Below are 56,966 nucleotides of genomic sequence, written 5' to 3'. Positions count from 1 at the left end.
TGAAAAGCTCCAGTTGTTACCAAATTCGTTGTTGCTAAGCTCATTGACCAATTTGGCTTTTAAGAGGTTTTTTTCGCTGTACAGCGGTAGTAGGTAATTTTCAAAAATATTAGAGCTGGAGTCTTCGAAATGATGAGGATCTACGGGGATAAAAGGCAAATGCTCGCTTCGCCGTTGGAGAACAAGTAATTTGGTATTAAAAGATTTTACTCCTAGGTGAGCAAAACCATTAATTGGAAGGTTAAATTGGCATACAAAGTTGAAATGTTCCTCGATGGTTTCTATCTGGCTTTTGTTGCTGTATTCATCTGCCAGAAAAGAGCCAGGTGTAATGATGGCCATGAGCCCGCCGGGTTTAAGAAATTGTGCAGCCTTATTGCAATAAACGAGTTGTGATATGCCATCATTCCATGAAAGATTAAAAGGCGGGTTTCCAACAACTAAATCAAATTTTATATCAGAATGATAGTACTGAAGATCACCTTCTTCTAGGTTGGCTTGCGGGTATAAATGTTTTGCCACTTTAGTGGCATTTGAATCTAGTTCAATCCCATAGCAGTTAGATTCTACAGGGCAATAATTGAAGAAATTACCCATGCCAAAAGTCAGATCAGCGATAAGATCGGTGTCGGCTGGTTTAAGAATGTTCATGATAAATTCACATAACATTGGACTCGTAAAAAACTGCCCGTTCTCATATTCCTTTTTGGCATTAGAAAAAGCAGAGTAATTATTGTAGTCATGCCTATCCAACCCATGTAATCCGCCAATACCGGTATAGGAATTGAAAATATCTTCCGGAGTAATTCCTTTCATGTCGGGAGATTCTATGAGTTGAAGAATAGTATTGTTGATTGATTCTCTTTTAGCAGCAGGAATAATAAGATTGTGATTTTGATAAGGCATAGCAATTGAATAAAATGATAAAAAGAGATAAGAAAGAGAGAGATGATTATCCTCTCGCTTTTTTTGCGTCCATATTGAAAATATGCCAAAACTGATCGGCTAGTTCCGGAGTTGTGAAATGAACGTCAACGTTGCCATTTTTATAGAATCTGAATTTGGTAATAGTTTTTAAAGTATCTATTTCAATGGCTTCAAATGAAACTTTAGGCCCTTGATTGTGATCATATGGAACTATTGAAGTAAGCTCAGAAAGCATTGAAGTTGATTGATTATCGAAAAAAGACAACGCTAGTAGGAGCTGCTTCAGGTTATCACAATTGTAGTGAATAGAACAATTACTACTATAGCCGTCCCAATAGTAGGCAAGCGAAGAAAAGGTGATCTTTTTTGCTTTTCGCACATTACCGAAATGCAAACAGCGATGAAAATCATCGTTGATTTTTTTAACACCGGCGTCGAATAGATCTGCACCATCTGTTTCTTTGAAGATGTGCTCTAAGATGACTGTAAAGTCAAGAACTGAGCTGGTGGTTTCGAGATCTTGTAAGTCTAATTTGATATGATACTGATTTTCAAAATGCGATCTAATTTGACTAACGAAATTCTTTTGAGCCTGAGTAAGATTGTTTTTAATAGCAGCTATAGAATAGAGCGCTGTATATTTTAATGATTGATCCCACCGTAGATCATGCGCTCGATGGTGAGTAGCTACAGAATACTTGCCTTGGTGTTCACTAAGTTTAAAAGCTCCATTGGCGGTGCAATTGGCGTGTTTTTTTTCAAACCAGGCTAGTTGCTTTTTCAAAAGGGTGGTAAGATCAGTATAGATCGTTTGTGTTTCAGTACAAAATGTTCTGTCAGCTTCAGAAATTCGGTTTTCATAGTTAATTTCTACGCTATCAAACTTAGAGATTAGGTCATCAACATTAGTAAGAGAGGCAACTACAAAAGGTTTGGAATCATTTAAAGTCTCCATAGGATCTGTTTGTTTAATTGATATTGAAGGTTTTTGAATTTCAAGATGCATGGCGAGGGCAAGTGTTGGTAAACTTGTATGACTCTTGGCCATAGGAATTCCATGATAGAATATTTTCATGTGTTGACCATTCAAGTAGATGGTAAAGTCATCAACTGAAGTGCCGCTGGTTTCATTGAAAAGATGATTAACAGATTCCAGTTTTTTTAGATAATAGGAAGACCATTCATCCTTTACGGAATCAGAAATCTCAATATGTGTGAAGGTGTTACCACCTGAGAGTATTTCTCCGGAAGCCTCACAGCGATCGTAGCTTTGACATGTGTTAGCAAACGCTTTAAGCTGATGATAATCGACATTTGAGTCACGGATAGTGAAGGTAAATGACCAGGAGCGCCCTCCGGGTTGTTCTCGAACAGATACTTGTTTTTGATTGTATCCGATTTGGTCCTTAAGCTGCTTCTTTATCCTTTGGGCTTTGGATAATTTAATTTCAGGTTTAGCTATAGATGTTCCCATGGTTAATTTTGATTTGGATGAAAAATATTAGCGTATGTCCGGAGGAATTTTTTATGGCTCCGTCGTTTGATCACGATCAGTTTGTAATCGTAGTAGATTTCAAGTTCCTGTTTTAGGGCAGCGACTTCTTGATCGGAAGCCGGCACTGTACGTTGAATGCATGAAGGATAATGAGCATTACCGTGTTGCCCGACATGTTGATAACAGGAAACTTCACCTAAATAGGATTCTATTTCATAAGGGAACAAAGCGATAAGATCACCCTGTGTCTTATATTTTCTAAAGATGACTTCTGTGGGTTGTTTTTGCATGATTGAAAAAGGTTATTCGATATTCAAATCCCACCATCTTACTGTGTCATTGGTGTCAAGATCAGGGTATTGATTGGATTCATTGGATGATTGTTTGCTTAAGGCGTTCTGATAAGCAATCCCGAAGTCAGCAATGGACTCATCTGGTTGGATGGAGCGGAATCCTTGATTGACTAATAGTTCCTGGTACTTGTCAAAAGCTTTTTCGGGATCAATAGTGACAAATGGATCATCAGGAATGCCACGGTGTTCATATTGAACGATGTGAATGATGAGCTGAGCATTAGATTTTTCACCAAAAAGCTCCAGTCCTTTATCCAATATAATTTTTGCCTTACGCAATTCGTTTTTTGAATATTCAGCGATATCTTCTAGCTCCGGAATAACGGATTCAATAATGGACTTTGAGGCTATCATAGCCTCTTTTATGGTTTGTACTGTCATGATTAAAATTGATTAAGTATTGAAATTATCCGCCATAAGCGAATTGATCGAGGTAGTTGTTGTGGATCCTGTCAATGTCTTTCTTGGTAGCACCTTTTGAGATGGCTTTTGTGACAAGATCCATGAATTGTTGAATGACTTGTTGAGAAAACCTAGAGGGTAAATAGTAGTAACCGGTTTCATCGCTATCACGTAGCTTGACTAGAATTTGCCAAGGTTTGGTTACATGTTGCTGGATCTGGTAAAATCTATGGATAAGTTTTTGAATTTCAAATTGATCGTTAGCCTTAACTGCTAATTGGATGCGCATTTGAAGTGAGGACAGATATTCTTTTTTACCCGAATATCTGGTTTTACCACGGCGTTTTTTTGGTTGCCTACCTCCTTTTAAAGGAAGGTCATTAAAGAGATCGTTATGATCATACTGGATGTCAAATCGGGCTTTGATTTTTTCGACGGCAAAGACTGGGTTCTTTTTGTATTCACGTCTGGCCATGCGCTTTCTCCGATTTCGGAATACAGCTTCCGGAGACCACTTACCCTTCATGATCTGGAATGTTAATAACACAATCTTTAACCAAATGATGATTGAAATTTTTTATAGCACGCATGCTACAATATTCTCGAAGTGAACTTTCGAACTGTGGAGAATCTCTATCACAGATAAGGATAGGATGAGGCATAGAGAAAAGGTCCTCTTTAATTTCATCCTTTAGAGATTCTAAACTATCGTCAAGCCTATTGGCTGCACGCCAATTTAGTAGGGTGCAGTAATGAACCTCATTGGTTTTATTGAGATGTTCGGCAAAATGCAATTCTGCTAAAGTGATTCTGCCATTTTCTGACTTGTGAGTAAGGTGTCGAGAGACAATAGATTTTGAATATCTATATTCAATAATTTGCTGAAAATCGGTGATTTCGATATGTTTCATGATTTTATAGTCATTGGGTAGCACTGAATAAGAAGAGTAAAGGCATAAAAAAAGGGGTTAGACTTCCCGTCTGGAAGACTCCACACCCCTATAGAAAAATAAACACTGTCTTTTAAGCTGAAAGCGGAATAGGCGAATTCAAATGATTTTCGAGATTAATGAATAGACCTTGATAGCCGATTTGATCATCTTTAAGAAAATCCCAAAGCATTTGTCCAGCGTATTGAGCCATGATACTGTTGATGAATAGATCTTGTTTACCTAATGCTTCAGCCATCGAGCAAGAAGGACCCTGGTCCCTTTTGTTCTCATATTTTTTTAAATCCGGAAACATTTCAAAAACGGTTAGTAATTTTTTTATTGCTTTGGTTTTTCTCATTCGTGGCTGTTTGATTGCATCTGGAACGGTACCTAAAATGATTTGACCAGTTTTTTTGGCATTGCCAAGATCCATCCAATAATAAGGAGTTGAATAATCTTCTCGCCAATCACTTTTATCAGCATTTTGTTGCTTTAGGGTTTCCTGTATCATTTCTCTGGATCGAACCGTATCAACACAGGAAATCGTGATATTAGAAGCTGGCTGTTTGTCGTAAAGACCAAACTTTACGGGAAAGGCTTCCCAATCTAGACTGAAAAAGCGATTGATTCTTTCGATAAGAACAATTGATTTGTTCCTACCAATATCACCTGTGCCAAAGAGCTGACGGCCTCGGTTGGCTTCTGATACTACGTCGTCATCATAAGCATAGACCATTAATCCTGGTAGGCCCATAGCTACCATCGAGACATGAATTTTTGCCAGTTGTGTTAGCATATTAGAACCGGTACCACCGCAACCGGCAAGAGCAATTGTTATTGGATGTACGGCTTCACGAAAATATTCTGGTGTATAGTGCATTAAAGGTTTCATGACTCTAGAAGGTTTTTAAGTTTGCTTCGGTGCTTTATCAATTTTGAATTTGGAAAAGGCTTCCTAGTTTGCATTAGGTTGCTCCAAAGTAGATTCAGGTTGCCATCAATAGGTGATTTACCAATATTCAAATGGGTGAAATAGGAATAGAAAAAACCGTTTTCCCATTCCTCTATGGCCTGATCAAAATATTCAGGCTTATCAGGTTTTTGCATCGTACCGGTACAAACACTGCCGTTATCATAGATATTATAGAAAGGAGCGTAATACAGGTTGGTATTGAGATCAATTGATTCTGTTTTTATGGCGAAGACACTTAGTTGTTGTCTGGAAGCCATAAACAAAAGGCCTGGAACTTGCGCTTCACCTGAAGGTATGCCCAATTTTTCATGAAAATTAAGCGTTCTTATACCTGGAGGAATTGTCCATATGATACGAAAGTCATCTCCCCTATTTTCTGCTAGAAGAACATGATCAGGGATAAGTGCTTTGAAGTTTAATGGCTTATGTGATTGAAGATGTTGATCAGCAAAAAATTTACCCATTTTAGAAATGGAATTTTTAGTCATTGGCTTCCCGGCACCTACAATGATTTGATTATCTATTGCCAGAGGTTTATGGCATTCGGTATAAAACCTTGGTGCATCACATTTTTCATCATCATCTGAATCAGAATTTTCAGATTTATATATAGATAAGAAAATATGTGGTTCGTAGTTTACATCTAGTTCTCGTGGATTCATATCAGGCTATCTTTTAGGTACCAGGTTAATTCTCTTGAATAGCTCATCCATTGATTGTATTCTTCAATCCAGGAAGGCATTTTAATAGCATCCCAATGTTTAGGAGCTTCGGTGAGTTGTTGCGGGTAGGTATGAGGTATAATCCCGATACCCCAGGCCCTTTCGTTCAGGTATTCATCCATCCAATGATAAATGTTATCATCAATGGTCCAAACAAAACGGAATGCCTCGTGGGCATGCGCTTCACCCTGATCATCTGAAAAAACTTTATGCCCGGATTCAAAATCCGATAAGGCATAAGGCTGTTCGTAAAGCTTAAAAGTTTTGAGCATCCAATGTTTCACTGCTTTGGTAAGTACTGTTCGTGGCTTGTAAGCAAGGATTTTAGTTTTAAGAATGTCTGGGTCTATGAGTGCATCATTTACTTTTCGGTGCCATTCATTTATAGATCCGTTCGTATACTTGTCAGTGAGTTTAGCATAATGCCTTTGTTCGCCTTGATCACAATCATATAAACAGTCGCGCATTTGCTCAATACTTTGCTCTAAGGCTTCGGACTTCCATAGTTCTTGACCAATTTGATTTTTTATGAAAGCTAGGAAAGGCAACATGAGATTTAATAAGGTTTTATTTCGACGATTGAGCAATGGTAGGAAATCACAAGTAACCGTTTGACCGCCGTTTAGGTGATAGGCGTGGTGTAATGTGATACATTGTTGATTTCCTTTTAATTCTATGCGTAAAGGAGCTTCAGGAAATAATTTTGTTATTTGAGCAACCAGGTGATCGAACAAATCTCGTGATGATGGTTTTTTTTTCCATTGGTGCTGATGGTCAAAATCAGGGTGAGAGGAAAAAATATCGTATAAAAAAACTGAAAGTGATGAAAAAGTATCAGCCTCTGGTTTGTTGTAAAAATCGGCTAAAGTTATTGCTTCAGGAGAGAATCCAGTTAGATTAAAAAATCTAGGTTTTGTCCCGGCAGGCAAATGCGTTCGTCTTTTTTGACCTCGTGCATTTGATTTAGTTCTTCGTAGAACAGTTCTCCGAACTGGACGTGCAGTTCGTGGTCTAATGGTTCTTTCTGTATATGCTGTTTGCATGATCGTAAATCGTTAATAGACTGCTGTAAATCAAAATTTTTCATCCTTTTGTACCGACTGTAGTTTCAAAGACATAGATCATTTTATCGTCTTCAAGCTTTGGCTTAGAGGGTACTTTGGCAACCGCAAGCTGCGGATAAGGTCTCGAATAGTGTTCAAGGACCTGTTGAGCGTTAAAAGAAGGATTCGGGTCGTCAAGAATAATCTCTTTCTTGCTACGATCTTTTATAATAAATTGTCTTGTCAGCTGTTGTGCGACTAATTCGTTGATGTTATTCATAATAGTGTCTTTATGTTTTAATTTTTGGTTGTTGCAAACATGTCACCGTCCTTAGCTAAAAGTTGGGCTGCTGTTTCTTTTCGCAAAGTCTTGGCATCTTCCCTTTTTGGATCAGCATCGATAATTTTGTCAAGTACAGCAATGGCCTGTCTGAGTTTATCTTCTTTGATGAGGTCCTTGGCTTTGATCATTTCTTTACCTTCTGCCTCAATTAGTTTTTGTTTTTGAGACTTTTCAGTTTTTGCCAATTCAGATTGTGACTTAGCCCGTTCAATGGACTGTTCGAATTGCTGGATAGAAAGGGCAGATTGTTTGGATTTATCCAAAGGCTCTGCAATCTTATGAAAGTATCCAATGTCTAGTAGTTCCGGAGTAGCAGAAAAAGAAATGGGTAGGATTTCAGATTTGCTTGCGTCACTCACCTTCCAATCAGGATAAGTATAAACTGTGATTTTATCTCCTACTTTTTCAAGGACAATTTCAAGTTTTTGTCCTTCAAGAAATGGCATAATTTGACTGAAAAAGTTTGTTTTTGAATCAGACATGATAGTATGTGTTAAAATTGAAAATTCGATTAAATAAAAACACCTGACTAAAAGCCAGGTGTTTTAGAGAAAACAACTACAACCTATTTTTTAAATATTATTATTGGTCATGGGCAGCCAACTTCATGGCATCATCATAACCTTCTTTATATGCCTCAAGGATGGAAAGCCCCTGCCCTATCTGTAATCCTTCTAACAATTCGCAAAGTGCTGAATCATGAGCCGGAACATAAGTCTCTTGATTTTTAAATCGTAGTCTACCAAGTATCTCCGCTTGCAGGATGCTTTTTTGCATCATTTTAGTCGCGTGATTGATGAAGTCTACTGCGTGTTGAACCTCATTTTCATTGTAATTTTTAGAAAAAGGATGGAGAAGTTCATGCAAAGAATGTTCCCATGGGCCAAGTACAGATTTTTCATTACTGCTAATGATGATCCCAGAGCGATGTATGGTTAGTATATTGTTCGTATTGATATTATTGCGACCGTAATTGTCTATGATGGTTTTGAATTCTTCGGTCGTCATCAGGCAGTTTGTTTAGGTTGTAATGGAATAATCTTACAACGTTGTTGATCCCAGGAATCCTGAATAGCTTTTTCGATCGATTCAGAATCTATTGATTCAAGATGATCAAAGAATTGAAGATGTTCTTTGTCGGAATCATCAAAGGAGTATTCCATATCGCAATAAGCTCCAAATTCATGAGGGTTTTTGGTCCATTTTAGTGAGCTTTCAGCTGGAGGTTCACCGAAGTGATCAGATATGTACTTTAAAATAAAATCTCTTTCGAAAGACTGTTTTTCGTGCCAGTGAGGAAAAAGGTCTGTTTTAGAGAATGCGGTAGAGACGACAACGCAAGAAGTTCGTTCTAAGGTGTTGGAAGGAAACATATTAGAATGCATGCTTTCAATTTCTTCCATTGGAATATCCATTTCATTAGCTAGTTCTTGTAGCATTTGGTTTTCAAAGCTCATGGTTAGTTAGTTTAGAGTTAAAGAATGAGGTTAAAGAAGAGAAGGACACATCAGCATTGAGTTGAATTGATTCAATATGTACTTTAGTGTCCTTCTCAATAATCAACTTTTCTGCTGGAACAGCTGCTAGCTCCAGCGAATCATATACACCATGAAAAGCGTACTGATTAAGCGACTTATGATAAGTCATCACGATATAGAGTGACATAGATAAGTATTTTAGGAAATGGGATACTGTTATTTACAGTTGGCCAGGATCATTTTATCCGGACAAAGTGTGGTTCCAAAAAAGCGGTTGCCTTGTTGCCGGAATGCAAACATGAGTGGTCTTCCTTCCTTGGTGTGTTTAATTATTTCTGGATTAATAAAATATTTAAACCCTTTGTAGGGATATAACATTCTCAACGGGGGTAAAGAGTTAAGGAAATGGTCATACATTCGCTCAGGGACTTCTATTTCATAGCCGTTTTCCATAGACCGGCAAGCGAATTTCCAGAAGTCGGATTCCTTTTTTACATCAAGGATGTAGTAGGGAATATTCAAGCGCTTACAGGCTTTTTCCCACTGTGTTCGAGTGGCAAATATGCCACCGGAATTTTTATTCTTTCCAGGATTAAGAGAGTTGAAACCCTTACCGGAGATATAGTGATAAAAAATGTCTCTGGACTGTGCCTTTAATTCAAAGATTTTGCGAGTGGTTGTATTGAATAACCAGAAGTAGTGAATTAGAATTCCATTATGTTCTATTTCCTTTGGAGCATAGGAGAATTTGTGAGTAAATGCTATAAGATCGTCTTTTATGAACATGTCGTGATAGTTACACGCAAAGAATAAAAAAGGATCATGTTTATTATGGATTTCAGCGAACCAATGGTCCCTGAAAGGAGTTAGCGCACTGTCAGGTCTGAGGCCTAGAGACTCTAGGTGTTGGCAGTTTTTAAGTAGTTTTTGACCAAACTCAGGATCGGCGATCATATCGTTCATTGATTCAAATTGAACAGGAGAATAGTGCTCGACCTGAATGTCTTTATAGTAGATGTAACCTTCATGATCGTAGGTTAGGGATTCGTTTTGTGGAATGTCCATAATTATATTGCAATTTCAAGAGTGGAATGAGGAAAATGAATTTGGTGAAACTCAGATAGCACCTTAGCGGCCTGGTCTGTTTCGAGCGCCGTAGGTTCATTAATGCCCACAAGAGCCAGCAGCATACATGCCTTGTCATAGGCTTTATAATAAGAGCTATTACGTTGTAGTGTATCAAGAGTAATCTCAGGAGAAGAAGCAATTTGTTCCTCTAGTTTAGAAGTAGTTTCTTCCAAAAGTGATTCTAAGGGGTTTGGAGTTGAAAATGACATGATCTATTTGTTTAGAATATGGTCAACTGCCTGTTGTGCTTTACTAGCAGCGTCAATGAAGTATTTATAGTTTCCGGATGTTGCAATAGAGATCCAGTCTTTAACCAATTTATCTAGGTTAACAGGTACATAGGGTTTAATACCAATGTGGCCACATAGGATTGCCGCTCCCATGCATGATATGAGTTGCTCAGTGTTATAAGCATACAGGGCATCAGTATTTTTGTAATATCTGTTAAGTCTGAATCTATGGCCTGTTGATGCAATCAAGAGTTTGACTTTATAGGCATAGTATTCACTGGGCGTATTGAACAATTCCATTTTAGGCATATGGATTACATCGTTAGTTCTGCTGTAAGTAGCAGGGATGTGATTGACTTCAACAATAGTTGGAAGGTTAGGCATCTTCGCAATGATCTTTTCTGCCTTAGTAACATTAAAGAGGTTTTCATTGAAGTTTGGAACATAAGGTTCGGTGGGATCGAGATCCAACCACTCTTCGTCGTCTCTGACGATAATTCCTTTTGCTTGTGGGTTATTTGTGAGATCTACTCTTTTAGAGATAATACCTTCAAAAGCCTCGTAATTCATGATTTCATAGGCTTGCAGGGTTACATTTTTCTTGATATTCTCATCTGGCATGAGCTTGGTTTCGTGCTCAGTGAGTTCGTTGCCCGTGGTTTTATCGAAATATCTGTAATTCCAAAAAGTACCTAAGTGGCGTTTTGCTTTGGGGTCGCAATAGCCGTCAAGTTTGTTAGCCTGTGACCAGGTGATAAACCTAGGGTCTTGATAGTTATGCGTGTTGAGCAAGAATAGATTGATACCTCTATAAGGTTTTTTAGTTGCTGCGTTGAAGGGCAGGACCTTTCTGTTAAAAGGTTTTATCCAAGGAACAATATTGAGTCTAAGTATATCGACAATCGTGTCGTTAACAGCATGATATGCACGTTCTAAAGCCATAATTGAAAACGGTTTATAGGTTAAAAAGGAGCTTCAATGAAATCAGAAGAATTGTCCCAAATTTCTTGATAGTTAGGAATAACAGTTTCTTTCTTAGGAGGAGAAACTGATGAGGAATTATTTATAAAGTCTTGATATTTTTCCTTGTACGCGTCGTTCGCTTGTTCGAGGGAAGGAAAAGATTTGAACTGAGCATTTGAAAAGCCTTTTACAGAAGCTTCACATTCGGCCCAGGTTAATAGAACACCCGTGGTTCTACCGTTCCATACAACGTAGTATTTTGTTGATTTAGCCATGATAATGGATTTATAGAAGAGATAATAAAAAGAGAGTAGTCAGGGGGTGTTCCGCCCTGACTACTTTGAGTTTAAAATGGTAGGTCGTCGATTTCTTCAGGCGTCAATTGAGTTTCCTCAACAGACGGCGCTGGTTCGCTGGTAGTCACAGGAAAGTTAGCTGTTTCAGCGGTAGTGTTTTTACCATCCAACATGAGAATAGTGTCACAGATGTATTCTGTGATATATTTGGTTACACCTTCCTTATCTTCATAAGAGCGATTTCTGGCTTTGCCAGCTACTGCGATTTTAGATCCTTTTTTGAGGTGTTTTTCCGCGATAGAGGCTACTCCGTTCCATAGAACGATTCTCATCCAATCAACTGTAGTGACTTTTTCACCCTGTTTGTTTTTATAGGATTCATTCACGGCAATATTGAAATTGACAACAGTTTTTTCGTTCTTCAAATGTTTTACTTCCGGATCGTTACCGAGGTTTCCGATGAATTGGCAATTGTTTTGTAATAACATAATTGTAATTTTTAAAAGTTATAGGCTGTTTCGTCATTTTTGACTCGTCAGTTGGAATACACATCCCAATACAGATCTATATGATTGATAAATTGAAGGATTGCTAAGGTTTGATTCCTTAGCCTGGGGATTGTCAAGGGAGTCACCCTTGACTGTTTGAAATAGAGCATATTTGTCCCATGGATTTAGTTAAATGTGTTTCGTTCTTTCGAAACTCGTCAGTAGTCGCACACACGACTAGACACATTTCCGCATACGACCAAAAATCCTTTTCTTGTTACGCCGCAACGGTTTATAATATTACCCTCCTGATGTATGCAAATTTTTAGGCTTGCATGCGGGCTAAATACGAACTGCGCTTTCTGCTATTTACAGCTTTGCGACTTCCTTATTAGATTGTAAAAGTTGACTAAAGGCGAAGTAACCCCCGTTTTTTATGAAGTTCGGCTCTTTCTAGTATCTATCAGCCCGTACCACTGGCAAAGTCAAAAGGTCTATAATTTTGGGCGTCTCCCTTACCCTTTCAACAATACTAAGATAGGGCAATTAGGTACGTATGCGTAACTATTTAACCCGTATAACCCACCCTCGATTTTTCCCCATTTGCCCCTTATATCGCGCTGAAAGACAAAAAATAGTGTAGGTCAAACTATGTTTGATTTGCTTAATTAAGTAGTAGAAAGTCTGGATAGATTCGGTGCTGAATCTGGAAAAGTGATCTATTAGGATACCATTAATAATGGTTAGGATACATTGATCTGGAGGGACGCAGAAATATGCGACTCTACCAGGCCTGCAAGATCTAGTCGCAAAAAAATACGACGCTGGCCACAGGAAGATCATCTTCCGGAAGGGGTCGCAAAAATTGACGACTCGCTGCAGGGGTCGCAGAATAAGACTACCCTGCAGCACAAATGAATAAGAACAGAACTGAATAAAATTTCTTAAAACAGAATGATAAGTTGTATGGTTTTTCAGTTTATTCATGAACGAACGATTGGAGGGTGAAAGTACCGTGTACTTTGCGGGAAGCCTTGTGGGGAAGCGTGGTGCTTTTTAGCACGTTCCCAAATCCTAAAATTTCATTGCTTTTTCTGTTTTCTCCTCAGGTAAATGTTTGTTTATTATATGCTGATTTGATTCTATTAAGTCCTGATTAAAGTCTTTTGTATATGGGGACTCAATGCGTAGGTTATCGTTTTTGTTTAGCAAGAATGTTAACTCCTGTAGGTCCTTTAAGGTATCGTAGTTGTTTCTTAGGTTAATTTTGTAATGTTTGTAGGTATTTGACTCCTCTAAGGCTTGGAATTTTAGCGGTTTCTCATAAGCTATTATCTGGCTTGGTTTTGCTTCTTTATTGATTTGGTTGACATGGTTAGTAAAGAAGTGGTTGTAATTCTCAATCTCCATTTTTGCGCCATTAAATGAAGGTTTAATATTGATCACAATGTTGAACTCCAAAAAATTATTTCCATTGAGCTCTAGTTTCCAATTCACATCGGAATTGGTTTGAAGTTGGGAGAGATAGTTAATATTGAAGCGTATACCGGCATTGTCGTTGTCATTGCCAAGGGCAATCACTGGTGGATCCAGTTCGTCAATAAATTCTTTGATGATGATTACATGCTGCTCAGATGGTTGCCCGTTGGTAGCAATATAAAATGTTCCCTTATTTTTGATTGGATTGGATTGGTAATGTGCAAGTGCATCAATAGGAGATTCAACAATGAGAATTTTATCAGTTTGGTCAGGTTTATTAGATGTCCAAACGCCCAATGATCTTTTGGAAGTAGCTGCTGCATGTTTGAAACTTCCCTCCTTGGTTTTGTTTCTAACATCGAGGCCAAGTGTTATTCCTTTATGCTTAATTGGGAATGCGGTATTTTCAAAGGTTTTATTGTATTTAGAACTATGGAGATGTACTTGGTTGATGGTATTGTTAAATTTCTGAGAAAAGAGTGTGTCATCCTTAATTCCTCTGGAATTGAGAAAGTGGGTATTAGTTAGCTTGTGTACGATAAATTGATTGACTGAATCATCAGGGTTTCGTTGTTGAAATGAAGGGGAAATGGTGAATTGTCTTCTGGTAGGGGGAAGATTAAGGAAAGGGCGCAGCGCTACTCTAACTTGACCAAGGTTGAGTCCAGGACTCATTAATTGATAAAGGTCAATCACTGTTCCTACTTGTTTGCTATTATGAATATTTCTAAAGAGCTGGTCCTTTGTTTTTGCGTTAGTAAAAAAATGAAATGTTTCATTATTGACCGGATGGGCCATGACTACAGTTGATATACTCGACTTTGATTTATTGAGAACAAAGCCAAGAGATTCGGCTACTGAAGGAAGATTAATGTTTTGCTTGAAATCTGCTATTTCGTCCATAATTGAAGTTGTTATGTGATAATTAATAGAAAAGAAGAAATGACATTGGAGTTATTTAAAAACAGGCGAGAGTTTTCCATTCTCTTCCATGATCAGCTTGGCATCAAACTTTTTGTTTTTGCTGTTTAAAAATCCTTTTATTTTCCCTGTTGATTTGGTGGTAAGTAATTGAAGGAGCTGTTTGTCATTTAGCTTTTTGTTGAAAGCTTTTCTGAAAAGTTTGAAATCACATTTTTCTTGATCCGAGCAAAAAATACCACCCGCATTGATTCTGGCTTTCTTGGTGCATTTAGGGCATTTGATAGTTTCCCCGTCCTGATCGCGATCTGCAAAATCCATTACCACTTTAAAATCATCGGTCAGTTTTAGGAAAGCATCAAAAGTGGTTTTGTCCTTCTTTTTAAACCCTTTGATCTTATTCTCAGTAATGTTGTTTTGGATAAGCTCATGAAGAATAGAGTGAGTAATATTTTTACCTGCAATATTTTTCCAAATAACAAAATCACATTTAGGCTCTTGATTCCACCTACTGCATCCATAACCTTTTTTGCCTTCAACAATATTACCTTCTTCACATTTAGGGCAATTGAGTTTGATCTCATCGGTATCAATAGAAGCACCTACAGTAAGCATCTCATTTGTTACTTCCTGGGTGTAAGACTTTATTTCAGAAATAAACTCCTTAGCCGAAAGTTCACCGTTGGCAATCTGATCCAATTTTAGTTCCCACTTAGCAGTTAAGTCTGGTTTGGCGATATCGGTATCTTTTATTTTTTCATATAAGCTCAGCCCGATGGTTGAAGGGATAATTTTTTTCTTATCATTAGTAATGAGCTGACGGCTGAAAAGATTTTTGATGATAGAACCTCTTGTGGCTTCTGTAGCCAGCCCACCTTGCCTTAATTCATTGTCTTCCATGGCTTTTTTAAGTGATTCATCGTCGAGTTTTTTACCGCAGGAAAGCATAAGTTGAAGTAAAGTGGCTTCTGTAAGTAAAGCGGGGGCTTTTGTCATTTTCTTTGTAAGAACAGGATTGGATGTAGTAAGGGATTCATCTTTTTCTACTGAAGGAAGTGGAGTGTTCTGTTCTTCTTTATTCTCATTATTGGAAGATTCTTGAAATACTGACCTCCAACCTGGTGAGACAGTTACGCTACCTGTTGTTGAAAATTCAACTCCAGAGTTTATGAATTCATATTTGGTTTTATCCTTAATGCATGGTTTTGAAAAAGCCGCTAGAAAACGAAGAGATAAGAGATCAAAGATTTTCTGTTCTTTATCATTAAGTTGTTCAAAAGCAGTTAGATCAGTCGTTGGAATAATGCCGTGGTGGTTAGGTGCTTTTTTATCATTGACACAAAGTGTTGGGAGGTTATCGAATTCAATTTGCTCTTCTATTGTTTTTGATGTGTGAATGGTTAAGAGATTTTTTAGGATTGTGGGTACCTCTTGAAATATTTCGTGGGTTAGGAATCCTGAATCGGTACGTGGATAAGTAATAAGTTTGTGCTTTTCGTATAAGCTTTGTGCAATCTCAAGAGTTTGGCTGGCTGAATAGCCAAATTTATTTGAGGCATCGATTTGAAGAGTCGATAGATAATAAGGTAGCGGTTGTTTTTCTGAAATCTGTTTTCTTTCTGAGATAGTACAGGTAGATAAATCGGTAAGTTGGGATGTAATTTTTTTGGATTCATTCTCTGTTTTAGGAGCGATCTTAATTTTGGCCTTGAAGCTTATTTGATCCTTTTGAAGGTCAATGGTAATTGGAAAATATGGCTCAGGTTGAAAATTTTTGTTAGCCAGAAATCTTTCACATACAAGGGCAAGAGTTGGTGTTTGTACCCTCCCAATGGTTATCGTATGGTTAGCTGCGACTGTAATGGCGCGAGTAGCATTGATTCCAATAAGCCAATCAGATTGGCTTCGACATTGGGCGGATTGAATAATGTGATCGCGCTTAGAAATTTCTTTTTTGATGATTTTGTTAATACCGGCAATAGATAAATCACTAGGTAAGATTCTTTTATAAGGAGTTTTACATCCTGAGAGTGTATAGATATAATGAAATATAAGATCCCCTTCCCTGTCAGAATCTGTAGCACAAATAATTTCGGTTGCCTCTGCCATAAGGCCCTTTAGAATTTTGAACTGTTTCCTTATACCTGAATCATTTGTAACGGCGAGTTTAAATTGTTCAGGAAGAATGGGTAAGGTGTCAGCTGACCATTGTTTGAGTTGAGCATCATAGACTTCAGGATCTGCAAGACCGACGAGGTGTCCCCTACTCCATGAGACTTTAATTGAATTATTTTGGTAATAACCGTCATGTTTGGTGTTGGCGTTGAGTGCTTCGGCGAAGTTTTTTGCTTTTAATGGAGATTCAGCGATATAAAGTTTCATAAGCTCTTGTTTATATAAAAATGAAGCAAACGTTTCATTTAAATGAAATAATAGTTTTATTTAAGTAAAATATAAATGTAATGGAAAAGAGCAAAATAAATGAGGAATTAAGGCTAAAACGAAAGGAAAAGAGGTTTGAGAAATATTCAATCATCAAGGTTTTGGCAGGTGTTTTTTTGATGTATAAAGGATTGGTACCAATTAGTGATATTTCTTGGGAATTATTAGGGATGGGAGTGTTTTTGATTTTTCTAGGTGTCAGTGTAATATTCTTAAAGCAGCTGGGAAAATCACAGAAGGAATTGGCTAATGAGAATAGAACAGAACTCGAAAAAAATGCTAGTGTTTTGATGAGTAAATTGAAAGGGTATAAATTGGAATCGTTATGGAGAAAGTAAGATTATTGGTGATTACGTTGGTAGTAATGGCGTCATCGAGGGTTGTTTATGCTCAGGTAGAGGTTACGGCTAGAACAAGCAACGGGGCATTGAATACAATCAATAAAGTTGTTCGGTTTTCTGAAAACTTAAGGATATTAAAAAATAGTTTGGAGGACTTAGAAGATGTTGTATGTAGAATAGATAGGTTGGAAGAATTAACTGCTGAAGCTGGAGTGGAGTTTGGGGATGTATGTAGTGGAGAGTCAAGGGGAGTTGATGCGGTGATTGAAACACAAGCGGAACTTTACGCGCAAACTGCTGCGGCTGTTGCTATTTCCACAGCGAACGTTGCGAATGCGGCACAGGTATTAATTGCTGGAACTGAAGAACCCAAAGAAGATGCAGCCTGGATAAAAATGAATCAGGATGATATAGATGCATTACGGGCTAAAGTTGATCGGATGATTGCTGAAATGAAATATAGAATTTTAATGAATAATAGAGCTGAGAGTGAGTTTAAAGCTAATCAGATAGATGTTGCATCCGTATTGGGGGGAAATTTGGGTGGTTTAACAGAGGTAGAGGCAAATCGAGTAGCGTTTATGAGTTTTACCCCACCGGATAATATTGTGAATCAATTGAAATCTGAGAAAAAAACTACAATGACGAAATTGAAGAAAATGAAAGAAATATTATTACCATTTCTTTTGGCTGTTATGCTGTTGTTTGTGATGTATTCGATTGCAATAAAAGGTGAAGGAATGAAAATAGAGACAGCTTTTGGGATCGTCATGGGAATTATTATTTTGGGATATGTAAACATTATATGGCAATGAAAAATATTAAAGTACTGATTGTAGCATTATTGATTACTGGAGGATGTAATGCACAAAATAACAAATTGGAAGAGGCCGAAAAATTGGCAAAAGAATTTAGTGAGCATTACTACTCCGGTCGTTATGATGAGGCAATGAAGTTGATTACGCCTTTGTATGGCATGCCGTTATATGATAAATACTCTGCTACTAGTTACAAACCAATCTATGATAACTGTAAATACAATGAAGAGTATGTATTCAAGCAATTAGCGTCGTTCTATGCTCCTTGCCGGTATTATGATCGTCGTGATAATATTGATAAATACATAGTAGTGATAGATGTGAATGGCTGGTTATCTGATATTGTTATCGAAGATCGAGAGGGTGAATTAAAAGTGAGGAATGCAGGGAATATTGCATATGACAAATCAAGAATGTTGGATAATCGTAAAGTTGAAAATATCTCATCATATAGATTGAAGATTGAGGGAAGAATCGAAAAAGCGATGGAATTTAAGCAGAAGCAACAATGATATTATTGAATTACTGGACATTACAACAAAATGATGATTACATAGAGGTAATCAACAACATCGCGGTCCAGGTACAAAAGTTGATGTTGTCTGAATTGGTTCCTTTTCTGGTTGCTATTAGTATTTTGGTGAGTATGACCAAGTATGCGATAGATAAAAAGAAAGTAGGGATGGAGGCTAAGGAAGCTATTAGATTAATTGTCGTTACGTTTTTACTACTTAGCTATAATGGATGGATTAAAGCTTTGGATAGCATTATAGATGGGGTGTCTGTGAGTTTTGAAGAAAGGATGGACAATGACGATGGTTATGAAGAGATGGCCAAGATGAAAAACCTAATGACATTGCAACAGAAATATCCAATCCTCGATGATGAATTATCGGGAGAGTTATTGCCTTTGCTTAAAGGAGATAGTTTTGATAATGAGGTGACAAGAGATTTTTTGGCTTCTAAGGGATTAATTGATGATAGCTTAGGTGCAACCTTATTGAGCTACGGTGAAGATGTGTTTACGTTGATAAATAAAGTTGGTTTTATGTTTGGTTTAGGGGGAATGGCAGCTGCTTTGGATATAGCACTTAAGATTGTTGAAATCATATACAATGCCCTGATATTTGGGTTTGTAGCAGTAATGAAGGCAATAGGGCCATTGGCTATTGGGATGTCGATTTTGTTCCCTTCTTCTTTAAAAAAGTGGTTTATGGCTTATGTGATGGCCAGATTTACTGTTCTGTCATGTGCGATTATTTCGGCGTTGAACCACGGAGCAACCAGGGTTTTGATTCAGGAGATATTTGAAGTGTTTGGGCCTGCTAGTGGGTTGGTTGATATGCCAGGGCTTTGGATATCTTATTCAGGTATTATAATTACGAACATCATTTTGTACTTGATGTGTTTTTATGTTACCTCAAAGTATATAGGAGATGAAAGTACCGGAGCATTTTTGAGTACAGCTGGAGCTATCGCTACGGCTGGCGTTAATTATGGTGTGACAGCAATGAATAAAGCGAAAGATGGATTGAAAGGTTAGTGTTAAGACTTCGAATTATTTAAGATGTGAATAGGCCCTGTTTTGGGCCTTTTTTTTTGTGTTTAATCATCCGTGATATATTTACTAAAAATATAAAACACGTAAATATTTAAAATATGAAGAATTTAGTAATGTTAATGCTCGCTTTGGTAATGGTTGTAGGACTTTCAAATTGTGCTACTACTAAGCTTGATGAAATTGAAAAGATGGTTGATGAAAAGTCGAATGCAAGTGGATCTACCAGTCATGATCTTCCTCCATTACCATAATTTCGTCCAAATTGAATAGGCAAATCACCTAGGCGATATCGGTAGTAATACCAGTACAAATTGATAGATAGTGTGTTTACTTTTGTCGATATGCGTGTAGTGATGGATGGTGTAGAAAAGACAGCAATATTAATGATATTAGTACTGCTGTCTTTTCGTGTTCAGGCAGTTGATCATGAGAGTAGAAGGAATAGATTAGATAGTATTTATAAGCTGACCTATTATGAGAGTGATTTCGAGCAATGTAGAAAGCATTTGTCAAATTATTTAGCGTTAGCATCAAGCCATGATAGGGATAAACTGAGTAAGTTTTATTTCTTATTGGGATATAAAGCTGAACTGGAAAATAATTATTTAGAAGGGCTTATGTATTATGAGTCGAGTGCTGGTTCTGCAGAGGGGGAAAACAAGATTGATCAACTTCGAAGTTGTGCAGTAAACATGTCTAGAGTATATCAAATTTTGTTTGATAAAGATAGAGCTAAGGAGCACACGAAAAAAGCATATTACTATGCGGGAAAATTAAAGAATGATACACTTCAAGCCAGGTATTTGTTTGACTTAGGATTAATCTTCAAAATGGAGAATAGAATAGACTCAGCTATGGTTTATTTTGAACGAGCGTTCTATCGTTATAAAGGTTTGAGGATGAAGGAATGGCAGGCTGATGTGGTTTTTGAATTTGCGCTTTGCGAGATGCAAATGGGAAGGTATAACCGAAGTGATTCGTTCTTTGAAGAAGCTGGAAAAATTCAGAAGAACTCTGAGAAATTAGGCATGAGGATATTGGAAAGCAAAGGAAAGAGTATGTTGTTGAGAGGCAAAAAGGATGAGGGGTTGAGAATGCTCAAACAGGCTAGAATTATTCAGCGAAATTTAGGGTTAGGAGATATGGAAATTCCCATTCTTAATGGATTAGGTTATTATCATTTTTTAACTGGAGAGTTTGATATGGCTGTGCAATTCTATAAGAAAGCGATAAAGATGAATAGATTGAATGGTAATGGTGGCTACAATGTTTATGAGTATATGGAGAGTCATGTGTATTTGGATTCTATGGAATTGATAAGTGGTAAGAAGTATCATGTTGAAGACACTAGTATATATAGGGATCTGGTTGATTACAGTGAGTGGTATAAGCAATATTGTGGTGTCGTAGATCAAGATATCATGAAGCTTCAATCTGATGTAATTGATCAAAGAAGAAAGGTTAAGGAGCAGAAGGCTTATTATCAACTGATAGTAGGAATTATAATTGGAATAGCCTTTTCAATAATTGGTTTGTTGTTGTTTAATAATTATCGTTCTAAAAAGAAGGGTGAAAGAAAGTTGAGTGAGGCAATGAATGAGCTTACTGATCTAAAGAAAATTGAAGAACAGCTTACAGGTAATCCGGAATTAAGAGGAGATGAAAATTTGAAACTAAAAGAAGGGTTAGATGAATTAAAAGCTCGTCTTTCAGTGACCTATCCGGAGTTGAATGAGAAAGAGATTAGATATTTGTGTTATATCTATATTGGCTTAAGTAGTAAACAGTCTTCAAAGATTCTTGAAACAACAATGCCAACCTTAAGAGTGATGAGAGTAAGAATGGGGAAGAAAATGAACACTCGAAAAGGAGAAAAGCTCGATGATGTGATTAATGAGCTTAAGTTAGCCCATGCCAATTAAATGAATTCCATGGGGCCTTCACCTGTGACTACCCAGTGCATGTTAAGCGTTGGATAGGCGGCATGGACCATTCGTAGCGAAATGTCGGTCATGCTGGTTACTCTGGATAAATAACCTTTAGAAAGACCGGTATCCTTATGGAATCGATACTCTGATTTATTTTTTGATTTAAGAAAGATTCTAATGTTAGCGACTGCAGAAGTTTGCATCATAGGTACGTATATGCTACTATTGTAAAAACTAATTGCGGATCATATCAGAATGACCGATATTAGTGGCGCATTTTAATTAATGCTTATAGAAGCCAGGGGGGTGTCACTCTTGTAGGAACTGTCACCCCACCCGGCTCTTAACACGGGTAAACCCGAGGAACAAATGTAGTAATTCCTCTCCTTTACCCCTATTAAAATTTTCTTGCTTTATCAGTTGACCGAAATCACAGTTAAAGTGTGATAAGGTTATTTGGTCCTTTGATGGTTGAAAGAACAGTTTCTTGTTACGAATTGTACGATAAAAAAAATAATTCAAAAAGATTGTTGACCTTTTCAATTTATTGACATTAATGTATTGTATAAGCGATAACGTGACATTGTTAACGCTTTGCTAACGTTTAATAAGAAATGAAAAAAATTTTAATTGAAGTAGTTTGAATAGACAAAGAAGCATGTTAGTATTGAAAACATTTATTTGCCACTGGAAGAATAGTGGTCTTGAATGAATTCGCAACCAGCAGCAGTTTTGAGAACATTAGGTTGGTTAAAAAGGAGAGCGGTCGGGGTACTTTTGGCGAAGACCCGACCTCTCCTTTGCTAATCGGCTAGAAAAGGGAGAAGCTGACCCTAAGTTCAGCTTGGTATATTAACCAATTCTAACATGATTATGGATAGTCAGGTAAATTTAATGAAAACACTGAAAGCTTTAAGCCTTCAGGAGAAAGAACGTTTAATTATTGTACAAAATTTGTTGATTGAAAAGCTAGTATTACATCCAGAGAAGTTAACAGTAATTGAGTATGAAGGTCTAAAAAGGGCGTTTGGAGAAGATTTGATTCTCCCTATTTTGAAAGACGTTGATGATAATAGAGATATCCTTCAGACAATGATATCTGATCAGGGATTGAATTTACTGACAAAGGAATAGAATATTCGGTCAAAGAATAGTAGGCAAATAAAAGGCTCCATTAGGAGCCTTTTTTTGTTTTTACGTGAAATTGTTCTCGGGAATTACAACAGAGCTGGAACAGAACTGTTGGCCTTATTTTAAATAGTTCTTTGCTGAGTAGGTTAATTTGATCTACATCAAAGTTTCCCGTTTTACGTCTCTTTATCCATGTGCCCTGGCAGACTCCTAATATGTCCAGGGCTTTTTTGTGGAGATGAGCAATGTGATACGTTTGTTCCTCGATGTATTGATTAAGTGTCTGTGTTTTATCAATTGTTGCCATTAATCTTTAGCTGTTGATGAAAATCATAGTGATCAAAATTAATACAATTATGCAGATTAAGGTTGAAAGATTCACTAAGTGCTTGTATAAAAAATGTAACATTTTGTTTAGTAAGCAAAATTTCAAAACGTGGAATGGCTGTTTTAAATGAGAGTTGTTGTTCAAATTTTAGAGATTCTAGGATGTTTGGCTCAAGGGATTTGTTTGTTGTATGGTAGTTGATAAAATCTTTTCTATGAGTAGCTGAGTAAGAGTTGAATGAAGCGAATAGAACTTCCATAGTATCAAGATCGAAGGAGTTAGTAATGATGTGCAAACTGTTTTGATGTATTTGGAATTGGTAATCTGATAGTTTTCTGTACAGAACTAAAATTTTAAAGAAGCTGTGTAAGATTTGTGTGTAGTAGGAGGTAAGAAATGTGGATTGTAATGGGGATTGATTGAATAGAGTAAAAATCTCATCATAATTTTTTATTAATGGTCTTAAATAGTTGAATTGATTGTTGCTATGATTGAGAAAGAGTATGTCGTGGTTTGAATCGAGGTTTTGATTGGCCCAAGATAAATCATTGTAGCTGTGAAGCAGACATAGTGATTTTGATTTAGATGTTCTTATGGATATGGCTGAATTACTTTGGAAATATGGTTTACTAGAATGACCTGAAGTAAAGTAGATGATGTTGAATTGGGGTTTATCTAATAAGGCAAAGTAGTGACGATTATGTAGGGTTATCCTGGAGAGTTTGTTGGTGAATGGGTAGATGGTCGAGGAGTTTGTGATCTTATGTGGGTCTAGTAATAGTTTTAGCAAGCCAAAGGGGGAGATTGGATTTAGATTGGGTTGGTTGTCCGGGTTATATTGAGATTGTTCAAGAAACAATTTGAATGTTGAAACAAAGGCATCTGTGTATAGATGATTATCATGCGAATAATAGGTGAGTACTTCTTCATTGTTAAGTATTAGACCAGAAGGGTTTAGAATTAAAAGTTGTTCGTTTTCAATATCCTTAAATAGGTAAAGTCGAATAGCATGAGCCTGATAAATGGCGTATTGTTTTGAAACAGTTTTTACATGTTTGAAATCAAGAAAATGTAGTATTTGAAAAATACTAGTTTTGTTAAGGAACGGATGAATGGTGAAATTGATCATATGAGCACTTGTTCCAGGTTGTCAACATATTCTTGAACTTCTGTGGTGATTTTAAGTTTGGTAGCTTTCATTACCTTTTTTAAATCTTCTTCTGTTACATGGTCCTTGTAATGTCTAGGTAATGGAACTTCATCTGATTCTGAAATGCCAAGAAGTTTGTTAGTTGTATTACCGTGTATTTGGGTACCGAATAAAGGAGATCCCACACAATCTGAGAGTATGCCGTAAGAATGGCCAGTGGGTTGTTGCATAATGTCGGCTATAGGAATTATATCTTCCTTTTCAGTGTTTTCGTTAATACTGGAGCTGCCTTCATTTAATTGTGTTGTAGAACCAATTTTTAGTTTGTTGTACTTCCCTCCTATTACGTTTAGCGCTTTGCTTGCTTCTTCATCCTTGTTGACTAAATAGAATTGGTTACCAAGATTTTGCCAGATTACAAGAGCTGCTTCTTTACCATAAGTTTCTATAAGTTGTTGTCTGGTTTGAACAGTAAGGCAAGTAATTACTTTGTTTGATCTGGCGGTAGCTGGTAAATTTCCTAGATTATTGATGTACTGGGTGGGTAATTCATCAACTTCGAATAGGCAAGGTAGTTTGTTTTGTTGATTGATATTGTTCATGACAACATTTGAAATAAGACCTAATATTGGAGCAAGTGCAGCATCATTCTTAGGATCTGTTCCTGCAACAAAAATTGTAGGGTCCTCAGGATTAGAAATATCTAAACTCATTTCATTTTCACTGAGCAAATAATGAATTTCTTCTGTATTTAAAATAGCAATAGGAAGAGCAGTAGTTGCTTCTACTCCTGAAATTTGTGATTCTGCCTCATTTTTTAAGGCGGAAATTAGAGCAGTCATGTCCATGTCAATATCATCATTAAGATGAGCAAGGTAATTACCTAGTTTATCAAACGGTCTAAGGACAAGAGCGATTAAGTGAGGAATTGTTGACCATTCCGGCTTGTATTGGGCATTAGTCCAAATGATGTTTTGAATAACATTTTTTGCGTTCATTGCCCAGAAATCCTTTTTCTTACTTCCTTCTTTATCTAGGTTTCTTAAGAGTACATCAGCAAGGGTTCCTGCATCAAATTTAGTTTTGATGAATTTGGGATCGAGTGGATTGATTCTAACACTATACAAAGGTTGGCAAGGGTTGAACATTCTAAATTTTGGTGTTTTAATTCCCTTTGCATTTAAGTGATAAACTGATTGCCAGATCTCTTTACCCAAGGTGGGTGGATTGCCTTTATAATCGTAGATATAAGCAGCATAACCTCTTAGTAAACATTGGAATTGTATTTGATTGAGCATGAAAAAGGACTTTCCGGAGCCAGGCTGTCCAATGATCATGATGCCGGCAAAAGGATTGAATATTATTAGTTCACCTTTGTCTGTTTTAAGTCTTAGAGAGAACTCATTGGGTTTGCCTGAAGGAAGTGTATCCAATGGGTGTTTATCAATTGATACGTTAGATTTTTTACGTGTTAGAAATACAAGTGAATTGTGTGTAAGTATATATCCAGTGGGGATAAGGAATAAATTAAGATGTGAGGTTCCATAAAAGCCAAGTGCGTAAGAGCCGGCGCCGATTAGTAAGATAAAAATATGATAAAGTTTTTTCTTTTGCCATTCTTCTTCGTCACCACGAAGTTTAGGAGAAATAAGCCAGAATTGCCATATATAAAAAAGTGTTGCAAGTCGAACGGCGAGTTGGAGAGGTTCATAGAGTTCTGAAACAATAAATTTTAGGTAAGCATTTATGATACCATTGAGGAGATTAAAATTTGATCCTGAGGTAAGATGTTCCTGTAGATTAAGAAAGCCCAAGCGGATTGCATAGTCTGCTATAGTAATAATTGTAAGTCCGATTAGAAGGTAGAGATAAAAAGGACGTAAGGATTTATTTGAATCGTTAATCATAATTAAAATAGTTAATTGGAACGTTTATGCTTTCTTTTAAATTCTTCTTCATCAAATTCATCATCTTCATCGGTGGACTTTTTAGTATTCGATTTAAATCCTGAATTAGATGGAACCAAAGAAGATGGTTTTGATCCTGCTGGGCCTTGTGTTTGTTTCTTAGAGGTTTTCTTACCTGAAAGAGGCGTTTTACTAGTTGAAGGCGTAAAGTCTTCAGAGAAGGCTTTATTAAGGCTGTTTATGGTTAAATCTCGATGTATCTGCGAGGCCTTGAAGTCATAGGGGTCTGCAGCACCGGTTAAAGATATTTTATATCCATTTAGGTTATCACCACTGTAATGAAGTTCAAGTTTTATACTTTTATCGGCTTTGAGAATTTGAAAGAATGACTCTACAGATTTAGAAGATTTCTTTGCGTTGAACAGAATTCTTTTCAGTACGGCTCTTTGTTGTCCAAAAGAATAGAGTTTTAGGTTGTTTTCTTGAATTCCTGTTTTGTTATTTAGGTTGGCCAAGTGGAATTTTAGGGGTAGAGATTTTTGATCAAAGTATTTGAACTTCCCTCCTATTTTGATACCATAGCTTATAACCTTATTAGAGTGATCCTTTTGTTTATCTGAGATGATTCTTGCATAGAGATTATCACTTGAATTAATAGCTCTAAGAAAGTTTCTTGAATCAGTAGTTTCATCGTAAAGAAGGTTAAGTTGATCAATTAGATTCTTTTTGAAGTGAGTATTAAAATAAGATTTTGAGGATAAATAAGATTTAAGTTTAAGGATATCACCGAGTTCTTTTTCAATTAAAGGTTCAAGGGATGATGAGTGATCGCTATGAGTGGTCTTTAATTTTGATTTAAGATCATCTGAAATAGATAGATCCTTATTTGTATGTGCTTTTAAAATTGCATTATGAAAATTGTATCTGGAGATATTAATTTCCTGACTCGAATATGGAATAGTGTGGGTTGACAATTCATCGTTATCAATGATATTGAATGAGTGTTTTGTATTCCATTTATTAGATATAGTCTTTGCTTCCTTTTTATAGAAAACTTTTTTATTGAGCTGTGATTGTCCATCGAAGTCAATTCGAGATGCAATAAAGTGAGCATGTTTATGATCGGTATCATCGTGAATAGATATCGTATATGGAAAATTTTTTAAGTTGATTGAAGAAAGGTAATCTTTAACTATTTCACACATTTGATCATTGTCAAGGTTTTCGTTTTTGGCAAGTGAAAGCACTCCTACCATGTAATGTGATTTTACACGTTTTGATGAGATTTCTTTGAGATGTTCAAAAACTTTTGCAACGAGCTCTGGATCAGTGCTAGGGAGATTAGTGTCATAAATTTTGTCATGAGGATTGATTTCTTTGTCCTTGTCGTAGTCCAGGAGTCCTGAAATGTTGGAGGTTGGCTTATTGACTACTATCCACATTAGCTGAGCTTAGCGCTTATTAGTTTATTAATGGAAGAGGTTGTAGAATGAATACTGTCAAAGGTTTTTTGATCAACATGACCTTGTATAGCAATCAAATGGTGATTGGATTTAGTGAGTTGATTAAGATTATTGGATAAAGCAGACAACAATCTAAACTCCTTTTCTGTGAAAACAGGTGTATGAATAATGATTTGTTTAGACAAAACGCGCTCTCTAGCATAGGGTGAGAGACTAGAATGCGTACCTCCTTTTTCTTTATATTCATTGAATTCCTTTTTAAGATTATTCAATTCTTCGTCTAAAAGTGATAACGGAAGACGATTTCCTCTTCTTCTAACATAGGTTTTTTCTATGGGTTCGGAGTCTTGATCCGTCTGATTATTTGTCTTTGACATATGGATTTAGGCTTAAAAGTCTAAATATAAATAAAAATGCGACAGAATGGAGCAAATCCCATCCTTTATGGTGGGCAAGTTGGAATTTGGGTTTCCCAAAGTCCCGACTTGCTTACTACATTCCGCAAGATGTACGGAAACTCAGATCGGCAGTGCAAGTTTTTAGTTAGTTTCATTTAAATGAAGTGTTTGTTTTAGTTATATAAAGTAAATGTACAAATAATTAGTGTATTTATGTCGAAATACACAATGACATTAATGGACTTATACAATTATGGTGGATTACATTAATAGTTATATGTTTTAATGTTTTTATATTGTTTTGGTTTTATAGTTTACTACATGTTCTTATACATGTATGTTTTTATACATTCATGTTTACATATATATCAATAGGGATATGAATATTTATGTACATATATTTGGATGGATATAAATATATGAATATACTTGTTCTCCAAATTTTAATATTAAACATATGAGTAAACAAGGAATTGTAATTGCATATACAGGATCAAAAGGTGGTGTTGCAAAAAGTACCATGACACAATTGATGGCTACGTTTCTAGTGTATTTGAAAGAACTAAAAGTATTGGTCATTGATGCGGACTATGATCAAGGATCAATTTATGAAGATAGGCTGGGTGATAAGAAGAAATTTGAGGCGGATGAAATAAAGGCCTCATACGATGTAAAGTTAATACCTCCAAATGAGGTATTGGATGGTATTGATATGTTTAAGAAAAAGTATGATGTCATATTTATTGATTTGGCGGGTACAAAAATGGCTTATGGTAATGTGGAATCTTATGCGGCCATGGATAAGATGATAATTCCATTTTCTTTCCAGAAAAAAGAGAATAATAAGGCTAAGGATTTTTATAAATTTTTGGTAGATGAAGTAATTCCTGCTAGGTTGGATGCAGGATTGGATATACCGGATATTGTCGGTCAACTTGTAAAGATTAGTAAAAATAGCCTTGAGTATAAGGAGCTGGTTAAAGCTAAATCAAAGTATAATGGAAAGATGGAGGAAATTGTGGAAAAGAATATGGAAAATATTCTAGGGGGTGTTGAAGAGGACCAATATGAACATCAAGATTACCTATATCCATTTATAATATTGGATGCGAGTATTACCTATGCTGAGGCCAAATTTGGCCGTCATCTAAACACAGTAATGGATGAAAGTAATGCTGATATAATTGAGCGTTATGAAAATGAATTGGAAGAAGTTTATAAATATATAATAGCTTAATTATGGCAGGAGGAAAGAAACAATCAGGGATAAAAGATAAGCTGAGAGATGTTTTACAGAAGAGGGGAGAAGCTGAAGCGAAGGAAAAAACTAATGGATCAAATGATTCAGATGATAAAACGGAAGAGGTTGTCTCAGATGAAGAAAAAGGTGAAGGAAGTTTGGGCGATCCAGGTAGCGTAGAAAAGGATGATAAAGGAGTTAAGGAAACGGTAGTTGATAAAAGGAAGAAGGATAGTAAATCTGAAAAAAAAGATAACAACAGGGAAAAAAAGAAGGGTGTTTCGGAAGTGAGTAATCAATTACGAAGTAGCCTAAAGGATGTACAGAATAAAGTTGCTGGAATTGAATCGTTAGTGGAGAATGTTGTATTCACAGAATCGGATGAAAAATTCATAAAGTATCTTAGACATGAAAAACCTGACATTGTAAAGAGTAAGGCGGTTAACATTGCGTGCTATCCACATATTTCAAATATGTATGCAAGCCTCTCGCAAGATTTAAAGGAAATTTATGGTATCACTGTACCTATGAAAGAATTAATGGCAGAAGCGCTTAGAGCTCACTTTAGAGATATTATACAAAAGAATAAGGCATATATTAAGCTTCAGGGAATAAAGGAAGAGGTGAGGAAGGCTGAAGAAGAAAAATATGGTTAAAAAAAAGAACCCGATTATATTAATCGGGTTCACAAAAATAAAAAAAGGGTGTTGCTGTGTTAGACTGATGCCTTAACCTTTTTCTCCTTTTTCTCTTTTTTATCGGCTTTTTTCGCTTCCGGTTTTTTTTCTGTTTGTTTGTCAACTTTCGCCTCTGATGACTGTTCTTCCTTCTGCTCCAATTTCATGAATTGCATTTTTGAAATATTCATGTTTATGGATTCACCTTTATTCTTAAGAAAGGAATATCCTGAAAATTCTAAATTAGAGCCAATCTTTGTTGCGTTGATCATACCCATCAGTTTTTCATGGTTGGCCACATAAGCGGTAAGCTTTTTAGTTTCGACTCCATTTACCATTTGATAGTGTCCTTCTTTGAGATCAATTTCAAATTTTGTTTTTTGATTATTCGTTTTCTCAATTTTGTGAACATTACCTTGAAGATTAGATAATTTCGTTTGAAACTCAACTGTTGAGGCGTCTATAACATTATTTTCAATGGTACCACGCACTCTTAAGGAGATGGCATTGTCCTGATAATAAGGCCGATGCTTATCATTTAGTAAGATTGTGAGGTGTGTTTCTTCACCGTCAATCTTGGCAGTTCCAGTGATTTGTGGCTGGTCCATGTTGAAATCAATTTCCTGATCCGCGTCAGGGGTAACGAAATAAGTTTTTAGATCTTTTTCCATTGTATTATTTGTTTTATTAAAAATTTATTTACTCGATTATACTTAATGTGATGACTATCCAATTGAGCCTACTCCTCTGGACTTATTGTGAGAAGAAACATCTCTTTTGATTGACTTTTTTTGTGTTTTTTCCAGAGTTTTAGAAACTTTCATTTCCGAAACTTGTGTCTTTGCCTCAATCTTGATACCGTTGGAAATATTCTTTTCTTCCAATTTGTCCTTATGATTTAGATATGTTTTGTTGTGGAAAGGGTGAACTTTAACATTTATAGGTTCTTCGGCATTCATGCGTGAAGCAATGGCATCTTTAAGGCCTGCAGGAAACATGGTTGGATCTATATGTCCACCAGTTTTAATTGCAGTGTATAAATTGACTATTAAACCATCTACGTCTAAATCTTTGACCAGGCTTTCATCTTTAGTTATTTGTTTTTTGTTGATATCAACTCCTAGCTGTTTGGCAATTTCATGCTGTTCATGGCTGCTTAATGTAATTTCGTCTGACTTAGAGTTTTCTATTGAAACTTCAGTAGATGTTGAGATTTTCTTGCCGTTAAGTCGATCAAGAATTTCTTGCTGTTCTTCAGGGGTGAGAGCTAGTTGTTCCTGGACTTTTGGATCAGCTAGGGCAGCTATGAGACTTTGCTTGTCTATGTTATCAAGAATAGGTTCTTGTTTTAGGCCTATAAGAATTGCCATATTACTAAGTACCAAACCAATTTGAACTACGGGATCAATGGAAAGCTTATTGTCCATGTCCTCAGAAGGATTTTTTTGATTGTGTACTGCAATCAAATGAGACTTATCATTGGGGACGGGAGCTTTAGTTGAAAATTTGTTTTGTTTGATAAATTGATCAAGGTCAGTTTTTTTTAAATCATTTGTTGAAGACAATTTTGTAATAGTAAAATGGCCCTCTTCGTGTTTTAGATCAATTTTAAGGTTTGACTTATTGTCTGAAGATGTAAGATGTATACCTTCAAGTTTGTTCTTGGTTGTAAGTTCTTTGAGTTGACTTTCGTTCAGACCAAAACTGTTCAGTTCGTTTGTGACATCAATTTCATTTGTCAACTTAATTTTATTGAAATAGCTCAAATTGACAACCGGATTATTTTCCTTGTCATATGCTACCGTAAATACTCCAGGTGCTGTTAACTGAGGATCCTGACCAGTCGGTAAATGTTCAATTACAGGTGATGGTTTGCCTGGAACAAGATTGTCAATTATCTCTTTGGATAAGCCTAGATTGGCACCAATTTCTTCTGTTTTTTTGATAAGATCAGCATTCATAAATTTTATTGGTTTAAGTGTATCCTATATATATAGGTGATAAATGTAATTCATTTTATTGAAGTTTTTATTGCATTTATTTACTATTTTCGTTTCATTTCAGTAAAACTATTACTTTATTCACATAAAATTATAATGTTCCGATGGAAATGGATTTATTGAATTGGCTAATGTGGTTGTGGGGAGGAGTGGTAGCACTCTTTATTATTTATAGCCTATTCAAAAAAATGTTGAATGGGAATAAGAATAAGGAGCAACAAGTAAATGGTAATGACCCAATTATAATCAGCAGTATGGCTCCTGAACAAAAGGACATTGAGTTCGAAGTTGATGTAAGCAATGGGATTGAGAAGGGTCTTGTGACTGTAAGTATTCCTTATGAAAAGTTCATTAACGGAGATTACGATTTAACAGAATTAGTAAGATCAAAGGTTGCTATAAATAATACATCAGTAGAGGAAATAGATAATGATGAGATTGAAAATTTAAATAATACGAATATGAAAAATGAAAATGAAAGAATTGATGATGTAGTAAATGACGGTGTAATAGAGATGTCTGGTGACGAGATGAGTCCGGAGGAAGCTGCGGGAAATGATGATGATGAAGAGGACGGTGAGATAAGTGCAGAGGAAGCAGCTGGGGAAGATGATGAGTCTGTTGAGCAAATCATTTTTGAAGAAACTGAATTTGAATAATAATTAAAACTAAGTAAACATGACAAGAGTGAAAAAAGAAGGTATGGCCTTATTGGCTATGATGGTGTTAATTGGACAGAGAGTTGCATATGCTCAGTTCGATGATGGTGATGCAGCTGATCAGATCGTTGATGGAGTTACAACTTGGGTACCAGTTGTTAGAGTGATAACAGTTGTATTAGCAATTACTGTAGCTATTGGAGCATTGATGCAATTAAGAAATGAAAATGCTGATCGCGTTAAAATATTTGGAGGAGTGGTAGCATCTATGTTCGTTGGAGGATTGATCTATTGGTTATTAGGGTTTATTGAATGATTCGAAAGAACGGTAAATACGATAGCCCAAATGGCATCAATAAAAAAATATACATGTATGGAGTAGACGGTCAGCTTTTTTTTATGGCTGTTATGTCGCTCCTTACTGTTTCGTTTATAGTTGCAATCGCATTAGGGCAGTTCTTATACCTTTTTCCATTGGGAATATTTTCAGTGGTTATCATGAAGAGGTTCTTCAAGCCGTTTGAGGCTCGATACAAGCTTACAAAAGAAGATGATGTTTTCTATAGGAAGATGGAACAAAGTAGGCAGTTGAAAAATTACAGAGATCATAAAAATTTATTGAGATAAATGAGTGGATTCATACTTAATGAGGAGAATTTTCTGCACTGGATTGGAGAATTAAAAATAGGTGATAAGAATGTGGGGGCATTGTCTGATGGCGTCGGAAACTTAACATTAGGCTTGGAAATTAGATATCCTGCGGTGTTTAGTATGAATGAAACAGGCTATGAAGATTTGTTCAATGGCTTGGTGAAAATCATGAATGCGTCAATGGATGGTACATACTGGCATGCTTTGGATTTTTATAGCGTTGAGCAGAATAATATGGAGTATGAGTCTAAAAAGTTTAGCACTAAATATCACTATAGACAATTTGATGGAACTGGTATTTTAAGGCATCGATCTTTTATGTTTCTCACTTATGAGTATAAACTCACTGAAGATATTAAAATCAATTATGGGATTTCAGGAGGAAAGAAGAAAGGCAGAGTTCTAGATTCAATTAATGATAAGGATTATGCGGAATATGTCAAGCTGATATCAAATGATTTCAAATCCAAGGTGTCGAAACTGAATGGACTAAAAGGAGTGAAAATATCCTTATTAGATCACAAAAAAATTAAAGCAGTTGTTGGCAATTATATGAATCAATCTTATGCCGGCTGGGAAAATAATCCGAAAGGATTGGAGCCGGTTAATAATAACGATGTGAATTTGTTGATAGGAAATAAATATGTAGGTGTATCTACAGTTACTTCATTTCCTGAAGAATTATGTCAACATGGAACGAATGCTGTTCCTGGTCAGGACGTGTATGGAAATGGAATAGAGTTTGCACATAACGTAGCACTTCCTAAATCTTTTGCCTATCCAATGGGTATTGGATTACCAATAAATCATGTAGTAAGTAGTGTTATTGGATATCCTGGTTCTGAGAAAATTGAAAAAAGAATAAAGGATGAATATGCAAAAGACCGATTGATTTCATTCTTCAAGAAAACTGAGTTTGAAAAAAAGAAACAGCTAATTGTTGATCATGAGGGAGTTATTGGATCAGGGCAATGGTTTTCAACCTTATTAGAGTCAAATCTTAAACCTGTAACATTTTCTCAGCAAATTATTTCTCTTGGCAGGACACAAGAAGAAGTATTTGATCATCAAGAATTCGTAAGTCAGTCATTGGATAATATAGGAAGTGGAGTAGGGGAGACTAAAGAGAATGCGTATGCATTGCATTTTTTTATGGGTAATTGTCCGGGTCTAATTAGAAATAATAGGATTTCTAATTATGTCATGACGACTAATCAGGGGTTGACCATGTTGCCAAGAGAAACTCATGAAAAATCTGATAGTAGGGGTCACCTATATCTTGATAGGAGTGGTAATCCTATTATAATAGATATGAGATACAAACCGTTGGGAACAAGGATTAACAATCAGAATAAATTAGTTTTTGGACCTAGTGGCTTTGGTAAATCTGTAATGTTGAACGATTACCTTTCTCAATGTTACAATTTGGGCTATCATTTTTTAGTGCTGGATGTAGGAGGGTCGTATGAATCAAATGCCCAGGATATGGGTGTTAAATATATTGATTCAAAAAATAACAAGGAGTTCAGGTTTAATCCATTTCTAGTTTGTTCAAAAAGGGATGATGGCACTTTTATATACAAAATTGAGGTAGAGGATGAAAATGAGTTAGACGAGGCAGAATTGGCCGCGGCTCAATTTGTGGTCAATTCAATCTATGCTGTCTTAGATTGTTTGATTAGAGATGAAGATGAGAAAGTTTCTAAGGATACAAAAATTGCAATTAAAAAGGCTATAGAAGCCTACTACATTCATGTAAACAAAAGGATTAAAAGTGGGGAGAGTGTAATTCCGAAATTGACTGAATTTTATGGGTTTGTAGATAAATACAGAGGGAAATTCGATGAGAGATTCGGGAAAGGAGTTGTTAACTGGAAAAGTGTATTGCTAAGACTTGAGCCCTTTGCTGTGGGTGAACATGAATCATTTTTGAATGCAGATGAGGTAATTGATGTATTGTCAGATAGGGGAATTGTAATTGATGCAAAAGCAATCAATGATAACGTGGATCGAAAAGATGTGGCAATGGTGTGCATTACACAATTGGCAATGGATAAGCTTGAGAGATTACCGGTTGATGTTCCAAAGACTTTCATTATAGATGAAGCTGTTGATTTTTTGGTTGGGGATGTTGGAGACTTCATTGCAGGGTTGTTCAGAAAAATCAGAAAAATTGGTGGGGAAGTAATAATTGCAACACAAGATGCGAAATTTCTGAGATCAGCTGATCAGCTGGTGTTTGATTCAATTATTGGTAATTCGGCTACAAGAATATTGTTAGGCCTGAATGATGACAGCCTGGAAGATGCTAAACTTATGCTGTCTTTAACAGATAATGATCTGAGGGTAATTGATTCCATGGAAAATCATGCAGAGGATTTATACAGACCATTGTTCATCAAATTCGAAAAGACAGCGAAAGTGATAAGGGTAATGATGTCTAAAGAAGCACTTTGGACATATACTACTCATCCCGATGAAAGGCCTATCAGGGACAGAGTTTTCAAAAAGTATAAGGGAAATACAGATTTAGCTTTAGAAGCTTTAATAAACGGTGAAACAAAATGAGTGTAAATAAAAATGGAATGCTGGAATTTGAAGCGCTTTCATATAAAAAAGAAGTGAAGGGAAACAACATGAAATCAATGGTTATTAGTGCTCTGTCAATATTGGCAGTAATAGTTGTCTCGCTATTCTCATTTATACAATACAATGAGATGAATGCAAAGCTTTTGGATAGGGATAGATTCGAATTTGTGATTGATAGTAGTACAGGAATCGAAGTCCTTGCTAAAAGAAAGGAGATGACTCCTAGCTTCAAGGCTAAGCTTCATAAAAGCATTTTAGAAACTTATGTGAATCATATGTATGATTTCAATGGGCATAATTTCAATTCGAAAATGAAAATAGCTATGATGATAGCTCCAAAAGCAGGAGAGGAGCAGTTTTCGGCTTGGGAGAACAACAGGGAAGATGAAAAGTTGTTGAATGAGAATTCATACTATATGGCTGAGATGAAAGAGATTATTGGTATTGATAGCACAATGAACAGTTATGAGGGTTTCGTGAAGTTCGTTCATCATTATATCAAACCGCGTGGAACTGCTAAAAAAGAGTACATATTCAAATTTTCAACATTTGAGGTAGGCCGATCAAAGGAGCTGATAAATGGGATACAGGTTGTTGAAATGAGATTAGAGGAATCAAGAAAAATTAAGTAATGAACTTCTGGAGAAAATTAGACACGGTACAAAAGTTAATGGTTGTCGTAGGGCTGATTGGGACATTGGGCCTGGTTGGTTTTGTGGTGGTTGATAATTTGGGTTTGAACTCTAAGAAGGTTGAAGCTGTAAGAGAACCTCAAAATACAGTAGAGGTGAAGAGTGCTGAGATTAGTTATGAGGAAAAGACGGATGAAAAGTCATTGCTTGATAAAATAAGAGGTAGAAGAGATTATTTGAAAGATACTTTAGATAAAAGTAAAAAGTATGGAATAGGGTTTGATGATTTTGGATTGGAGGAAGGAGAAGGAAGTGAGGAGTCCGATGGGGAAGAGATAGTTGATAATAATGTGGATGTAACTAAGGTGAAGAGCACTAAGGTTCTGAGTAAAAGAAGTGTAGCTGTTGTTCAACCTCCTGTTGAAAAAGAGGATAGTAGATCTGGCTCAGGGAGAAAGAGAAGGTCGAGGGTTAGAGAAGATAAAAATTCTGAGGATAGAGGTAATGGCGAATCAACTGGAATGGTTGATATGAAAAAGTATGTCAATGCAGTTGTGCATGGTGATCATAAGGTGGTTACAGGTAGCAATGTTTTACTTAGGACTAAAGAGGATTTTACCACGAATGAAGGGGTAGAAATTCCGAGAAATTCTTACATAACGGTGGAATGCAAAATTCAGAAAAACCGATTGTTTTTGACTACCTCGTCCATAAAGTTGGCTAGTAATAAAAGGGCTATTGTGAAAGTTAGAGCCTTCGATGCGAATGATACCAGGGAAGGGATGGATGTTTCTGGAAGCGTCAAACAAGAAATAAAAAATGATGTAGTTGGAGACGTGGTAAAGGAAGGATCAGGGTTGATTAAAATTCCGTTTTCTGGAACCATTGGAAGTGGTGCTAAGAAGTCTACAACGGATCCTGTTGCGGTCCTTAGTAATAAAGATGAAGTTTTATTAGAAATATTATGAAAAAGTTAATCACGGTTTTGTTGGTGTATTTTGGATTGATGGCAGTGGTATATGGCCAAGCTTCAATTGTTGAAGTTTCCTATGATAAAAAGGTAGTGCTTCTTTTTAGTGAAAATATTGATTGGATGGAAGTAGGAGAAGATCAAATGGATGTGACCAAAGAAGATAAAAGGGCTGTATTACAGGTTAACGATCTGGATGTGATTGAAGGAAAGGTTGATTTTTTTGAAACGAACTTAATTGTGTCTACGGTTGATGGAAGTGTATATGCTTTTGAGCTAGAGTTTAATAATACACCAAAAAGGGTATTCCATCTCATAAAAAATTCAGATGCAGTTCATAATGGAGTGAGTACTGGTAGTCATGGAAATAAGGTGGAAAAAGAGGAGAAGGGAGCAGATGACTATGACTTTATGTTTGATAAGATATTGAAGGAAGATTTAGTCATTGATGGGGATAATACGCAAGGAATATCAATGGATTTTTACGGTGTATATAATTCTTCCAAAGAGTTGTTTGTTCGTTTTAGACTTCGGAATGAAACGAATATTCCATATGACATTGATGTGGTATCATTCTTCATTGATAAAAAAGGCTCGAATAATAGGAAAAAATCTACTTCTTATAAAGTTCCTCTGATTCCAATTGAGAGAAATAGCAATGGAGAGATTTCTAGAATTGATAGAGAAGATTATGTGGACTATGTTTTTGGGTTTCAAAAATTCAGAATAGATAAAGACAAGATCTTTTTGATAGAAGTGCATGAGCATGAAGGGGACGGAGTACTGAAAATAGAAGTAACACCAAAGGATATTGAGAATTCTTTATATGTAAGTAGATCATGAGATATACACTAGTTGTTGGAGTTTTCCTCCTATGTTTTGGTAATGCCAGTGCTCAGTATAATGTTAAATCTGAGTCAATTATGGATGTAAGTATTTCTGTGTACGGAAGTGGTTTGGGAGCTTCATTAGGGTATGGATATATCATTAATAGAGAGGCGAAATTGGCTGTTTACGTGGGGAGTGCGTATGGGAAAATTCATGCGGCCACCTATAATCCTATTTTCCTGGAAGGAAAAATGATGTATAAAGTCAATGGTGATACAAGAACAAGTGTAGCTCTATTTAATGTGGTAGGGGGTGTTGTAATCCAGTATGATAGAATAATTAGTGGATTGGAGTTGGCTGATAGCGAGGCCAAAAGTTCCGTGAATTTTGGTTTTGGTTTGGGAGCTGAAATCGAAATTAAAATGACAAACAGGGCTTATCTGTATGGAAGTGGAATGCAGAAATACTTCATCAAAGAGGACTTTGGTAGATGGAGGTATCAAATCTCAGCAGGACTAAGATTTGTGATATAGAAGTTAAGAAAAAAGGGCGGAAAAATAGGATCAAACTAAAGGCAAAAAAAAATGAGTATGAGAATCGACCGGCTAAGTGGTTATGGCGTCAAAATGAAAACCATAACGTTAATATTATTATTAAGTGGAGTTTTGAGTGGTTTTAATGCTTTTGCTCAGAGTAATAGAACGATACATTTGGTACGGGATAATGGTACGGTACAAGATTATAGGTTAACGCAAAGAGGAGCAGCGCTACCAACAGAATTTGGAGGTGGTTGGACTATAGAATGGAGATGGTTAATTTCAGAAACTAATTATTGGAAATCACATAATCAGTCAAAAGGAACTACTGTGTGGGATGAAAATAATTTAAGTACTACACAGGGCACCAGTAAAACTTGGAGTGGCGTGTCAGAAAGCACTGATGCCGGAAGAAGTTGTTACTTAGACATTACGGGTTTGAATCCTTCTGCTAGATCATACATTGATACTAGAATTGATGAAGTCGCTTTTAAAAGTGCTTTTGGTTTTAAATATGAATGGAGAGGCCAGGATACTTATCGAATATGGAATTATCAATGGGATGATGTGATTCCAGCGTTTTGTTCTACTGATGGGGGTAGCTATAATTTGTTAAATTATTTACCCGCCGGAGTGAATGGAGTAACTTATACCTTTAGTGGGGATGGGGTTAGTGGTAATACGTTCAGGCCTTCAGGCCTTTCGAATGGAAATCATACGATAACGGTTAATGCTACTTTTCCAAATGGTACTGTGACTAGGACCAAGAGTTTTTCAGTAACCAATAGTAACGTAAATGCCGGCTCAAATATGACGGTTTGTCGTTATGATGGTACAATTGATTTAGGAGGGTCGCCTTCTGGTGGTCAATGGAGAAGAAATGGTACAACTGTGTCTACTAATATGAGTGTAAGTTCGTTAAGAGGATCTTATACTATGAATTACCAGTATACAAATAATGGTTGTACGCAAAGTGATTCAAAGACGCTTTATGTGATTGATGCCAATCCTAACGCAATTACAGACGATGCTAATTTATGTGTTGGTGAATCTGCAAATTTAAGTACTTCATTAGGGACGAATTACCTAAGGGGAACAACAACATATAAATGGACACCATCAACTGCGCTGAGTAATCGAAATATAAGTAACCCAGTGGCATCACCAACTTCTACTATTTTCTACGAGGTAGAGGTGAGTAATAGTGGGTGTGATTTTACTGATGGGGTTACTGTTAATGTTTCTACGCCTTCAGGAAGTGGTGTAACGGATAATTCTGTTGAAGTATGTGTTGGCAACGGAGTACAATTGGAAGCGTATGGAGGAACAGCTTACAGTTGGAGTCCTAATTCTAATATTACTGGAAGGAATACGGCAACTCCTACAGTGAGTCCTTCATCAGATAGAACATATACGGTGAATGTTACACATTCTGGAGGGTGTATAAAGAGTTATACGGTGGATGTGGATGTTAATTCTCTTCCAGATCCGAAAATATTTTATGAAGGAATAGAAGTTGCTTCAAATGGTTCTGTTAATTATTGTAGCGGTGAAGAAGCGGGGTTTCAGGCAATTGATAACAATAATTTAGGGGGATTGTCATATTCGTGGTTTCCAGGGGTTGGGTTAAATAATTCTTCCGTTTCAAATCCCACATTTATAACAGGAGCTGGTGATCCTTCTTATACGGTGACAATAACATCAGGTGATGGGTGTCAAAATAGCGAAACGATCAATTTAGTTGAGGAGAACATTGGGTCTACTAGTATTACAGCTGATCAGGTAATATGCCTTGGTGAAAATGTTAATCTAAGCGTGACTGGAGGGTCTACTTATACCTGGTACCCTAGTACCGGATTAGATAGAATTGATGTAGCTAACGTTGTAGCTTCACCAACAACGAGTACAAATTATACGGTGAGGATTGGAAACGGTGGAGATTGTTTTGTTGAAGAAGAAGTATTTGTGGCGGTTCAATCTGGTAGTACAGGTGCGGTAACTAATGATGCATTTGAGATATGCGAGGGTGAAGCAGTTGGTTTAGAAGCAACAGGTGGTATTAGTTATACCTGGACTCCGAATCAAAACATCACAGGAAGAAATACAGCTACTCCAACGGTTAACCCGACGGATACTAAGACATATACGGTTGAAGTAGGTTATGCAAATGGCTGTTCGTCGTTTCATGAGGTAGAGGTTGATGTCAACCCAGCACCGGTATTGAGAATGTATAATAACAGCACTTTTGTTGCTAACAATGGGAATATAGATTATTGTGAAGGAATTGCTAAGGATGGAATTGCGGTTACTGGAGGAAGTACTTATGAATGGTTTGATGAAAATGGGTTAAAAGTTGGAATTAACAATCCATTCGTTTCTAATCCGGTTTTTACTATTGTTGGAGATACTTATTTTGAAGTTGTAGGTACATCAAGCAAAGGATGTCAGTCTACAGCTCGATTATATTTTCAAGAAGTAACTATGGGAGCAACGAGTATTTCTGCCGATAATACTTCTTTGTGTATAGGAGAGAGTGCAGTATTGACTGCGACAGGGGGAGATAAATACACCTGGTTTCCAAGTACTGGTTTGTCAAACAGTCAGAGCCCGACCCCAATAGCTACTCCTGTGACCACAACTGCATATTCTGTTCAAATAGAAAATTTGTCAACTGGTTGTTATGTAACTGAACAGGTGACTATTAATGTGAATTATCCTGCCAATGGTGATGTAACGCTAAATGAGTATACAATTTGCATTGGAGAATCGCAGCAATTGGAAGCTACTGGAGGTGATACATATGATTGGTTTCCAAATGTTGATATTGATGACGCTACAATTTCAAATCCGACGGTTACACCTCTTGAGGATAGGACTTATAAGGTGACAATTGGGTATGCAAATGGTTGCTCAGAAGTTAAAGAGGTTGAAGTTAATGTGGCTGATATGGGAAATATCAAAACTACGGTAAATGGCTTAGTGACGGGTGCAACAACTATTTGTGAAAATACAGATGTGCAGTTAAGTGTAGAGAATATTTACGCACAATTTTATGATTGGAATCCTAAGGTAGGACTTACTGCTTATGATATTAGTAACCCTGTGGTGAATTTGGCTTCTGACCAAATATATACGGTTGATGTTACTGATATTAATGGCTGTATAAAGCAAACTACTATTGATTTAACTGTTGAGAGTGCGTTGGTTGTAGATGCTGGGGGTATTCTTGAATTGTGTTTGAATGATGGAAGTTACGATTTAAGGCAAGATGTAAGTGTAATTGGAGGAACATTTACTACTGCATCTTCGGGGTTGGATGGTGTTCTATTCGATGCAGATAGAGCCGGAGTTGGAATTCATTTTGTTACCTATGAAATTAATATTGGGACTTGTATAGCGAATGATACAAGAGAAATTAGAGTGTTGGATTATCCGGATGCGAATGCCGGTGATGACGTTGAAATATGTCCGGGTGAAGGAGTTCAACTGCAAGCAACTGGTGGCAGTAATTATTCCTGGTATCCAGTTGAAGGTTTGAGCAATCCATTGGTTGCGAATCCTATTGCGAGTCCTTCGGTAGATCGAACATATACTGTGACTGTTAGTAATGTTAATGGTTGTGTAGATACAGACAAGATTAAAGTAACGGTTAATAAAATAGAAGGAGATGCTGGAGAAAATCAAACGATTTGCCTCGGTGAAAGTATTGAGTTGAGTGCTTCCGGAGGAAGTAGTTATCATTGGTCTCCAGCTGTAACACTACATGATCCTGACGTACAAAGGCCGGTTGCCACACCTGGTATTACTACTGACTATACTGTCTTGATAACGAATTCGAAGGGGTGTACCAAAGAAGATGATGTGACAATTACGGTTAAGGATCCTGGAGAGTTGAATTTGTTTGGTCCATTAGAATTATGTGAGGAACATGGATATTTTGACTTAAGAACGGTATCGAATATTTCTGATGTAGTATTTTCCGGAGATGGTGTATTTAATGATGTGTTGTTAGATACATATGACTTAACAGCGGGTGGAATCTATTTTTTAGAGGGAACAGCTGTTGTGAATGGGTGTACAATAACGAATACATTAGAAGTAAGAATTAAGGCGAATCAGAGTGTTTCAATTTCTGAAGATATAGAGGTTTGCAAAGGAGAATCTGTAAGATTAACAGTGGGGGGTGGTAGCTCTTGGAGTTGGGATAACGAATCGACTTTGGATGACCCATTTAGTGCTACTCCGTTAGCTACTCCAGTACTTGATAATACGGTTTATACGGTTACTGTGATGGATGCAGGAGGGTGTGAATTTGATAAACAAGTTACAGTCTCTTTTAAGGAGGTAACATCTTCAATTACTCAGAATCAGATTATCTGTAGGGGAGAGGCAGTAGAATTGGAGGTTGATATAAATGGAAGTATCAATAGTGTTTATTGGACACCGATTAGCGGACTCAGTAACCCAAATATAAGTACTCCCAGCGCAACGCCTGAAGAAACAACTACCTATACGGCTACAATTACAAATGAAGATGGGTGTACAGCCCAAGAACAGGTGGTTGTTACTGTAAGGGATACTGAAAGTTTTGATTTAGGAAGTCCAATTGAGCTATGTGCAAATTATGGCGAATATGATTTGAGGAGTAATTCTACATTACCAAATGTCACTTTTGATGGTCAAGGAGTAGAAGGTGTAATTGTCGATACTGACCGTCTAAGCCCGGGCAATATTTATTTTATCAATGGAATGGTAGAGGTTGATGGTTGTACTTTATACGATCAGCTTGAAATTAGAATCATTGAGGAATCTACAGTAATAGTGAGTGATGATATTGAAATATGTGAAGGTGAATCGGTAGGATTGTATGCCATTGGGGGTGTGAGTTACTTATGGAATAACGAGGCTTCTTTATCAGATCCGACATCGTCGTCACCTACAGCTTCTCCAACAGTAAGTACATTATACAATGTTCAGGTAACTGATTCAAAGGGATGTATAACATCAGAAGATATTGAAGTAAATATTGATGAAAATAGTTCTTCTATTTCAGACAATGTTGTGATTTGTAAAGGTGAAGAGGTTGAATTAGAGGCGTCCATGGACGGCGTTAGTATTGATTACACCTGGAGTCCTGAATTGGGACTAGATAATAATTTAATTGATACTCCAATGGCTTCACCTGATGTAACTACAGATTATCAGGTTGAAATGACGGACAGTAGAGGTTGTAGTGTGATTGAGGATGTGAAAGTGACGGTAAGAGATCAAGGTGTGCTTGATTTAGGAACAAGGCTTGAATTGTGTGAAAATTATGGGCTTTTTGATTTAAGAACAATATCTAGTCATTACGATGCGAAGTTTTCAGGGACAGGAGTGGCCAATGAATTGATATTAGATACTAATGATCTTGAGGTTGGTTTGGTATATTTCATCACTGGCACAGTTCAAGTGAATGGTTGTTCTTTAACAGATGTTTTAGAAGTAGAGTTAAAGGGATTAGAAGAAATTGAAATTGATAATACAAAGGAGATATGCGATGGTGAGACAGTAAGATTGTCAGTTACTGGAGGGGTTACTTATTTATGGAATCATGCGGAAACTATGGATGATGCAACAAGTAGCAGACCATTCGTTACGCCTACTGAACCAACAGAATATACGGTGACGGTGGTAGATATTTTTGGTTGTACTCAGGAAAAGTCAGTCCAAGTTAACTTTAAAAATTATGCTTATGATATCAGTTCGAGTAAGACAATATGTAGAGGTGAAAGTGTCATTTTAGAGGCGGATTTGGATGTAGATAATGCATGGTATGAATGGACTCCAAATGAGAATATTGTGAATCGTTTTAGTGCAACTCCTGAAGTTGAACCGGAAACTACAACAACCTACACAGTTACGATGTATGATATTAACGGATGTCCGACGCAAGCTGATGTACTTGTTTCTGTAATAGATAAAGGGGTCCTAAATCTGGGAGCGGATATTTCGGTTTGCGAAAATGATGAATCATTTGATTTAAGGTCACTGTCAAATATTCCAACAGTTACATTTGATGGATATGGTGTAGTTGGTGATTTAATGCTTAACCCTAGTGGAATGAGAGCTAATCAGGTTTATTTCATTAAAGGAACTGCAGTAGTGGATGAATGTGTGTTGACGGATGAATTGGAAGTGTTTGTTAAAGGAGAAGAAGAAATATTTGTGAATGATGAAGTTGTTGTTTGTGAAGGCGATTCAGTTCAATTTGAAATTATTGGTGGAACAAGTTATGAATGGGTAAATCATAAAAATACAATCAACAATGATACGTTGGCCAATGCCAAGGCAAAACCTGTTAGTAATTCTGTTTATGAGGTAAATGTAACGGATATAAGTGGTTGTATAGTGGAGAAATCGGTCAGTGTAAATTTCAAAGAATTGGATACGGAGGTTAGTATTAATCAAGTGATTTGTCATGGGGAACAGGTAAGGTTGTCAGCTGATCTGGATGGTAATGATGTCTTGTACGAGTGGAGTCCAAATTATGCGATCGAGAATCCTTATAAGGATGATCCTTTTGTTTATCCTAATGTAGATACAACCTACCATGTGCGAATGATCGATAGTGATGGATGTGTGGCAGAAGATAGTGTAAGAGTTTTTGTAACTACTATTCCAACCTTTGATGTTGGAGCAAAAATAGAAAAGTGTGAAAGTGATGAGCTATTTGATTTAAGGGATGTAACAGGTTCGACTATTACTAATATTTACGGCGATGGTGTAGATGGAGTAATATTTGATCCTCAGAGTGTAGATCCTGGAATTCATTTTGTTTCATATGAAAAAATGATTGGTTCTTGTTCGAGAGTTGAAACTAGAGAAGTTGAAATAAGACAAACGCCTTCACCGGTAATACTTAATGAACCTGATATTGTAATATGTCCTGAAGATGAAATACAGTTGTTCGGAACAGGAGGAATAAGTTATCGTTGGACTCCGTCTATAATAAGTCCAGCTGATCCCGAATATTTTGTTGCTGATCCTGTGGTGAAACCTTCTAGAAGCTTATTATATAATCTTACTGTTTCTGATGGGTTGTGCGAAGGTTCGACATCAATTGAGATTCAGGTTGATAATCCAACAACAGAAGCAGGAGCCAATTTTGATATTTGTGTTTATGGTACTCCAGTTGAATTGGAATCTCCAGTAGAAGGAGGTACCTGGGAAGGTACAGGGATTATCAATGGGTTGTTTAATCCTGGTTCAGCTGGTGTTGGAGATCATTGGGCTTATTATTTTAAGGCCAATGAAAGAGGTTGTTTAGCGGTTGATTCAATACGGATTAATGTATTAGACGAACCAGATTTAATGATTGGAAGTAGGTTGGAGATGTGTAGTGCAGACCAGCCTGTTAACTTGACCGATGATACTAATATTTTGGGAGGACGATATCAGGGAGAGGGTGTTGACGGAATATTCTTTGATCCTGAAGGAAGGAATGGGTCTCACATTGTTTCTTATGTTCTTGATTTTAAAGGCTGTGAAATAAGAGCATATAGGGAAATTTATGTGTATGAGGAAACAGCAGTTGACTTTGGCATTAATTTGGAACTTTGTATCGATGCAACTCCATATAATTTACTGAATGATGTTGACGTATCAGGTGGAACTTTTAGTGGCCCGGGTGTCGTAGAAAATTCTTTTGATCCATCAATAGTAGGTGTAGGGAATTATATAATTAGTTATTCTATTGAAAACGCATTTGGATGTATAACTGAAGTCTCTAAAGTAGTAAGTGTTGTCAGTGAAATTGAAATTGATGCAGGGCCTAATCAGAGCGTTTGTAATACAGCTACAAGTATAGATTTGACATTTGGTGCCAGGCCGGCAACTGGTCTTTTTGTAAATAGAAACGTTGTTGATGGAATTTTTAATGCTAAAGGATTAAAAGCCGGGGCTTATGTGGTTGATTATTTCTTTGAGAATGGAAATGGTTGTGTAAGCTATGATTCTCTAATCATAACGGTATTTAAAAGTGACATACAAAATTTTGGTTTAGACACATTGATTTGTTTGGGGGATGAGCCATTGAAGCTGAATTTTAATGAAGAATTGGCTAATGGTGGAAAATGGAGTGGTACAGGCGTAATTAATAATTACTTCTATAATCAATTAGCTGGTGCGGGAAATCATATTTTAAGATATACCAATGATGGTTTAGAATGTGAAGTTGCTGGATCCAGAACAGTCACCGTTGTAACCGCACCTGATCCTGCCTTTACTGATAAATCTGAATATGATGGTTGTGTTGGAAATTTTGTTGAAATGACGGCAAACCTTCCTGACAATACTATAAATAGTTCAGCTAGAATTGGTTGGTATAAAGAGGAAAACCAAGAGGGTGGTGACCCTATATCTTATGGGAATATCCTGAATTATGAAATTATTGGTAATGAGAAAATTTATTACAAATCAATATCACAATTTGGTTGTCCTTCTGACCAGGAAACTTATATACGAATTAATATCAATAATCCTGTTGGAGATATTGTAACAGATATTGATTCAGCAAAAGTTGGAGAGGCTGTTGTGTTTGATGTTGATAATATTGACAACGTTGAAGCGGTTTATTGGGAGTTTGGTGATGGTTTGAGTTCATATGAAGAGAAAGCAGTTCATTATTATTATGAAACAGGATATAAGAATATTTCGGCAGTTTTAAGTAATAGTAGTTCATGTGAAACGAGGTTGGTATTAGAGAGCTTCATGATTTGGGATGATGTGCCAATCCTAGCTGTTAACAAAGTTGGAAATGAAATTAAATATTATCCTAATCCGGTTGAGGATGTTGTGTATTTCAACGGGGTGAAAAAAGATGATTCGGTTAGAGTATTTGATTTAAGTGGAAATAGTCTGGAAGTAAGTCGTGAGCAAATTGACTTTGAAACTATAGAGTTGCGCTTCATAGATTCGGTTCATGGGATAGTACTTGTCAAGATAAATGATGAAGTATTTAAGGTGATCAAACAATAGGAGGATGAATGGAATTGAGGAAGTACGTCGATTACTTAGTAATCATGATCGAAGAATTTTGCGTTCGGGATTGAACTCGGAAGCAAAACAACTTCTAGTGAGAGATAATAAGATAATTAGGGATAAGCTAAAAAACATAAATCTTGATGTTTTGCATCTTAGTAAAGTAGCTCAGAGTTATCAAAGTGTAAATGGAAATGTTGTTGCTGAAAAGTATTTGGAAGAAGAGCAAAGAGAATATTATAGAGGAAGAGCTTGTGTTGATGAGTTTAAAGAAAAATTGAATGTCGATGATAAATAAGAGCGATGAAGATTATTATATGGATGTGAACTTTGTTCTTCTGAAGGATAGAAAAGATCAGTTGCGAAAAGGTTTCCATTGGCCGGCAGGTGTATATAATTTAAAGGAGGCTGCAACTATTATGAGAATTCGTTGGGAGACGTTTTTAAAATTGTTCAATCAAGGTGAATTTGATGGTGTTTTCAAAGTAGAGATTAAAAGGTACCTGAGGCCTGAGGTGATTTTAGAAAGTGTGAAATCTGAGGAAGAGGAGAGAACGAATGAGGTTGATGGCGTTTTTTTGATGGACAAATTAGCGATGAAGAGATGGATCAAGTTCAGAAGAGGACAAATCGCATTCTTTAAAAAGAAAAGTGAGAATAATGTAGTGGAGTGTAGATATGTAGTCGTTGGCGGATTAGATGATATTGATAATGAGAACATGCTTATTGATACGGGTAAGCTGTTGGAGGCTCAAAATAAGGATAATGAACAGTTGGAATTTGAGTCATTTGTGAAGTTTGGTTCTGAATTGGAGTTATTACAGCAGCTTGAAGAAAAGAGATTGGATATAGGGGAAAATGAAATTTCTTCTTATCCTGGAGTATTTGAAGATAATGTGGATATGGGTTCTAAATAAATGATGAATATGATGGGCAATTTTCGGAGATTATTAGGGTATTTGTTAGTGGGTTTGGTTGTATTGATGATTAGTTGTGATATGACTAAAGATGCAATAACTGAAATGAATTCTCCACCTCAAATAAATTATAGTAATGGGAATGATGATCGCTCATTTAGTGATAGTTTAAAAGTAGGTGAAAATTTTAATGAGGTTTATGATATCCAAATTGCTTTGTACGATGAGAATAACAATATTTCTGAATTTAGATATGAGATTTTGGAAGGAGCAGGTGAGATTTTTTCTAATAATAAGAGAGTTAATCTGAATGGAATTGCAATTAGTAATAATGAGCTTCGAGTCTCTTACAAGCCAAAGGTGCTGGGGACCCATTTAATGAAATTGTCTGTGGTAGATGCATTTAATGAGTCATCTTCTGTAACCTTCGATCTTAAGGCATTCAAGAATGTGAACCCGAAAAGTGTTCTTTATTATAATAAGTTAGGCATAAATTCTCCATATGAATACGAATTGATTGGTAAGGAAAGTTTTGATGGAGATTCGCGATATGGCGGAAAGATTGTGTTGTACGAATATATTCTTCAGAATAAGAGAATTGAAACTAAGGATAATGTGATTGTTCATGTTTTTCCTGGTGAAGATGAAGAGAGTAGTAATTTGTATGAAGTCGGCCTGCGTGTAAAGGATAACGACGGAATTTGGAGTGAGCAAACTAAAGTAATTATTGATATAACTAAATAAGAGTAAATGGCAGTTTTAAGAGGTAATCGTAGTAATAGTATTCAGGCAATCAGGGACATTGTTAAACTGGCATTTAACGGTGTTAAAAAGAATGAACCGGTAATTAATGAGCTAATCAGTTTGGTGGCCAGGGATGATGTTAAGAAGGTCGATAGAATGGTGAATGACTTCAAGAGTACTTTCAAGTCTGATAAGAAGGCAGCTGAGAAGTTGATGCAGGATGTGTATGCCAATAAGAACAACTATTCTACCGGGCATGCAACTAAGGATACGAAAGAAGAGAATAAGCTTGAAGCCAATAAGATCATTCAACAATTGACTGAATCAAGTACAGATAAGGATGTGCTGGATTTAAAGGAATCTGTGAAAGAGAAAATAAGCATGGAGGTACTTTCCCTTAAAGAAGGATTGGATTTGCCTTCTGTTGTGATGGCGAATGCAATTATCATTGGACTGGAAAGGGAACTCAAAATTAGTAATAATCAGAATGTGTTGTTTGCTAATGAGAATAAACAGTTAAATGATCAGATTAAAGATCTGCAAAAAGAAAGAAAAACTTTGACTACTGAGATTGCTAATGTTAAAGAGAATATGAGAGAGCAGGGTATGGATGAGAAGCAGATCCAGGAGATGTTTAAGCCAAAGAAGATTGACAAGGCAAAGACTAAGAGTTCTAAGATGGAACATTAAGTTCTATAGATTATGAATAGAGAGGAAGCATATTATGAGATGAGCTCGATTGAGCTTAGTGATGATCAAACTGCAAATTAATGAATCATTATAGATTGAAAGAAGGTGGGAGAGTTCACCTAAGTGTAAACAACGAAAAAAAATTTCCTAATGGCCCAAAAAACAGCCAAATCAAATATGGAGGTAAGGAAGATATATTCGATGACTTAGACTTGGAATATAAAGGTAAGGATTATACTCTGTCAGTAGGTGAAGAGATTATCGTTGATTGGGATAGTGGTTCAGGAGTGTCAATAAAGAATCAAAAATTGATTATTGGATCTATTGTATCTAGAGACGATGAAATAATCATAACGCAAAAATATGATGATACTGATGACCACTACTTGATTTTTGAGCTCACCGCAATTGAAGGAATTAATTCTGTTATTGAATAAAATTAGAATTGAAAATGAGTATTAGAATTGCATTAGAAAAAATTAATAGTTCTTCCAAATCGATTGAAGATAAATCAATGTTGATTTTGTTTTATTTGGAATATCATGCTGGCCTATCGTTACACGGTAATGGTTGGATTGATGATGATGAAGTGGCTTTGGCATATTTTGAAGATGATAAAGGCCTTCTTAATGAACTGAAAGAAATTATGAATGGTGTGTGATATGAAATTATCCACTTGTTATGTTAAAAGGGAATGATTCGTCATTCCTTTTTTATTTTGATAGGAAAATAATTAAGGATATTGACTTTGAATTTCTTTGTTAGTGGTGGTTAGTAGATTTGGCTATTTTCCAGAACTATTTCGTTTTTATTAAACATTGTAATTGTAGATTTTTTCTCTCCAATACTGGTCAATGTTCCGGAAAGTAATTTTTTTGATTGTTTTAAGGATTGACCAATGAAGGCTTTTACCTGATCGCCTGGCTTTAAAGAGTAAGTTCTGTTTCCTGAAGAAATTTCTAACATTTTCATGATAATAAAATTTTGATTAAACAAATTATTTGTGAAGTGTCCCGGTTAGCGGAGCGGTTGCCAGTGACTAAAGGCAAATGGAAGGCAAGAATACCCGCACCTTGGGAGGGAAGATTGTTGCCTGGAGTTTGTGAGCATAAAGCGAAGGACCTGTGTCACTGGGAAAACCGAACTTTACCAATAATTTGAGTATCACCGTTCTTGGAGGCCACGACCGGAAAGAACTCCATTGGAGAAGTTTGAAACAGGGTGTTTCAATAAACCTATCCGAAGGATGCCTATTGATTTAGTTATACTGAAGGGTGCGAATAAAAAAAGGGAAAAATTCCCTTTTTAGAAATAGAATGAAATACAATTTCTAAGTATTTCGAAGATAAATGAGAAGAGAAAGATTCTCTTGATAGAGAAGATTCTTCTAACCTTGTTGATGAATTGAAAGATTGAAGAAAGCTTGTTAAAAGTGTTTGTTATAAAAGTCATGTTAATAAGATTAAGATTAAACAAATTATTTGTGAAGTACATCGGTTAGCGGAGCGGTTGCCAGTGACTAAAGGCAAATGGAAGGCAAGAATACCCGCACCTTGGGAGGGAAGATTGTTGCCTGGAGTTTGTGAGCATAAAGCGAAGAACCTGTGTCACTGGGAAAACCGAACTTTACCAATAATTTGAGTATCACCGTTCTTGGAGGCCACGACCGAAAAGAACTCCATTGGAGAAGTTTGAAACAGGGTGTTTCAATAAACCTATCCGAAGGATGCAAAAAAAAAACGGTGCTGCAGGGTCGCATAATTGTGCTACCGGTGTTTAATAAATTTTAGAGCTGGCCAGAGTCGCAAAGTTTTACGACTAGATCCTGATAGAGCTGGGGTGGTAGAATTCTGCGACTCTCGAGAAAGTTTGGAATAGTCGCAGTAATCGACGACCTTGCCAGGTATGGAAGGTTTAAAGGTTAAGGCATTTAAAAATGGCTATACAGGTGGAAAAGAGGCTGCTGGAACGGCACAGAAAATAATTAATGAAATACGTCCTTTTGATGTGTTGATTATTCCTTTTTTGGGCAATTGTGCGGTTACTAGGAATATTGATTTGAAAGGTGCTAATGTATATGGAGTTGATATTAATCCGGATGTGATTAGAGCTTGGAGAGAAGAGGGATTTGAATTTATTGAATTGATAGAAGGTGTTGGTTGGGATATCACGTCGCAGCTTTTAGCGACTCAGGATCTAAGTAGGAAGCAAGTTTGTATTTACTGTGATCCCTCTTATAGGATGAGCTCAATAAAAAGTGATCGAGCGCCTTATAGGTTTACAATGACTGATGAGGAACATTTTATATTTTTGGAATGTGCAGAGCTGTGGTCTTTTCAAGCGAATGTGGATGTGATTATTTCTCATTATCCGGATGAACTTTATGATTCCAGGTTAAAGAATTGGAGAAAAATTAAATTTAAGTCTACAACTCGACAAGGATCTGCATTAGAACATTTGTATATGAGTTATGATCATGAGGATGGAGTTTTACAGGATTATAGATTTGTTGGAGATGACAAACATGAACGGTACAATTTGAAGCATCGAGCAGCTAAGAATCTGGTTTCGAAATTGGAACGATTGGAAGTAAGAAAACGCCAGGCAATGATTCATTATTTAAAAAAATATTTGGAAAATGAATTTGGCAATTAAATGCTTCTATAATCAGATGCTATTTCACTATAGATAGGCTTAAAATATTGAGGTAAATTGTATACATCGGTAGCTGTTAAAGCAAGACGCTTTGGCTCAATAATGAACCAACGATCGCCGGCTAAATCCTGCCCTGGATATTTCTCTCCCATTTTATAAAAAAGACCATCGTACAAGCATTCAATGTTTTGTATATCAAGGTGTGGAAAATAAGGGTGTAGATATAGTTGGTGGGGTTTGAATTCTAAATATGATGGTGAGATTTCATGTTTGCCTGTCACGTTATCCTTTCTTAAATATTTGCAGTAAGGTTTGGCTTCACCTCGCCTATAGAGGTTTTTCGACCCTAGAAACATAATGGATTCGTGCTTAAGAATGTCTGAGACTGTTTTCATTTATTACACAAAGAATACTAATAATATTAGTATAATTCGTAATTTGGCAGTAAAAGTTTATTAAAATGGGGAAATAAATAGGAATAAGTTATTCGTGTTGTCATGTCTATATTTGAGTATGAGTAATGAAAAAATTTCAATTGATGAGTTTATCAGGGAAAATAAAGGTCTTCTTAAATATACCGCTATTGAAAAAGAGTTGGATATACCAAAAAGAACCTTGCAATTGGTAGTGGGCGGAAGAAATGTTCCTAAAGATTATCGAAAAAGGCTTATTGATTATTTTAAAAGCTTCGGAGAAAATCTTCTTGAAGAATAAATGTTGCAAATATGCAACATTTATTTGATTTTGATTTATATTTAATACTAGGAAATAGTGTTAAATATAAATAGATAATTATGAGTAATTCAAGCGTTCAAAGTCAAGAAGATTATGATAAAAACCTTCAGAAATTACGGGAGTTCTATGATCGTTTTCCTTCTTCCATAGAAGAGGCGAATAAATAGGTTAAATAGATTCTAAATAAGGTTTTTACAATCAGTTATTATCAAAGCAAATTTTTTCCGAATAGGAGAGGTTTGCTTTTTTCCAATCTACCTAATGCCTGTTAATTTATACCTCTCTGAAAAGACAGCTGCTGAACCAATTATCAGTACGCAAGTTGGCCGGGTTCTGCCATTCTTTGATCATATTAGGAAGTTTGCTGTTGAGTGGATCAATAGTGAAGATGATCAATACTGTTACTGTTATATTGAGAAAGAAGATATAAGTTCTTTCTGTAATTCCTTTTGTTATGAAGGTACAAACGAATGTCAGGAACAGGAAATCAAAAAATATTTAGAACTATTAAAGGATGTAGATACGTTATATGTTCGAATAGAGTGATTATACTCTGTTTTTGTGCTATTTAATGTAAATAAGTAAATTTGTATATGCCGTTGGAGAGAAACGATATGGTGTTAGAAGATTCTGCTATCAAGGTTCGTAAGGACCTAGAGAAGAAATTAAAACTGAATAGAGGACACATGTGGTCCTATGATCCTAATTTAGCTCAAAGAAGATTGTCTGATAAGGTAATTATATTGAAATATTTAGACCTCGGCTCTCAAGAGGATTTAAATAAGCTTAAAATGGCATTTCCTATCAATTTAATAGAAAGATACTGGTTAAGGGGTATGGTTTATGGGGGACAGAATGAGCCCAGACAAATTCATATTGCAAAAAGTGTCTTTGGAATTAAAAGACCAAATGAGTATCTCGAAAATAAAAGGGCAAACCGTCTTAAAAAAAGAACTCAAAGGAGTTCCTTCTAATACACTCGATAAGTTAGAAATTATTGCTGGCTACTCAGAAATGCAGGAGTATTTTCTAGTTGGTGGTACTGGCTTATCTATTCGGGTAAACCACAGACTCAGTGAGGACTTAGATTTTTTTGCCTATAATAAGTTTCCAGGAAGGAAACGCGATCTCCCAAAAATTGCGACTATTTTAAAAAACATCAATCGTGATTTTCCGAATGTTGAAATCATTGATAGTACTGGAAAGACCTATTTGAAACTCATGGTAGATGGGGTAAAAGTTGATTTTTTGAGTGAAAATAGATTTCATTCTCCAAAAGAGTTTGACTGGATCGGTAATATTCGGTTACCTGTAAAAGAAACATTGCTTGGTATGAAATTAGTGGCAATCGAATTAAGAGAAGAATGGAGAGATGTTTATGATATAGGTGTTCTAGCCGAAGATTATTCAATTCCGGAAATGTATAAACATTATTCAAAAGTAATGAGCAGGTATTATTGTGGAAGTGAAGAGGGAAGGAAAAATTTGTTCATAAATGCAATAAAGGACCTGTCGAATCTTGAAGTCAACCAAGAGCTATATGGAGATGACGATATGCTTCATCTCCTTGGTGAAAAAGATAAAATATCTCCGGAGTATGTGTCGAAAATGATGTCAGAAAAAATGGTAGATTTCGAAAGAGAGAAACTCATTCCAATGAAGCAAAAGAAGTCGAAAGGCGTTTAAAATTGTAGAATGTCCGGGCGCTGCGAGTCGAGTTGCCTACTTGCTTTAATGAAGAATCTCGGATAAGTACAATTAGAAATTGATCTTTTTAGTTCCAGAACACGGCCTATTAAACGTCCGTTTTAAATTGGGAAATCCATTTGATACACTCTTGGAGTGCTTTGAGGAATTGTTTTTCTGTTATTGGTGTGCTCATTATGGAATATGAGGCAGATTCTTTAATTGAGGTTTTCATATAGGTTACTCTCCATGCATTACCAGGAAACTTATAAGGGGAACCTTGTAGTAATTCAAGAGCATCATGCTGTGTATATTTAGAAAAGGTAATGCCAGTAATATCCTTAGCTCTAGTGTATACAGGAAAAGAAACTTCTATTTCTACATTCATTTCACCAGTATTAGGATGTTCATCAATTATTATTTTTTGTTTTCCCATATCAGTAAAATTTAGTTCTGGATAAGTTAATTAGAAAAGAAAGTTTAAGCAATAGCCTATTGGCTATAGCTGAACTGGGCCTGGAGTTGTATCAGATATTTAGAAAAGTTAGTTTGTCCGTTTTAGAGGTCATATCCTATTAAACACATTGAGATCGTTGCTTAGGACGCAAGTATGAAAGCCGATTTCTAGGAAAAATACAATTATAGGTTGATAATCGAGATATTTAGAATTTTCAATTTACAAATTGGATCAGTTTTTAAATGTCTCAATACTGTAAATAAAGCCACTTTTGGGAGCTGCTGCACAGCTGGCCAGCTCTCCGGGAACTGCGGATCTCGAAGCCTTCCTGGTTGGCCACCACATATACGATAAGTACAATTAGAAATTATTGAGGATGGAAGGAGATAAGAAGTAAGGCAACTACTGTAGGTGAGCTTTTAACGAACTTGATCGAGATAATGAGAATGATATGTAGGGTTTGATAAACGTCATTTTTTTTAATGTTAATATTTAAATGGTAAATTCAAGTATGGCATTACTTAAGAATTCAGATCAACTAGATAAAGTTGAAACACAATTTGTTTTGGATAGTATTGAATCAGGTTCTAGCGTGTATAAGAAAATGCATGATATTAATATCGAATATATCAGGAGGATTCGGGAAGATGAAACGATAAGTGAAGATCAAATTTTAAAAGAACAGGAAGTAATGAAGCGACTAATTGCTTCTGTTCAAAAAAAATTACGAAATCATCTTAGATCATTAGAATAAACTTAGCTCAACAGCAGAGTGTTCCAAGATTGTAGTTAAGGCCACTTCGGTAAAACGATCCTTTGAGTTCCATAATACGGCAGTTTAAACGTCCGTTTTACTTATTTTTTTAACTTTTACTGGAAAGGTTTGGAGGGACTGCTCATTTCCCTCGCGTAAATCAATGAGCCTGTATGGAGCAGGATAATTCTCAGGGTCAACATCGCTATTTATCTTATAAAATGATTCGATTTCAAAGAATTTTCTGGCAAGTTCCAATTCTTTTGAGTAGTAGTTTAGCGTTACTTCTGATGGTTTATTTTTCCTGATAAGCAATTCAATTCTTATTAGTCCATCGTATGAATCATTGTCAATAGTTCGTATCCAAGAAAAAAAATATTCTTTATCAATTGTTGCGGTGCAGGAATGTTTTTGGATTAATAAACCATTTATTATGTAAGTGATGGTTTCATATTCTTCTGTCCAATATTTCTCGTTATGATAGAATTCATGTTCCAATGTAAAAGCTATGCGTAAAAGTCTATCAGGACCGGCAAGGAGAATTAGTTTAAAAATGTTGATGCTGGAGGTTTTTAGCATAATTACAATATAGTGAAATGAGTGGACAAAATCGTCCGTTTAGTTAATCTCTGGATGATCTTTCATTGGATCATATGATTCCAACATATCTAGTTGGGTATATGTAGAAACTAGGTGTACTTCTTGTCTTGTCCAGTCAACTTGTACCATTTGAAAAATAGGATCATAAAGTCCGATATCAAAAAATTCGCGTGTTAGTCTAGTATTTTTTGTTCGAATCCTTTGTACATATATATTAACATCGCGTTCATCGAAAACGGTAAGACTAGAAATATTTCCATGAATGGGTGCCTTTCCTGAGCCGTT

Annotated in this window: 62 protein-coding genes (1 of these 62 running past the window's edge); 29 read left to right on the top strand and 33 right to left on the bottom strand. The window is 36.2% G+C overall.

The features are described from left to right. The 21 genes from ABJH98_RS17935 to ABJH98_RS17835 all read right to left on the bottom strand — a co-directional run. Positions 1-906: the beginning of a helicase-related protein gene (locus ABJH98_RS17935; RefSeq protein WP_348309152.1), read on the bottom strand. The gene continues 2,172 nt to the left of window position 1, outside the view; only the first 906 of its 3,078 coding nucleotides appear in the window; it begins with the start codon at positions 904-906; its stop codon lies off the left edge, out of view. A 46-nt stretch (positions 907-952) separates the two neighbouring features. Beyond that, the gene (locus ABJH98_RS17930; RefSeq protein WP_348309151.1) at positions 953-2,401 is read right to left on the bottom strand and encodes a hypothetical protein; all 1,449 of its coding nucleotides are present in this window, start codon (positions 2,399-2,401) and stop codon (positions 953-955) included. 2 nt (positions 2,402-2,403) lie between these two features. Further along, complete coding sequence (locus tag ABJH98_RS17925; protein WP_348309150.1) at positions 2,404-2,712, bottom strand: hypothetical protein; 309 nt, start codon at positions 2,710-2,712, stop codon at positions 2,404-2,406. Between the two features lie 12 nt (positions 2,713-2,724). Then, positions 2,725-3,156: a hypothetical protein gene (locus ABJH98_RS17920; protein WP_348309149.1), complete on the bottom strand. Its 432-nt coding sequence runs from the start codon at positions 3,154-3,156 to the stop codon at positions 2,725-2,727. 25 nt (positions 3,157-3,181) lie between these two features. Continuing rightward, positions 3,182-3,703, bottom strand: a complete 522-nt coding sequence (locus tag ABJH98_RS17915; RefSeq protein WP_348309148.1) for a hypothetical protein — start codon at positions 3,701-3,703, stop codon at positions 3,182-3,184. Then, on the bottom strand, positions 3,693-4,088 hold the full coding sequence (locus tag ABJH98_RS17910; RefSeq protein WP_348309147.1) for a hypothetical protein: 396 nt from the start codon (positions 4,086-4,088) through the stop codon (positions 3,693-3,695). The genes ABJH98_RS17915 and ABJH98_RS17910 overlap by 11 nt, the downstream gene beginning before the upstream one ends. A gap of 112 nt (positions 4,089-4,200) precedes the next feature. Further along, entirely contained in the window at positions 4,201-5,001 is an 801-nt protein-coding gene (locus ABJH98_RS17905; protein WP_348176097.1) for a PRTRC system ThiF family protein, read from the bottom strand. Then, entirely contained in the window at positions 4,998-5,744 is a 747-nt protein-coding gene (locus ABJH98_RS17900) for a hypothetical protein (RefSeq protein ID WP_348309146.1), read from the bottom strand. Before ABJH98_RS17900 ends, ABJH98_RS17905 begins: the two co-directional genes overlap by 4 nt. Further along, positions 5,741-6,847 carry a hypothetical protein gene (locus ABJH98_RS17895; RefSeq protein WP_348309145.1) on the bottom strand — a complete coding sequence of 369 codons (1,107 nt, stop codon included), beginning with the start codon at positions 6,845-6,847 and terminating at the stop codon, positions 5,741-5,743. Before ABJH98_RS17895 ends, ABJH98_RS17900 begins: the two co-directional genes overlap by 4 nt. 40 nt (positions 6,848-6,887) lie before the next feature. Next, positions 6,888-7,127 carry a PRTRC system protein C gene (locus ABJH98_RS17890; RefSeq protein ID WP_348176105.1) on the bottom strand — a complete coding sequence of 80 codons (240 nt, stop codon included), beginning with the start codon at positions 7,125-7,127 and terminating at the stop codon, positions 6,888-6,890. A gap of 17 nt (positions 7,128-7,144) precedes the next feature. Beyond that, a complete protein-coding gene (locus ABJH98_RS17885; RefSeq protein ID WP_348309144.1) occupies positions 7,145-7,672 on the bottom strand; it encodes a PRTRC system protein E in 528 nt (175 codons plus the stop codon). Between the two features lie 100 nt (positions 7,673-7,772). Continuing rightward, on the bottom strand, positions 7,773-8,198 hold the full coding sequence (locus ABJH98_RS17880) for a hypothetical protein (RefSeq protein WP_348176112.1): 426 nt from the start codon (positions 8,196-8,198) through the stop codon (positions 7,773-7,775). After that, the gene (locus ABJH98_RS17875; RefSeq protein ID WP_348309143.1) at positions 8,198-8,647 is read right to left on the bottom strand and encodes a hypothetical protein; all 450 of its coding nucleotides are present in this window, start codon (positions 8,645-8,647) and stop codon (positions 8,198-8,200) included. The genes ABJH98_RS17880 and ABJH98_RS17875 overlap by 1 nt, the downstream gene beginning before the upstream one ends. Further along, positions 8,637-8,855, bottom strand: coding sequence for a hypothetical protein (locus tag ABJH98_RS17870; protein ID WP_348176118.1), 219 nt, complete (start codon positions 8,853-8,855; stop codon positions 8,637-8,639). Before ABJH98_RS17870 ends, ABJH98_RS17875 begins: the two co-directional genes overlap by 11 nt. A gap of 29 nt (positions 8,856-8,884) precedes the next feature. After that, positions 8,885-9,733 carry a hypothetical protein gene (locus ABJH98_RS17865; protein WP_348309142.1) on the bottom strand — a complete coding sequence of 283 codons (849 nt, stop codon included), beginning with the start codon at positions 9,731-9,733 and terminating at the stop codon, positions 8,885-8,887. A gap of 2 nt (positions 9,734-9,735) precedes the next feature. Then, on the bottom strand, positions 9,736-10,005 hold the full coding sequence (locus ABJH98_RS17860; RefSeq protein ID WP_348309141.1) for a hypothetical protein: 270 nt from the start codon (positions 10,003-10,005) through the stop codon (positions 9,736-9,738). Positions 10,006-10,008: 3 nt separating this feature from the next. Beyond that, positions 10,009-10,968, bottom strand: coding sequence for a zincin-like metallopeptidase domain-containing protein (locus tag ABJH98_RS17855; RefSeq protein ID WP_348176126.1), 960 nt, complete (start codon positions 10,966-10,968; stop codon positions 10,009-10,011). A 20-nt stretch (positions 10,969-10,988) separates the two neighbouring features. After that, complete coding sequence (locus ABJH98_RS17850) at positions 10,989-11,264, bottom strand: RNase H1/viroplasmin domain-containing protein (RefSeq protein WP_348309140.1); 276 nt, start codon at positions 11,262-11,264, stop codon at positions 10,989-10,991. Between the two features lie 71 nt (positions 11,265-11,335). Continuing rightward, the gene (locus tag ABJH98_RS17845) at positions 11,336-11,773 is read right to left on the bottom strand and encodes a single-stranded DNA-binding protein (RefSeq protein WP_348309139.1); all 438 of its coding nucleotides are present in this window, start codon (positions 11,771-11,773) and stop codon (positions 11,336-11,338) included. Positions 11,774-12,847: 1,074 nt separating this feature from the next. Continuing rightward, complete coding sequence (locus ABJH98_RS17840) at positions 12,848-14,155, bottom strand: toprim domain-containing protein (RefSeq protein WP_348309138.1); 1,308 nt, start codon at positions 14,153-14,155, stop codon at positions 12,848-12,850. Between the two features lie 51 nt (positions 14,156-14,206). Further along, entirely contained in the window at positions 14,207-16,555 is a 2,349-nt protein-coding gene (locus tag ABJH98_RS17835) for a DNA topoisomerase (protein WP_348309137.1), read from the bottom strand. A gap of 80 nt (positions 16,556-16,635) precedes the next feature. On the opposite strand from ABJH98_RS17835, the gene ABJH98_RS17830 reads away from it, so the two are divergent. From ABJH98_RS17830 to ABJH98_RS17805, 6 genes are all read left to right on the top strand, one after another. Further along, complete coding sequence (locus tag ABJH98_RS17830; RefSeq protein ID WP_348309136.1) at positions 16,636-16,953, top strand: hypothetical protein; 318 nt, start codon at positions 16,636-16,638, stop codon at positions 16,951-16,953. Beyond that, complete coding sequence (locus ABJH98_RS17825; protein WP_348309135.1) at positions 16,941-17,771, top strand: hypothetical protein; 831 nt, start codon at positions 16,941-16,943, stop codon at positions 17,769-17,771. The genes ABJH98_RS17830 and ABJH98_RS17825 overlap by 13 nt, the downstream gene beginning before the upstream one ends. Further along, entirely contained in the window at positions 17,768-18,286 is a 519-nt protein-coding gene (locus tag ABJH98_RS17820; protein ID WP_348309134.1) for a hypothetical protein, read from the top strand. Before ABJH98_RS17825 ends, ABJH98_RS17820 begins: the two co-directional genes overlap by 4 nt. Then, a complete protein-coding gene (locus tag ABJH98_RS17815) occupies positions 18,283-19,317 on the top strand; it encodes a hypothetical protein (RefSeq protein WP_348176148.1) in 1,035 nt (344 codons plus the stop codon). Before ABJH98_RS17820 ends, ABJH98_RS17815 begins: the two co-directional genes overlap by 4 nt. Positions 19,318-19,433: 116 nt before the next feature. Continuing rightward, positions 19,434-19,586: a hypothetical protein gene (locus tag ABJH98_RS17810; protein WP_348176151.1), complete on the top strand. Its 153-nt coding sequence runs from the start codon at positions 19,434-19,436 to the stop codon at positions 19,584-19,586. Positions 19,587-19,658: 72 nt separating this feature from the next. Continuing rightward, complete coding sequence (locus ABJH98_RS17805; RefSeq protein ID WP_348176154.1) at positions 19,659-21,257, top strand: tetratricopeptide repeat protein; 1,599 nt, start codon at positions 19,659-19,661, stop codon at positions 21,255-21,257. Here the strand turns inward: ABJH98_RS17805 and ABJH98_RS17800 are convergent. After that, the gene (locus ABJH98_RS17800; RefSeq protein ID WP_348176158.1) at positions 21,254-21,469 is read right to left on the bottom strand and encodes a hypothetical protein; all 216 of its coding nucleotides are present in this window, start codon (positions 21,467-21,469) and stop codon (positions 21,254-21,256) included. The genes ABJH98_RS17805 and ABJH98_RS17800 overlap by 4 nt on opposite strands. Positions 21,470-22,157: 688 nt before the next feature. Between ABJH98_RS17800 and ABJH98_RS17795 the strand changes: the two genes are divergently transcribed. Then, a complete protein-coding gene (locus ABJH98_RS17795; protein WP_348309133.1) occupies positions 22,158-22,397 on the top strand; it encodes a hypothetical protein in 240 nt (79 codons plus the stop codon). Positions 22,398-22,687: 290 nt separating this feature from the next. Here the strand turns inward: ABJH98_RS17795 and ABJH98_RS17790 are convergent, their stop codons facing one another. The 4 genes from ABJH98_RS17790 to ABJH98_RS17775 are packed head-to-tail and all read right to left on the bottom strand — an operon-like array spanning position 22,688 to position 27,619. Then, positions 22,688-23,851: a hypothetical protein gene (locus tag ABJH98_RS17790; protein WP_348309132.1), complete on the bottom strand. Its 1,164-nt coding sequence runs from the start codon at positions 23,849-23,851 to the stop codon at positions 22,688-22,690. Next, positions 23,848-25,779: a type IV secretory system conjugative DNA transfer family protein gene (locus ABJH98_RS17785; RefSeq protein WP_348309131.1), complete on the bottom strand. Its 1,932-nt coding sequence runs from the start codon at positions 25,777-25,779 to the stop codon at positions 23,848-23,850. Before ABJH98_RS17785 ends, ABJH98_RS17790 begins: the two co-directional genes overlap by 4 nt. An 11-nt stretch (positions 25,780-25,790) precedes the next feature. Beyond that, complete coding sequence (locus ABJH98_RS17780) at positions 25,791-27,221, bottom strand: relaxase/mobilization nuclease domain-containing protein (protein ID WP_348309130.1); 1,431 nt, start codon at positions 27,219-27,221, stop codon at positions 25,791-25,793. Next, positions 27,221-27,619, bottom strand: a complete 399-nt coding sequence (locus ABJH98_RS17775) for a hypothetical protein (protein WP_348309129.1) — start codon at positions 27,617-27,619, stop codon at positions 27,221-27,223. The genes ABJH98_RS17780 and ABJH98_RS17775 overlap by 1 nt, the downstream gene beginning before the upstream one ends. 478 nt (positions 27,620-28,097) lie before the next feature. On the opposite strand from ABJH98_RS17775, the gene ABJH98_RS17770 reads away from it, so the two are divergent. Next, complete coding sequence (locus ABJH98_RS17770; RefSeq protein WP_348309128.1) at positions 28,098-28,877, top strand: ParA family protein; 780 nt, start codon at positions 28,098-28,100, stop codon at positions 28,875-28,877. Positions 28,878-28,879: 2 nt separating this feature from the next. Further along, the gene (locus ABJH98_RS17765) at positions 28,880-29,536 is read left to right on the top strand and encodes a hypothetical protein (protein ID WP_348309127.1); all 657 of its coding nucleotides are present in this window, start codon (positions 28,880-28,882) and stop codon (positions 29,534-29,536) included. 59 nt (positions 29,537-29,595) lie between these two features. Here ABJH98_RS17765 and ABJH98_RS17760 read toward each other — a convergent pair whose 3' ends face one another. After that, positions 29,596-30,228, bottom strand: a complete 633-nt coding sequence (locus ABJH98_RS17760; protein WP_348309126.1) for a hypothetical protein — start codon at positions 30,226-30,228, stop codon at positions 29,596-29,598. A gap of 54 nt (positions 30,229-30,282) precedes the next feature. Continuing rightward, positions 30,283-31,518, bottom strand: coding sequence for a hypothetical protein (locus ABJH98_RS17755; protein WP_348309125.1), 1,236 nt, complete (start codon positions 31,516-31,518; stop codon positions 30,283-30,285). A 149-nt stretch (positions 31,519-31,667) separates the two neighbouring features. Between ABJH98_RS17755 and ABJH98_RS17750 the strand changes: the two genes are divergently transcribed. The 15 genes from ABJH98_RS17750 (at position 31,668) to ABJH98_RS17680 (ending at position 50,455) form a co-directional block, all read left to right on the top strand. Then, entirely contained in the window at positions 31,668-32,216 is a 549-nt protein-coding gene (locus tag ABJH98_RS17750; RefSeq protein ID WP_348309124.1) for a hypothetical protein, read from the top strand. A 19-nt stretch (positions 32,217-32,235) separates the two neighbouring features. Further along, positions 32,236-32,532: a hypothetical protein gene (locus ABJH98_RS17745; protein ID WP_348176187.1), complete on the top strand. Its 297-nt coding sequence runs from the start codon at positions 32,236-32,238 to the stop codon at positions 32,530-32,532. Beyond that, complete coding sequence (locus ABJH98_RS17740; protein ID WP_348176190.1) at positions 32,529-32,843, top strand: hypothetical protein; 315 nt, start codon at positions 32,529-32,531, stop codon at positions 32,841-32,843. The genes ABJH98_RS17745 and ABJH98_RS17740 overlap by 4 nt, the downstream gene beginning before the upstream one ends. Continuing rightward, positions 32,844-35,435, top strand: coding sequence for a hypothetical protein (locus ABJH98_RS17735; RefSeq protein WP_348309123.1), 2,592 nt, complete (start codon positions 32,844-32,846; stop codon positions 35,433-35,435). Next, positions 35,432-36,088, top strand: a complete 657-nt coding sequence (locus ABJH98_RS17730) for a hypothetical protein (RefSeq protein WP_348176195.1) — start codon at positions 35,432-35,434, stop codon at positions 36,086-36,088. The genes ABJH98_RS17735 and ABJH98_RS17730 overlap by 4 nt, the downstream gene beginning before the upstream one ends. Continuing rightward, positions 36,088-37,056 carry a conjugative transposon protein TraM gene (gene traM / locus ABJH98_RS17725; RefSeq protein WP_348309122.1) on the top strand — a complete coding sequence of 323 codons (969 nt, stop codon included), beginning with the start codon at positions 36,088-36,090 and terminating at the stop codon, positions 37,054-37,056. The genes ABJH98_RS17730 and traM overlap by 1 nt, the downstream gene beginning before the upstream one ends. Then, entirely contained in the window at positions 37,053-37,901 is an 849-nt protein-coding gene (locus tag ABJH98_RS17720; RefSeq protein ID WP_348176200.1) for a DUF4138 domain-containing protein, read from the top strand. The genes traM and ABJH98_RS17720 overlap by 4 nt, the downstream gene beginning before the upstream one ends. After that, a complete protein-coding gene (locus tag ABJH98_RS17715; RefSeq protein ID WP_348176203.1) occupies positions 37,898-38,419 on the top strand; it encodes a hypothetical protein in 522 nt (173 codons plus the stop codon). Before ABJH98_RS17720 ends, ABJH98_RS17715 begins: the two co-directional genes overlap by 4 nt. Before the next feature lie 57 nt (positions 38,420-38,476). After that, entirely contained in the window at positions 38,477-47,440 is an 8,964-nt protein-coding gene (locus ABJH98_RS17710) for a hypothetical protein (protein ID WP_348309121.1), read from the top strand. A 4-nt stretch (positions 47,441-47,444) separates the two neighbouring features. Next, a complete protein-coding gene (locus ABJH98_RS17705) occupies positions 47,445-47,741 on the top strand; it encodes a hypothetical protein (RefSeq protein ID WP_348309120.1) in 297 nt (98 codons plus the stop codon). After that, a complete protein-coding gene (locus tag ABJH98_RS17700; protein WP_348309119.1) occupies positions 47,731-48,360 on the top strand; it encodes a hypothetical protein in 630 nt (209 codons plus the stop codon). The genes ABJH98_RS17705 and ABJH98_RS17700 overlap by 11 nt, the downstream gene beginning before the upstream one ends. A gap of 81 nt (positions 48,361-48,441) precedes the next feature. Beyond that, the gene (locus tag ABJH98_RS17695) at positions 48,442-49,104 is read left to right on the top strand and encodes a hypothetical protein (RefSeq protein ID WP_348309118.1); all 663 of its coding nucleotides are present in this window, start codon (positions 48,442-48,444) and stop codon (positions 49,102-49,104) included. A gap of 6 nt (positions 49,105-49,110) precedes the next feature. Continuing rightward, positions 49,111-49,794, top strand: coding sequence for a hypothetical protein (locus ABJH98_RS17690; protein ID WP_348309117.1), 684 nt, complete (start codon positions 49,111-49,113; stop codon positions 49,792-49,794). Between the two features lie 80 nt (positions 49,795-49,874). After that, positions 49,875-50,231 (top strand): hypothetical protein, encoded by a 357-nt coding sequence (locus ABJH98_RS17685; RefSeq protein WP_348309116.1) that lies wholly within the window; start codon positions 49,875-49,877, stop codon positions 50,229-50,231. A 14-nt stretch (positions 50,232-50,245) separates the two neighbouring features. Further along, positions 50,246-50,455 (top strand): hypothetical protein, encoded by a 210-nt coding sequence (locus tag ABJH98_RS17680; protein ID WP_348309115.1) that lies wholly within the window; start codon positions 50,246-50,248, stop codon positions 50,453-50,455. 110 nt (positions 50,456-50,565) lie between these two features. On the opposite strand, the gene ABJH98_RS17675 is transcribed toward ABJH98_RS17680, so the two are convergent. Then, the gene (locus tag ABJH98_RS17675; RefSeq protein WP_348176223.1) at positions 50,566-50,766 is read right to left on the bottom strand and encodes a hypothetical protein; all 201 of its coding nucleotides are present in this window, start codon (positions 50,764-50,766) and stop codon (positions 50,566-50,568) included. A gap of 933 nt (positions 50,767-51,699) precedes the next feature. Here ABJH98_RS17675 and ABJH98_RS17670 point away from each other — a divergent pair. Then, on the top strand, positions 51,700-52,449 hold the full coding sequence (locus ABJH98_RS17670) for a hypothetical protein (RefSeq protein WP_348309114.1): 750 nt from the start codon (positions 51,700-51,702) through the stop codon (positions 52,447-52,449). Here the strand turns inward: ABJH98_RS17670 and ABJH98_RS17665 are convergent. Continuing rightward, a complete protein-coding gene (locus ABJH98_RS17665) occupies positions 52,446-52,844 on the bottom strand; it encodes a hypothetical protein (RefSeq protein ID WP_348309113.1) in 399 nt (132 codons plus the stop codon). The genes ABJH98_RS17670 and ABJH98_RS17665 overlap by 4 nt on opposite strands. 118 nt (positions 52,845-52,962) lie before the next feature. Between ABJH98_RS17665 and ABJH98_RS17660 the strand changes: the two genes are divergently transcribed. The 3 genes from ABJH98_RS17660 to ABJH98_RS17650 all read left to right on the top strand — a co-directional run bounded on the left by ABJH98_RS17660 (position 52,963) and on the right by ABJH98_RS17650 (position 54,870). After that, a complete protein-coding gene (locus tag ABJH98_RS17660) occupies positions 52,963-53,163 on the top strand; it encodes a hypothetical protein (RefSeq protein ID WP_348309112.1) in 201 nt (66 codons plus the stop codon). Positions 53,164-53,783: 620 nt separating this feature from the next. Beyond that, entirely contained in the window at positions 53,784-54,158 is a 375-nt protein-coding gene (locus tag ABJH98_RS17655) for a hypothetical protein (protein WP_348309111.1), read from the top strand. Beyond that, a complete protein-coding gene (locus tag ABJH98_RS17650) occupies positions 54,094-54,870 on the top strand; it encodes a nucleotidyl transferase AbiEii/AbiGii toxin family protein (protein ID WP_348309110.1) in 777 nt (258 codons plus the stop codon). The genes ABJH98_RS17655 and ABJH98_RS17650 overlap by 65 nt, the downstream gene beginning before the upstream one ends. A 109-nt stretch (positions 54,871-54,979) precedes the next feature. Here the strand turns inward: ABJH98_RS17650 and ABJH98_RS17645 are convergent, their stop codons facing one another. Further along, a complete protein-coding gene (locus ABJH98_RS17645; RefSeq protein ID WP_348309109.1) occupies positions 54,980-55,306 on the bottom strand; it encodes a hypothetical protein in 327 nt (108 codons plus the stop codon). A 532-nt stretch (positions 55,307-55,838) separates the two neighbouring features. Here ABJH98_RS17645 and ABJH98_RS17640 point away from each other — a divergent pair. Then, on the top strand, positions 55,839-56,081 hold the full coding sequence (locus ABJH98_RS17640; protein WP_348309108.1) for a hypothetical protein: 243 nt from the start codon (positions 55,839-55,841) through the stop codon (positions 56,079-56,081). Positions 56,082-56,165: 84 nt separating this feature from the next. On the opposite strand, the gene ABJH98_RS17635 is transcribed toward ABJH98_RS17640, so the two are convergent. Both ABJH98_RS17635 and ABJH98_RS17630 read right to left on the bottom strand, forming a co-directional pair. Continuing rightward, positions 56,166-56,660, bottom strand: coding sequence for a hypothetical protein (locus ABJH98_RS17635; protein ID WP_348309107.1), 495 nt, complete (start codon positions 56,658-56,660; stop codon positions 56,166-56,168). Between the two features lie 39 nt (positions 56,661-56,699). Further along, the coding region (locus ABJH98_RS17630) for a hypothetical protein (protein ID WP_348309106.1) at positions 56,700-56,966 on the bottom strand (267 nt) is incomplete at its 5' end.

The organism is Reichenbachiella sp., assembly GCF_039969095.1.
Classification (GTDB): domain Bacteria; phylum Bacteroidota; class Bacteroidia; order Cytophagales; family Cyclobacteriaceae; genus Reichenbachiella.
The sequence above is the reverse complement of the archived record's forward strand: the minus strand, read 5'-3'. Positions and strand labels throughout refer to the sequence as shown.

Excerpts from the sequence above, each read along its gene's own strand:
- ABJH98_RS17830 (WP_348309136.1), top strand. The coding sequence starts at position 16,636 with ATGGAAAAGAGCAAAATAAATGAGGAATTAAGGCTAAAACGAAAGGAA.
- ABJH98_RS17905 (WP_348176097.1), bottom strand. The coding sequence starts at position 5,001 with ATGAAACCTTTAATGCACTATACACCAGAATATTTTCGTGAAGCCGTA.
- ABJH98_RS17800 (WP_348176158.1), bottom strand. The coding sequence starts at position 21,469 with ATGATGCAAACTTCTGCAGTCGCTAACATTAGAATCTTTCTTAAATCA.
- ABJH98_RS17730 (WP_348176195.1), top strand. The coding sequence starts at position 35,432 with ATGAGTGTAAATAAAAATGGAATGCTGGAATTTGAAGCGCTTTCATAT.
- ABJH98_RS17785 (WP_348309131.1), bottom strand. The coding sequence starts at position 25,779 with ATGATTAACGATTCAAATAAATCCTTACGTCCTTTTTATCTCTACCTT.
- ABJH98_RS17885 (WP_348309144.1), bottom strand. The coding sequence starts at position 7,672 with ATGTCTGATTCAAAAACAAACTTTTTCAGTCAAATTATGCCATTTCTT.
- ABJH98_RS17820 (WP_348309134.1), top strand. The coding sequence starts at position 17,768 with ATGAAAAATATTAAAGTACTGATTGTAGCATTATTGATTACTGGAGGA.
- ABJH98_RS17640 (WP_348309108.1), top strand. The coding sequence starts at position 55,839 with ATGGCATTACTTAAGAATTCAGATCAACTAGATAAAGTTGAAACACAA.
- ABJH98_RS17835 (WP_348309137.1), bottom strand. The coding sequence starts at position 16,555 with ATGAAACTTTATATCGCTGAATCTCCATTAAAAGCAAAAAACTTCGCC.
- ABJH98_RS17930 (WP_348309151.1), bottom strand. The coding sequence starts at position 2,401 with ATGGGAACATCTATAGCTAAACCTGAAATTAAATTATCCAAAGCCCAA.
- ABJH98_RS17895 (WP_348309145.1), bottom strand. The coding sequence starts at position 6,847 with ATGCAAACAGCATATACAGAAAGAACCATTAGACCACGAACTGCACGT.
- ABJH98_RS17760 (WP_348309126.1), bottom strand. The coding sequence starts at position 30,228 with ATGGAAAAAGATCTAAAAACTTATTTCGTTACCCCTGACGCGGATCAG.
- ABJH98_RS17775 (WP_348309129.1), bottom strand. The coding sequence starts at position 27,619 with ATGTCAAAGACAAATAATCAGACGGATCAAGACTCCGAACCCATAGAA.
- ABJH98_RS17650 (WP_348309110.1), top strand. The coding sequence starts at position 54,094 with ATGAGTATCTCGAAAATAAAAGGGCAAACCGTCTTAAAAAAAGAACTC.
- ABJH98_RS17910 (WP_348309147.1), bottom strand. The coding sequence starts at position 4,088 with ATGAAACATATCGAAATCACCGATTTTCAGCAAATTATTGAATATAGA.
- ABJH98_RS17680 (WP_348309115.1), top strand. The coding sequence starts at position 50,246 with ATGAGTATTAGAATTGCATTAGAAAAAATTAATAGTTCTTCCAAATCG.
- ABJH98_RS17860 (WP_348309141.1), bottom strand. The coding sequence starts at position 10,005 with ATGTCATTTTCAACTCCAAACCCCTTAGAATCACTTTTGGAAGAAACT.
- ABJH98_RS17735 (WP_348309123.1), top strand. The coding sequence starts at position 32,844 with ATGAGTGGATTCATACTTAATGAGGAGAATTTTCTGCACTGGATTGGA.
- ABJH98_RS17740 (WP_348176190.1), top strand. The coding sequence starts at position 32,529 with ATGATTCGAAAGAACGGTAAATACGATAGCCCAAATGGCATCAATAAA.
- ABJH98_RS17815 (WP_348176148.1), top strand. The coding sequence starts at position 18,283 with ATGATATTATTGAATTACTGGACATTACAACAAAATGATGATTACATA.
- ABJH98_RS17670 (WP_348309114.1), top strand. The coding sequence starts at position 51,700 with ATGGAAGGTTTAAAGGTTAAGGCATTTAAAAATGGCTATACAGGTGGA.
- ABJH98_RS17745 (WP_348176187.1), top strand. The coding sequence starts at position 32,236 with ATGACAAGAGTGAAAAAAGAAGGTATGGCCTTATTGGCTATGATGGTG.
- ABJH98_RS17900 (WP_348309146.1), bottom strand. The coding sequence starts at position 5,744 with ATGAATCCACGAGAACTAGATGTAAACTACGAACCACATATTTTCTTA.
- ABJH98_RS17840 (WP_348309138.1), bottom strand. The coding sequence starts at position 14,155 with ATGGACGAAATAGCAGATTTCAAGCAAAACATTAATCTTCCTTCAGTA.
- ABJH98_RS17855 (WP_348176126.1), bottom strand. The coding sequence starts at position 10,968 with ATGGCTTTAGAACGTGCATATCATGCTGTTAACGACACGATTGTCGAT.
- ABJH98_RS17635 (WP_348309107.1), bottom strand. The coding sequence starts at position 56,660 with ATGCTAAAAACCTCCAGCATCAACATTTTTAAACTAATTCTCCTTGCC.
- ABJH98_RS17665 (WP_348309113.1), bottom strand. The coding sequence starts at position 52,844 with ATGAAAACAGTCTCAGACATTCTTAAGCACGAATCCATTATGTTTCTA.
- ABJH98_RS17810 (WP_348176151.1), top strand. The coding sequence starts at position 19,434 with ATGAAGAATTTAGTAATGTTAATGCTCGCTTTGGTAATGGTTGTAGGA.
- ABJH98_RS17710 (WP_348309121.1), top strand. The coding sequence starts at position 38,477 with ATGAGAATCGACCGGCTAAGTGGTTATGGCGTCAAAATGAAAACCATA.
- ABJH98_RS17925 (WP_348309150.1), bottom strand. The coding sequence starts at position 2,712 with ATGCAAAAACAACCCACAGAAGTCATCTTTAGAAAATATAAGACACAG.
- ABJH98_RS17790 (WP_348309132.1), bottom strand. The coding sequence starts at position 23,851 with ATGATCAATTTCACCATTCATCCGTTCCTTAACAAAACTAGTATTTTT.
- ABJH98_RS17780 (WP_348309130.1), bottom strand. The coding sequence starts at position 27,221 with ATGTGGATAGTAGTCAATAAGCCAACCTCCAACATTTCAGGACTCCTG.
- ABJH98_RS17915 (WP_348309148.1), bottom strand. The coding sequence starts at position 3,703 with ATGAAGGGTAAGTGGTCTCCGGAAGCTGTATTCCGAAATCGGAGAAAG.
- ABJH98_RS17755 (WP_348309125.1), bottom strand. The coding sequence starts at position 31,518 with ATGAATGCTGATCTTATCAAAAAAACAGAAGAAATTGGTGCCAATCTA.
- traM (WP_348309122.1), top strand. The coding sequence starts at position 36,088 with ATGAACTTCTGGAGAAAATTAGACACGGTACAAAAGTTAATGGTTGTC.
- ABJH98_RS17645 (WP_348309109.1), bottom strand. The coding sequence starts at position 55,306 with ATGGGAAAACAAAAAATAATAATTGATGAACATCCTAATACTGGTGAA.
- ABJH98_RS17875 (WP_348309143.1), bottom strand. The coding sequence starts at position 8,647 with ATGAGCTTTGAAAACCAAATGCTACAAGAACTAGCTAATGAAATGGAT.
- ABJH98_RS17695 (WP_348309118.1), top strand. The coding sequence starts at position 48,442 with ATGACTAAAGATGCAATAACTGAAATGAATTCTCCACCTCAAATAAAT.
- ABJH98_RS17795 (WP_348309133.1), top strand. The coding sequence starts at position 22,158 with ATGAAAACACTGAAAGCTTTAAGCCTTCAGGAGAAAGAACGTTTAATT.
- ABJH98_RS17715 (WP_348176203.1), top strand. The coding sequence starts at position 37,898 with ATGAGATATACACTAGTTGTTGGAGTTTTCCTCCTATGTTTTGGTAAT.
- ABJH98_RS17750 (WP_348309124.1), top strand. The coding sequence starts at position 31,668 with ATGGATTTATTGAATTGGCTAATGTGGTTGTGGGGAGGAGTGGTAGCA.
- ABJH98_RS17770 (WP_348309128.1), top strand. The coding sequence starts at position 28,098 with ATGAGTAAACAAGGAATTGTAATTGCATATACAGGATCAAAAGGTGGT.
- ABJH98_RS17850 (WP_348309140.1), bottom strand. The coding sequence starts at position 11,264 with ATGGCTAAATCAACAAAATACTACGTTGTATGGAACGGTAGAACCACG.
- ABJH98_RS17700 (WP_348309119.1), top strand. The coding sequence starts at position 47,731 with ATGATAAATAAGAGCGATGAAGATTATTATATGGATGTGAACTTTGTT.
- ABJH98_RS17675 (WP_348176223.1), bottom strand. The coding sequence starts at position 50,766 with ATGAAAATGTTAGAAATTTCTTCAGGAAACAGAACTTACTCTTTAAAG.
- ABJH98_RS17880 (WP_348176112.1), bottom strand. The coding sequence starts at position 8,198 with ATGACGACCGAAGAATTCAAAACCATCATAGACAATTACGGTCGCAAT.
- ABJH98_RS17705 (WP_348309120.1), top strand. The coding sequence starts at position 47,445 with ATGAATGGAATTGAGGAAGTACGTCGATTACTTAGTAATCATGATCGA.
- ABJH98_RS17825 (WP_348309135.1), top strand. The coding sequence starts at position 16,941 with ATGGAGAAAGTAAGATTATTGGTGATTACGTTGGTAGTAATGGCGTCA.
- ABJH98_RS17690 (WP_348309117.1), top strand. The coding sequence starts at position 49,111 with ATGGCAGTTTTAAGAGGTAATCGTAGTAATAGTATTCAGGCAATCAGG.
- ABJH98_RS17890 (WP_348176105.1), bottom strand. The coding sequence starts at position 7,127 with ATGAATAACATCAACGAATTAGTCGCACAACAGCTGACAAGACAATTT.
- ABJH98_RS17920 (WP_348309149.1), bottom strand. The coding sequence starts at position 3,156 with ATGACAGTACAAACCATAAAAGAGGCTATGATAGCCTCAAAGTCCATT.
- ABJH98_RS17845 (WP_348309139.1), bottom strand. The coding sequence starts at position 11,773 with ATGTTATTACAAAACAATTGCCAATTCATCGGAAACCTCGGTAACGAT.
- ABJH98_RS17870 (WP_348176118.1), bottom strand. The coding sequence starts at position 8,855 with ATGTCACTCTATATCGTGATGACTTATCATAAGTCGCTTAATCAGTAC.
- ABJH98_RS17685 (WP_348309116.1), top strand. The coding sequence starts at position 49,875 with ATGAATCATTATAGATTGAAAGAAGGTGGGAGAGTTCACCTAAGTGTA.
- ABJH98_RS17660 (WP_348309112.1), top strand. The coding sequence starts at position 52,963 with ATGAGTAATGAAAAAATTTCAATTGATGAGTTTATCAGGGAAAATAAA.
- ABJH98_RS17865 (WP_348309142.1), bottom strand. The coding sequence starts at position 9,733 with ATGGACATTCCACAAAACGAATCCCTAACCTACGATCATGAAGGTTAC.
- ABJH98_RS17720 (WP_348176200.1), top strand. The coding sequence starts at position 37,053 with ATGAAAAAGTTAATCACGGTTTTGTTGGTGTATTTTGGATTGATGGCA.
- ABJH98_RS17765 (WP_348309127.1), top strand. The coding sequence starts at position 28,880 with ATGGCAGGAGGAAAGAAACAATCAGGGATAAAAGATAAGCTGAGAGAT.